This window comes from Pseudonocardia yunnanensis (genome assembly GCF_039534065.1).
Taxonomy (GTDB): Bacteria; Actinomycetota; Actinomycetes; order Mycobacteriales; family Pseudonocardiaceae; genus Pseudonocardia; species Pseudonocardia yunnanensis.
The window spans coordinates 114,710-156,243 of record NZ_BAAAUS010000030.1; the positions used below are offsets into that span (position 1 = coordinate 114,710).

Annotated in this window: 41 protein-coding genes (1 of these 41 cut by a window edge); 13 read left to right on the plus strand and 28 right to left on the minus strand. The window is 71.7% G+C overall.

The annotated features are described in order from the left end of the window. Nucleotides 1–1,043 carry the 3' portion of a flavin-containing monooxygenase gene (locus tag ABD743_RS27710; protein ID WP_344725281.1) on the plus strand. 883 nt of this gene lie to the left of the window's left edge, so 1,043 of the gene's 1,926 nt are visible here — the last part of the coding sequence; the start codon falls outside the window, past its left edge; it ends in the stop codon at nucleotides 1,041–1,043. A gap of 45 nt (nucleotides 1,044–1,088) precedes the next feature. Here the strand turns inward: ABD743_RS27710 and yidC are convergent, their stop codons facing one another. Together yidC and ABD743_RS27720 are read right to left on the minus strand one after the other, a co-directional pair. Then, on the minus strand, nucleotides 1,089–2,042 hold the full coding sequence (gene yidC / locus ABD743_RS27715) for a membrane protein insertase YidC (protein ID WP_344725282.1): 954 nt from the start codon (nucleotides 2,040–2,042) through the stop codon (nucleotides 1,089–1,091). Between the two features lie 99 nt (nucleotides 2,043–2,141). Beyond that, nucleotides 2,142–2,441, minus strand: coding sequence for a DUF6412 domain-containing protein (locus ABD743_RS27720; protein WP_344725283.1), 300 nt, complete (start codon nucleotides 2,439–2,441; stop codon nucleotides 2,142–2,144). Nucleotides 2,442–2,501: 60 nt separating this feature from the next. Here ABD743_RS27720 and ABD743_RS27725 point away from each other — a divergent pair, with 60 nt between their 5' ends. After that, nucleotides 2,502–3,248, plus strand: coding sequence for a GNAT family N-acetyltransferase (locus ABD743_RS27725; RefSeq protein ID WP_344725284.1), 747 nt, complete (start codon nucleotides 2,502–2,504; stop codon nucleotides 3,246–3,248). Nucleotides 3,249–3,260: 12 nt separating this feature from the next. Here ABD743_RS27725 and ABD743_RS27730 read toward each other — a convergent pair whose 3' ends face one another. From ABD743_RS27730 to ABD743_RS27745, 4 genes are read right to left on the minus strand one after another with little or no spacing between them, the layout of a single operon-like run. Continuing rightward, a complete protein-coding gene (locus ABD743_RS27730) occupies nucleotides 3,261–3,896 on the minus strand; it encodes a response regulator (protein ID WP_344725285.1) in 636 nt (211 codons plus the stop codon). Beyond that, nucleotides 3,893–5,230, minus strand: a complete 1,338-nt coding sequence (locus ABD743_RS27735; RefSeq protein WP_344725286.1) for a sensor histidine kinase — start codon at nucleotides 5,228–5,230, stop codon at nucleotides 3,893–3,895. Before ABD743_RS27735 ends, ABD743_RS27730 begins: the two co-directional genes overlap by 4 nt. A 4-nt stretch (nucleotides 5,231–5,234) precedes the next feature. After that, the gene (locus ABD743_RS27740; RefSeq protein WP_344725287.1) at nucleotides 5,235–6,023 is read right to left on the minus strand and encodes an ABC transporter permease; all 789 of its coding nucleotides are present in this window, start codon (nucleotides 6,021–6,023) and stop codon (nucleotides 5,235–5,237) included. 12 nt (nucleotides 6,024–6,035) lie between these two features. Beyond that, nucleotides 6,036–6,944 carry an ABC transporter ATP-binding protein gene (locus ABD743_RS27745; RefSeq protein ID WP_344725288.1) on the minus strand — a complete coding sequence of 303 codons (909 nt, stop codon included), beginning with the start codon at nucleotides 6,942–6,944 and terminating at the stop codon, nucleotides 6,036–6,038. A 125-nt stretch (nucleotides 6,945–7,069) separates the two neighbouring features. Between ABD743_RS27745 and ABD743_RS27750 the strand changes: the two genes are divergently transcribed. After that, nucleotides 7,070–7,939 (plus strand): DNA-formamidopyrimidine glycosylase family protein, encoded by an 870-nt coding sequence (locus ABD743_RS27750; RefSeq protein ID WP_344725289.1) that lies wholly within the window; start codon nucleotides 7,070–7,072, stop codon nucleotides 7,937–7,939. Between the two features lie 9 nt (nucleotides 7,940–7,948). Here ABD743_RS27750 and ABD743_RS27755 read toward each other — a convergent pair whose 3' ends face one another. The 4 genes from ABD743_RS27755 to rimO form a co-directional block, all read right to left on the minus strand. After that, nucleotides 7,949–8,761 carry a PspA/IM30 family protein gene (locus ABD743_RS27755; protein WP_344725290.1) on the minus strand — a complete coding sequence of 271 codons (813 nt, stop codon included), beginning with the start codon at nucleotides 8,759–8,761 and terminating at the stop codon, nucleotides 7,949–7,951. 294 nt (nucleotides 8,762–9,055) lie between these two features. After that, nucleotides 9,056–9,499, minus strand: a complete 444-nt coding sequence (locus ABD743_RS27760) for a helix-turn-helix domain-containing protein (protein WP_344725291.1) — start codon at nucleotides 9,497–9,499, stop codon at nucleotides 9,056–9,058. Nucleotides 9,500–9,626: 127 nt separating this feature from the next. Further along, a complete protein-coding gene (gene pgsA / locus ABD743_RS27765) occupies nucleotides 9,627–10,238 on the minus strand; it encodes a CDP-diacylglycerol--glycerol-3-phosphate 3-phosphatidyltransferase (RefSeq protein WP_344725292.1) in 612 nt (203 codons plus the stop codon). After that, a complete protein-coding gene (rimO, locus tag ABD743_RS27770; RefSeq protein WP_379659118.1) occupies nucleotides 10,235–11,758 on the minus strand; it encodes a 30S ribosomal protein S12 methylthiotransferase RimO in 1,524 nt (507 codons plus the stop codon). The genes pgsA and rimO overlap by 4 nt, the downstream gene beginning before the upstream one ends. Before the next feature lie 65 nt (nucleotides 11,759–11,823). Between rimO and ABD743_RS27775 the strand changes: the two genes are divergently transcribed. Continuing rightward, complete coding sequence (locus tag ABD743_RS27775) at nucleotides 11,824–12,354, plus strand: amino-acid N-acetyltransferase (RefSeq protein ID WP_344725293.1); 531 nt, start codon at nucleotides 11,824–11,826, stop codon at nucleotides 12,352–12,354. 84 nt (nucleotides 12,355–12,438) lie between these two features. After that, nucleotides 12,439–13,302 carry a helix-turn-helix domain-containing protein gene (locus ABD743_RS27780; RefSeq protein ID WP_344725294.1) on the plus strand — a complete coding sequence of 288 codons (864 nt, stop codon included), beginning with the start codon at nucleotides 12,439–12,441 and terminating at the stop codon, nucleotides 13,300–13,302. A gap of 23 nt (nucleotides 13,303–13,325) precedes the next feature. Here the strand turns inward: ABD743_RS27780 and ABD743_RS27785 are convergent, their stop codons facing one another. Both ABD743_RS27785 and ABD743_RS27790 read right to left on the minus strand, forming a co-directional pair. Then, the gene (locus ABD743_RS27785) at nucleotides 13,326–14,144 is read right to left on the minus strand and encodes a YceI family protein (RefSeq protein WP_344725295.1); all 819 of its coding nucleotides are present in this window, start codon (nucleotides 14,142–14,144) and stop codon (nucleotides 13,326–13,328) included. Nucleotides 14,145–14,373: 229 nt separating this feature from the next. After that, entirely contained in the window at nucleotides 14,374–16,950 is a 2,577-nt protein-coding gene (locus ABD743_RS27790) for an FtsK/SpoIIIE family DNA translocase (RefSeq protein ID WP_344725296.1), read from the minus strand. Between the two features lie 113 nt (nucleotides 16,951–17,063). On the opposite strand from ABD743_RS27790, the gene ABD743_RS27795 reads away from it, so the two are divergent. Next, nucleotides 17,064–17,561, plus strand: coding sequence for a hypothetical protein (locus tag ABD743_RS27795; RefSeq protein ID WP_344725297.1), 498 nt, complete (start codon nucleotides 17,064–17,066; stop codon nucleotides 17,559–17,561). Nucleotides 17,562–17,582: 21 nt separating this feature from the next. Here ABD743_RS27795 and ABD743_RS27800 read toward each other — a convergent pair whose 3' ends face one another. After that, the gene (locus ABD743_RS27800) at nucleotides 17,583–18,023 is read right to left on the minus strand and encodes an Lrp/AsnC family transcriptional regulator (RefSeq protein WP_344725298.1); all 441 of its coding nucleotides are present in this window, start codon (nucleotides 18,021–18,023) and stop codon (nucleotides 17,583–17,585) included. A gap of 81 nt (nucleotides 18,024–18,104) precedes the next feature. On the opposite strand from ABD743_RS27800, the gene lat reads away from it, so the two are divergent. Together lat and ABD743_RS27810 are read left to right on the plus strand one after the other, a co-directional pair. Next, on the plus strand, nucleotides 18,105–19,406 hold the full coding sequence (gene lat / locus ABD743_RS27805) for an L-lysine 6-transaminase (RefSeq protein ID WP_344725299.1): 1,302 nt from the start codon (nucleotides 18,105–18,107) through the stop codon (nucleotides 19,404–19,406). Between the two features lie 73 nt (nucleotides 19,407–19,479). Further along, nucleotides 19,480–21,057, plus strand: a complete 1,578-nt coding sequence (locus ABD743_RS27810) for an aldehyde dehydrogenase family protein (RefSeq protein ID WP_344725300.1) — start codon at nucleotides 19,480–19,482, stop codon at nucleotides 21,055–21,057. 69 nt (nucleotides 21,058–21,126) lie between these two features. Here the strand turns inward: ABD743_RS27810 and ABD743_RS27815 are convergent, their stop codons facing one another. The 5 genes from ABD743_RS27815 to ABD743_RS27835 all read right to left on the minus strand — a co-directional run bounded on the left by ABD743_RS27815 (nucleotide 21,127) and on the right by ABD743_RS27835 (nucleotide 25,128). Further along, nucleotides 21,127–21,516, minus strand: coding sequence for a type II toxin-antitoxin system VapC family toxin (locus ABD743_RS27815; RefSeq protein ID WP_344725301.1), 390 nt, complete (start codon nucleotides 21,514–21,516; stop codon nucleotides 21,127–21,129). A gap of 31 nt (nucleotides 21,517–21,547) precedes the next feature. Further along, the gene (locus tag ABD743_RS27820; protein ID WP_344725302.1) at nucleotides 21,548–21,802 is read right to left on the minus strand and encodes a type II toxin-antitoxin system Phd/YefM family antitoxin; all 255 of its coding nucleotides are present in this window, start codon (nucleotides 21,800–21,802) and stop codon (nucleotides 21,548–21,550) included. 55 nt (nucleotides 21,803–21,857) lie between these two features. Then, on the minus strand, nucleotides 21,858–23,222 hold the full coding sequence (locus ABD743_RS27825; protein ID WP_344725303.1) for an NAD(P)/FAD-dependent oxidoreductase: 1,365 nt from the start codon (nucleotides 23,220–23,222) through the stop codon (nucleotides 21,858–21,860). Continuing rightward, nucleotides 23,207–24,532, minus strand: coding sequence for an aspartate aminotransferase family protein (locus ABD743_RS27830; protein WP_344725430.1), 1,326 nt, complete (start codon nucleotides 24,530–24,532; stop codon nucleotides 23,207–23,209). Before ABD743_RS27830 ends, ABD743_RS27825 begins: the two co-directional genes overlap by 16 nt. A 101-nt stretch (nucleotides 24,533–24,633) precedes the next feature. Further along, on the minus strand, nucleotides 24,634–25,128 hold the full coding sequence (locus tag ABD743_RS27835; protein WP_344725304.1) for an Lrp/AsnC family transcriptional regulator: 495 nt from the start codon (nucleotides 25,126–25,128) through the stop codon (nucleotides 24,634–24,636). A gap of 159 nt (nucleotides 25,129–25,287) precedes the next feature. Between ABD743_RS27835 and ABD743_RS27840 the strand changes: the two genes are divergently transcribed. Next, a complete protein-coding gene (locus tag ABD743_RS27840) occupies nucleotides 25,288–26,934 on the plus strand; it encodes an APC family permease (protein WP_344725305.1) in 1,647 nt (548 codons plus the stop codon). Nucleotides 26,935–27,098: 164 nt separating this feature from the next. After that, nucleotides 27,099–27,455 carry a nitroreductase family deazaflavin-dependent oxidoreductase gene (locus tag ABD743_RS27845; protein WP_344725306.1) on the plus strand — a complete coding sequence of 119 codons (357 nt, stop codon included), beginning with the start codon at nucleotides 27,099–27,101 and terminating at the stop codon, nucleotides 27,453–27,455. A gap of 46 nt (nucleotides 27,456–27,501) precedes the next feature. On the opposite strand, the gene ABD743_RS27850 is transcribed toward ABD743_RS27845, so the two are convergent. The 4 genes from ABD743_RS27850 to thyX form a co-directional block, all read right to left on the minus strand. Continuing rightward, nucleotides 27,502–29,130, minus strand: coding sequence for a ribonuclease J (locus ABD743_RS27850; protein ID WP_344725307.1), 1,629 nt, complete (start codon nucleotides 29,128–29,130; stop codon nucleotides 27,502–27,504). A 200-nt stretch (nucleotides 29,131–29,330) separates the two neighbouring features. Continuing rightward, complete coding sequence (gene dapA, locus ABD743_RS27855; protein ID WP_344725308.1) at nucleotides 29,331–30,329, minus strand: 4-hydroxy-tetrahydrodipicolinate synthase; 999 nt, start codon at nucleotides 30,327–30,329, stop codon at nucleotides 29,331–29,333. A gap of 91 nt (nucleotides 30,330–30,420) precedes the next feature. Continuing rightward, the gene (locus ABD743_RS27860; RefSeq protein WP_344725309.1) at nucleotides 30,421–31,047 is read right to left on the minus strand and encodes a TIGR03085 family metal-binding protein; all 627 of its coding nucleotides are present in this window, start codon (nucleotides 31,045–31,047) and stop codon (nucleotides 30,421–30,423) included. Between the two features lie 24 nt (nucleotides 31,048–31,071). Then, a complete protein-coding gene (thyX, locus tag ABD743_RS27865; RefSeq protein WP_344725310.1) occupies nucleotides 31,072–31,824 on the minus strand; it encodes an FAD-dependent thymidylate synthase in 753 nt (250 codons plus the stop codon). A 123-nt stretch (nucleotides 31,825–31,947) separates the two neighbouring features. Between thyX and ABD743_RS27870 the strand changes: the two genes are divergently transcribed. Next, the gene (locus ABD743_RS27870) at nucleotides 31,948–32,472 is read left to right on the plus strand and encodes a toxin-antitoxin system HicB family antitoxin (RefSeq protein ID WP_344725311.1); all 525 of its coding nucleotides are present in this window, start codon (nucleotides 31,948–31,950) and stop codon (nucleotides 32,470–32,472) included. 5 nt (nucleotides 32,473–32,477) lie between these two features. After that, the gene (locus tag ABD743_RS27875) at nucleotides 32,478–33,446 is read left to right on the plus strand and encodes a DUF4097 family beta strand repeat-containing protein (protein ID WP_344725312.1); all 969 of its coding nucleotides are present in this window, start codon (nucleotides 32,478–32,480) and stop codon (nucleotides 33,444–33,446) included. A gap of 85 nt (nucleotides 33,447–33,531) precedes the next feature. Here ABD743_RS27875 and ABD743_RS27880 read toward each other — a convergent pair whose 3' ends face one another. Continuing rightward, entirely contained in the window at nucleotides 33,532–34,788 is a 1,257-nt protein-coding gene (locus ABD743_RS27880; RefSeq protein WP_344725313.1) for a winged helix-turn-helix domain-containing protein, read from the minus strand. Next, entirely contained in the window at nucleotides 34,785–35,738 is a 954-nt protein-coding gene (locus ABD743_RS27885) for an EamA family transporter (protein ID WP_344725314.1), read from the minus strand. Before ABD743_RS27885 ends, ABD743_RS27880 begins: the two co-directional genes overlap by 4 nt. A 126-nt stretch (nucleotides 35,739–35,864) precedes the next feature. Between ABD743_RS27885 and ABD743_RS27890 the strand changes: the two genes are divergently transcribed. After that, complete coding sequence (locus tag ABD743_RS27890; protein ID WP_344725315.1) at nucleotides 35,865–36,425, plus strand: GNAT family N-acetyltransferase; 561 nt, start codon at nucleotides 35,865–35,867, stop codon at nucleotides 36,423–36,425. Nucleotides 36,426–36,446: 21 nt separating this feature from the next. Here ABD743_RS27890 and dapB read toward each other — a convergent pair whose 3' ends face one another. From dapB to ABD743_RS27910, 4 genes are read right to left on the minus strand one after another with little or no spacing between them, the layout of a single operon-like run. Then, the gene (gene dapB / locus ABD743_RS27895; protein ID WP_344725316.1) at nucleotides 36,447–37,202 is read right to left on the minus strand and encodes a 4-hydroxy-tetrahydrodipicolinate reductase; all 756 of its coding nucleotides are present in this window, start codon (nucleotides 37,200–37,202) and stop codon (nucleotides 36,447–36,449) included. Between the two features lie 27 nt (nucleotides 37,203–37,229). After that, complete coding sequence (locus ABD743_RS27900; RefSeq protein ID WP_344725317.1) at nucleotides 37,230–37,709, minus strand: DUF456 domain-containing protein; 480 nt, start codon at nucleotides 37,707–37,709, stop codon at nucleotides 37,230–37,232. A 27-nt stretch (nucleotides 37,710–37,736) separates the two neighbouring features. After that, complete coding sequence (locus ABD743_RS27905) at nucleotides 37,737–39,077, minus strand: M16 family metallopeptidase (RefSeq protein WP_379659108.1); 1,341 nt, start codon at nucleotides 39,075–39,077, stop codon at nucleotides 37,737–37,739. Continuing rightward, nucleotides 39,074–41,371: a polyribonucleotide nucleotidyltransferase gene (locus ABD743_RS27910; RefSeq protein ID WP_344725318.1), complete on the minus strand. Its 2,298-nt coding sequence runs from the start codon at nucleotides 41,369–41,371 to the stop codon at nucleotides 39,074–39,076. Before ABD743_RS27910 ends, ABD743_RS27905 begins: the two co-directional genes overlap by 4 nt. Nucleotides 41,372–41,534: the final 163 nt, after the last annotated feature.

Genomic DNA, 41,534 nt, shown 5'->3' on the forward strand with positions numbered 1-41,534 from the left:
ACTCCGCCCGCTGGCCCGCCGACCTCGACATCACCGGCAAGCGCGTGGCCGTCGTCGGGACGGGGGCGAGCGCGATGCAGATCGTGCCGGCGATCGCCGGCCAGGCCGCCCACGTCACGGTGTTCCAGCGTTCGCCGCAGTGGGTCGCACCGAACGCCGTCTACTTCGAGCCCATCCCCGACGGCGTCCAGCTGCTGATGGAGCGCGTGCCCTTCTACCGTCGCTGGTACCGCACCCGGCTGGCCTGGACCATGAACGACAAGGTGCACCCGTCGCTGCAGATCGACCCGGAATGGCAGCACCCCGAGCGTTCGGTCAACACCATCAACGACTCGCACCGGCGCTACTTCACCCGCTACCTCATGACGGTGCTCGACGGGCGCGACGACCTCGTGAAGAAGGCGCTTCCGGACTACCCGCCGTTCGGTAAGCGGATGTTGCTGGACAACGGCTGGTTCGCCGCGCTGCGCCGCGACGACGTCGATCTCCTCACCGAGGCCGTCGCGGCGATCACCCCCACCCGCGTCCGGACTGTGGACGGCACGGAGGTCGACGCCGACGTCGTGGTGATCTGCACCGGCTTCGAGACCTACAGGTTCCTACACCCCCTTGACCTGCGCGGACGAGACGGGCAGTCCGTCCAGGAGGTCTGGGGTCCCGAGAACGCCGACGCCTACCTGGGCATCTCGGTGCCCGGCTTCCCGAACCTCTTCCTGATCGGCGGCCCCGGCACCGTGCTCGGCCACGGCGGCAGCTACATCACGATCGCCGAGAGCGAGGTCCGCTACACCGTCGAGGCCCTGACCGGGATGGCCGAACGCGGGATCGGGGCGCTCGAGGTGCGGCCCGAGGTCTACGCCGACTACGCCCGTCGGCACGACGAGGCGCACGCGCGGATGATCTGGTCACATCCCGGCATGGGCAACTGGTACCGCAACCGCGCCGGCCGTGTCGTCTCCGCGTTGCCGTGGCGGATCGTCGACTACTGGACGATGACGCGCCACGTCCACTGGGACGACTTCACCACCGAACCCGCCCGCTGACGCTCACGAGCCACCCGCGCCAACGTCGCGAGTCGCGCCGCGGGGTCAGCGGCGACGGCGGCTCGGACGGTGGCCCGAGGCGTGCCGTTTGCGCTTCCCCGTTCCCCCACCGCCGGCCGGGGTCACGGTGGGAGTGGCGGGCGGGTCGGCCGGGACGAGTGCGGGGGTCGGCACGGCCGTCACCAGCGGCGCCGGTGCGAGCGGTATCGCGGGCAGGCGGCTGAACACGATCCGCTGCTGGACGAGGGTCCAGGCGTTGTTGGTCAGCCAGTAGATGAGGATCGCGATCGGGAACGGGAAGAACAGCCCGCCGACCAGCGCACCGAGCGGGAAGATCCACGGGGTGAACCGCATGGCCGACGCGGTCGGGCTGTCGGGCGGCTGCTGCTGCGCCGAGTGCCGCGCACTGAAGTGGGTGGCCACGGCGGCGACGAGCATCAACGGCAACGCCACCACAGCGACGTCGAAGCGCTCGACGTGACCCCCGAAGGAATCCAGCAACTGCTGGGGCATGCTCAGGTATGCCGACAGCGGCGCCCCGAACAGCCGGGCCTCGAGGAACGAGCGCACCTGGTCGGGGCCGAAGACGTAGTTCGGGAGGGCGGCGTTCTGCTCGAACGTCAGCCCGGGGCGGTTGAAGTAGCGCAGCACGTGCAAGAGCCCGAGGAACACGGGCAGCTGCAGCAGCGCGGGTAGGCAGCCGCCCATGAGGTTCACCCCGTGCGCGCTCTGGAGCGCCTTCGTCTCCTTCATCAGCCGCGGACGATCGTCGGCGTAGAGCTTGCGGAGCTCGGTGAGCTGGGGCGCGATCACGCGCATGGCCCGGGCGGAGCGCACCTGCGCGATGAACGGCCGGATCAGCAGGGCCCGCAGCGTGAGCACGAGGAAGACGACCGACAGCGCCCACGCGACCCCACTGGACGGGCCGAGCAGCAGGCCGAAGAGCTGGTGCCAGCACCACATGACGGCGGAGACGGCGTAGTAGACGGGATCTAGCACGACGCGCCCCCCGGGCAGGGGACGGCAGGGACGAGAACGGGCATGGCGGGACTCCAGGGCAGCCGGAACAGGACTCGTCCGGCGGCGCCACGCGAAGCGCTACACCGCCGGGAGGAGCTCCGACGGGGCGCGCGACCGGGTATGGCCGTCGGCGTCCGGGTCGCGCTGGCGGGGCACGGCGCGGGACGCAAGCGCCCGATGGTGCTCCCGCGTCGCCACGGCGACACGGGCCTCGGCACCGGCGAGGAGCACGAGGGCAGGTCGCCGGGCCAGGCCCCAGGCGCAGAGCAGGGCTCCGAGCACGCCCATGAGCAGCGACTGCTCGAGGATCACGGCGGTGCCGACGAGCACGGACCCGAGCAGCAGCAGGCCCAGTGCCTGCGCCGTCGCCGTCCTCATGCCGCAACCGTACCTTTTATCGGTGGCGCCCGACCCGGCTACGCACCAGGGTGGCGAGCCATGCGCCCCGTTCCGGCCGACGCACTCCCGCAGCTTCGTCCGTGGTTCGCCCCGGAGCGGCCGGGACCGTTGATCTTCGAGCACGTCGTCCGTACGGGCCATGGCCGGTGCCGCGTGAACCGCTGGCCGCATCCGCAGGTGGTGCTGGCCGAGTTGCCCGGGAACTACGCCCTGCGCGGTGACCCCGCGCAGTGCAAGGACGGCGACCTCGACGACGTGGCCGGGTTCGTCGATGCTCCGCCCGAGTGGCTGCCCGCCCTGCGCACCCTGGATCCGGCCGCAGGTGTGTGGGACCGGCTGGTCGCCGTGCTCCCGGACGATGCGGTCGTACCGCCACCCGGTGATCACGTCCGGCTGCTCACCCCGGCCGACGCACCGGCGCTCGCCGCGCTCGGCGTCGAGGACGCGTGGATCCACGAGACGTGGGGCGGTGTGGCCGGACTCCTCGCCGCGGGTGTCGCCTATGCCGCCACCGCGGACGGCGAGCCGGTGTCGATCGCCGTGGCGTTCTACGTGGGCGGTGAGTACGAGGACATCGGCGTGGTGACGGTGCAGGCCCATCGCCGCCGCGGCCTGTCGACCGCGAGCGCTGCAGCGGTGGTCAGGGACATCAGGGCCCGCGGCCACGTCCCGTCGTGGACGACGTCCCCCGACAACACCGGGAGCCTCGCAGTCGCCGCGCGGCTGGGCTTCACGCACGTACGGAACGACGTCCTCTACGCCGTGCGCACGCCGATCCCGGTCTGAGCCGCGTCGGCGCTACTCGGGTATCAGCAGGCCCCGCTGGTACCCGGCCGCCACCGCGGAGGCCCGGTCGCGCACCCCGAGCTTCGCGTAGATGTGCAGCAGGTGGGTCTTCACGGTGGCCTCGCTGATGAAGAGTTTCTGAGCGGCCTCGCGGTTGGTGAAGCCCGCAGCCACCAATCGCAGCACTTCCAGCTCCCGGCTGCTGAGAGTGTCCTGGGCCGGGGTTCTGACCTGCCCCATCAGGCGCCCGGCAACAGCCGGCGACAGCACAGCCTCCCCGCGGTGCGCGGCCCGGACGGCCCGCAGCAACTCGTCGCGTGGGGTGTCCTTGAGCAGATAGCCGGTGGCGCCCGCCTCGATCGCCGGGAGCACGTCACGGTCGGTGTCGAACGTGGTGAGCACGAGCACCCGCACCGACGGTGCGGTGCGGCGCAGCTGCCCGATGGCCTCGACGCCGCCCATGGTCGGCATCCGCAGGTCCATCAGGACGACGTCGACCGGCTCGGCGTCCACGCGGGCGAGTGCCTCGGCGCCGTGTCCGGCCTCCGCCACCACATGCATGTCCGGCTGGCCGTCGATCACGCCACGCAACCCGTCGCGGACGACCGGGTGGTCGTCGACGATCAGCACCCTGATCTTCTCGGTCACGCCCGTACCTCCGCAGGGATCGCCGGGACGGTCGCACTCACCGCTGCCCCGTCCCCGGGGGAGCTCTCCACCGCCAGCGTGCCCGCCACTCGCCGCACCCGCTGCTCCATCCCCCCGATGCCGAAGCCGGAGCCTGCGTCCGGCCGGCCGCCGAACCCGGGTGTGAAACCACGCCCGTCGTCGCGCACGTCGAGCACCACCACGTCGTCCATGTAGGACAGAGTCAGCCCGGCCCGTCCGGCCTCCGCGTGCTTCCCGACATTCGCGAGCGCCTCCTGCGCCACCCGGAACAGCACGACCTCCAGCTCCGGCAGCAGCGGCCGTGGATCGCCGGTGGTCTCGACGACCAGCTCGACGCCCGTGGTCTCCGCCCACGACTTGCCCATCTGGGCGATGGCATCAGGCAGTTGCGTCTCGGCGAGCTGTGCGGGCGCGAGCGCGTCGACGGAGCGGCGGGCCTCGCTGAGGCTCTCCCGGGCGAGCGCGCTCGCGGTGTCCATGTGGCGGCGCCGGACGTCCGGGTCGTCATCGGCGGCGCCGGCCGCCTCGAGTTGGGTGACGATCCCCGTCAGGCCCTGCGCAATCGTGTCGTGGATCTCGCGCGCCAGCCGCGCCCGCTCGTCGAGCACCCCGGCCTCCCGCGCTTGCACCAGTAGACGGGCGTGCAGGCCGGCGTTCTCCTCCAGCGTCTCCGACAGGCGCCGGTTGGCCTCGTTGAGCTCGACGATGATGTCCTGCCTGCGTTGGGACTGCTGCGCCGACAGCACCCCGAAGTAGGTGAGCCCGCCCGCCATCCCGCCGTTGACCACTGCGAGCGCCACCCACCCTGCGATGACAGCGGGGGTGAACGCGTCGACCAGTCCCCCGCCGAGCTGGGAGTACGCGGCGAGCACCGCCGTGGCCACCACGCCGGCCCAGCGCCAGAGACCACGCAGGTACTGGAACGAGTGCGAGTACCCGGCGAAGGCCTGAAACCCGTAGAAGGGCGAGAGATGGACGAGCACCGCCATCAGGAGAAGCAGGCCACCCACGTACACCGAGCCCAGCAGCGGATCCGACGCACGAGCAGGCCGCCGGGACGCGAACACGAACGTCCAGCCCGCGTTGAGGATCACGAGCGACCCCGTGACGAGCCAGAAGCCCGGTGTGGAGGGAAGGACGAATGGCGTGAGCACGGTTCCGACGACCAGGCCGAAATACGGCGAGTAGCGCTCGAAGAGCGAGTCGAGCTTGCGCTCCCTGGCATCGAGTCTCTCGTCGCTGCCGGGAAGGGGGCCGACCCCGCCGCTCGTGCACGACCCCACGGTCGCCGCACCCGCACCGGTGCCGTTCACGGCCTCACTCCCACCGGAAGAATCTAGCGGCCACCGCCGTCGCGGTCACTGCAATGACCGCCATGACCACGAGCTGTGACAGTGCCGGCCCGTCCCCCAGCCAGGCGGCCTGGAAGGCACCTGTTGCCGGCGGAACGAACTCACCGATGCGCACGACGACGTCCGGGAGCAGGAACTTGGGCAGGTACACGCCCGAGAAGAACTGCGTCAGGATGAACGCGACGGTGCCGATCCCGGTGGCGAGCCGGGCGCGCGGTGCCAGTGCGGCGATCACGAGCCCGAGCGCGAACACCGCGGACGTGCCCAGCAGGAACGTGAGGACGAACCCGATCGGATGCCGCGGCGCCGGTACGTCGAGCACGAGCACGGCGACCATCAGCATCAGCGCCGTACCGACAGCCGCCGTCACGAGGTTGATGACCAGCTGCACGACCAGCACCGCAGACGGCCGCATCGGCGTGGCCGAGAACCGGCGCAGGACGCCCTTCTCCCGGTAGGTCGCGAGCCCGGTGGGCAGGTTCTGGAGGCCGAGCACGGCGATGTTGATCGCCAGCAGGGCCGGCGCGAAGTAGTCGGTGAACCGCAGACCCCCGAAGACCTCGCCGGGCTCGCGCAGGGCGGGCACGGCAGCGAGGCCCGCGAGGATGAGCGTGGGCAGCGCGATCACCAGCAGCACGGTCACGGGGTCACGCAGGAACAGCCGGGCCTCGGCCACCGCCAGCGCGAGCAGCGGGTTCACCGCGCGACGTCGTCCGCGGATCGAGGCAGGCGCAACGGACGACAGCTCGTTCATCGGTCGGGTTCCTCAGTTCTCGGCCGCGCGGCCGGTCAGGGCGACGAAGGCGTCGTCGAGGGTGGCCTGCTCCAGGCGCAGATCGGCGGACACGACCTGGTGGCGGGCCAGCGTCGACGTGACGGCGTGCAGCAGGTTGCCGTTCCCCGACACCTCCACCTGCGGACCGAGCCTCCGTATCGACTCCACCTCGGCGAGGTCGGTGAGCACCGCGTCGGGGAACGGAGCCGACGGACGGAACCGCAGCCGCTGACCGCCCGCGAGCCGGGCCACGAGCCCCGCCGGGCTGTCGGTTGCGACCACGCGGCCCGCGTCGATCACGGCAATGCGGTCGCAGAGCCGCTCCGCCTCCTCCATGAAGTGGGTGACCAGCACGACCGTCACGCCTCCGCGGCGGATCTGCTCGATCGACTCCCAGGCGTCGCGCCGAGCCTGCGGGTCGAGCCCGGTGGTCAGCTCGTCGAGGATGGCCACGCGAGGGTTCCCGACCAACGCGAGCACGATCGACAGGCGCTGCTTCTGGCCGCCCGAGAGGTTCGCGAACGCCGTGTTCCGCTTCGCTGCGAGGCCCCAGCGCTCGAGCAGCTCCCGTGGCTCGGCAGGCGACGGGTAGAACGAGGCGAAGAGCTCGACGGCCTCCCCGACACGCAGCTTGTCCGGCAGCTCGCTCGCCTGTAGCTGGATGCCGAGCACGCGGCGCAGCTCCGTGCGGTCACGCTGCGGGTCGAGACCGAGTACCGAGATCGTGCCGCCGTCCTGGGTGCGCAACCCCTCGATGCACTCCACGGTGGTGGTCTTGCCCGCGCCGTTGCGACCGAGGATCCCGAAGATCTCCCCCTCCTCCACGGCGAGGGAGACGTCGTGCACCGCGATCTCGTCGCGGTAGCGCTTGTGCAGCCGATCCACCTCGATGACGGGCATGTCGATGATGGTGCTGCCGCGCACGCCCGTGGAGATCGACCGTCGCGACGGACTCCCGGGCGCCCGCGGTGGACCCCGGCTCCACCGATCGGTGGACCGGCGCGGCCCGCGCTACCGTCGGGCTCGTGCCGGAGGGCGACACCGTCTACCTCACCGGTAAGCGCCTGCGAGCCGCGCTCTCCGGCCGGTCACTCGTGCGGGGGGAGCTGCGGCACCCGCGGCTCGTGGAGCACGACCTCGCCGGACGCACCGTGCTCGACGTCGCGACCGTCGGCAAGCACCTGTTCACCCGCTTCGACGACGGCCGCAGCCTGCACAGCCACCTGCGGTTGGACGGGTCGTGGCACCTCTACCGCCCCGGAATGTCCTGGCAACGGCCCGCGCACCAGGCCCGCGCCGTGCTCGAGACCGCCGAACGCACCGCCGTCGGGTTCTCGCTGCACGACATGGAGCTGCTGCCGACCATCGAGGAGGAACGGCTCGTCGGGCATCTCGGGCCCGATCTGCTCGACCCCACCTGGGACGAGACGCACGCCGCGGAAGCGCTACGCCGGTTCGCGGTGCGGGGATCCTCGGAGCTCGGCCTCGTGCTTCTCGAGCAGCGGGTGATGGCGGGCCTCGGGAACCTCTACAAGACCGAGGTGTGCTTCCTGCTCGGGCTCTCGCCGTGGACGCTCGTTCGAGACGTGCGGGACCCGGGGGCCGCGATCGCGCTGGCCCGTGAGCTGCTGCTGCGCAATGCCGACCGCCCGCAGCAGTCCACGACCGGTGAGCTGGCGCGCGGCCGTCAGACCTGGGTGTTCGAGCGGGGCGGGCAGCGCTGCCGGCGCTGCGGCACCCGCATCCGCACCGCCGAGCAGGGGGACGGCCCCTACGCCCGCATCGCCTACTGGTGCCCCCGCTGCCAGCCGGGCCCCTCCCCACGTCCGGCGTCGCCGCGAAACGACCGACGCCGCCCGTCCCCGGTGGGGGACGAGCGGCGTCAGCGCTGGTAGAAGGCCTACTCAGGCGGTGCCAGGCTGCTGCTGCTTGTTGAGCTGCGGGTTGGCCGGAATGGCGGCGGTGTCGCCCGCCGTGACCTCGCCCGCAACCGGTGTGCCGTGCAGCGAGGCGCGGATCTGCTCGAGGCGGCTCGCCCCGGCCATGTCGACCGTGGACTGCTGCACCTCCAGCATCCGGCCCTGCACCGAGTTCTGCGCCAGCTCCGCGGAACCGATCGCGTTGGCGTAGCGCCGCTCGATCTTGTCGCGGACCTCCTCGAGGGAAGGCGTGTTGCCGGGCGCGGCGAGCTCGGACATCTGCCGCAGCGACGCAGCCGCCTGCTCCTGCATCTTCGCCTGCTCGAGCTGGCTCAGCAGCTTCGTGCGCTCGGCGATCTTCTGCTGAAGCATCATCGAGTTGCGCTCGACGGCCTGCTTCGCCTGGCCCGCTGCCTGGATCGACTGGTCGTGCAGCGTCTTCAGGTCCTCGACCGACTGCTCGGCGGTGACGAGCTGCGTGGCGAACGCCTGCGCGGACTGCTCGTACTGCCCGGCCTTGGTCTCGTCGCCGGAGGCGCGGGCCTGGTCGGCCAACACGAGCGCCTGCCGGGCCGACGCCTGCAGCTTCTCGATCTCCCCGAGCTGCCGGTTGAGCTTCATCTCGAGCTGACGCTGGTTGCCGATCACCGCTGCCGCCTGCTGGGACAACGCCTGGTGCTGCCGCTGGGCATCCTCGATCGCCTGCTGGATCTGTACCTTGGGGTCGGCGTACTCGTCGACCTTGGACGAGAACAGCGCCATCAAGTACTTCCAGGCCTTCGTGAAACCGTTGGCCATCTGCTCCGCCCTCCGAGTGCGGCGCCGCTCGCCGCTGCATGTCGTTGTCCGGGCCTTCCGGCACGGGTCGCCGGTACGTCTGCTCCCATCGTGGCATCGGACAGGCCCGGCTTCCACCGCGCGCCGACGATATCGGGGATGATCCGGAGGCCACCGTCGGGGCGACCCGGAGGTCAGGCTACCGCTCCGGACGCCTCCGAGGGACCCACGACGTGCGAATACACCACCGGCACCCGCCGCACAAGGCTGACGGGTGCCGGTGAGCGTAGGACGGCAGTGGGGACCTCCGCCGTGTCAGGCGGCCGCGCAGACCGCCCCGACCGGCTGCAGCGCCACGGGCTGCGGCGACGGCTGCGGAACCGGGTGGCGCGGGGACACCGGGGACACCGGGGACAACGGCAGGGTGGACGGGGCCGCGGGACCGTCGGACGCGCCGGCGAGCCGCAGGTCCATGTGCCGCAGCCCGACCGGGCGACGCAGGGTGGCAGCCTCAGCGGCCAGCGCTTCGGCTGCGATCGTCTCGGCAGCCTCGGTGAGCAGTTCGTGCAGCGCGATGTCGAGTGCCTCGCAGATGGCTGCGAGGAGCTCGCTGGAGGGCTCCTTGCGGCCCCGCTCCACCTCGGACAGGTATCCGAGACTCACCCGTGCCCGCCGCGAGACCTCGCGGAGGGTGCGCCTGCGCTCCGTGCGCGCACGCCGCAAAGTGCCGCCGATCGCCTCTCGCATCAGCACCGCCATGCGACCCTCCTCGTGATCCGCCGGCCAACGTGGACACCGCGCCGGTGAGATCACCGTACCGATTCCTGCCGCGTGGCGTCTCCGGACGCGGCAGACGGTCGCGTCCGCCCACGGCGAACACGCCGGTTCACCTCGTGTCGGGCACCGGGGCGGTGGCTGCGGAGCGCAGCCGCGCCGCCCGAACGACGTAGTCGATTCCCGTGGCAACGGTGAGGGCGAGCGCCACCGCGAGCACCGCCCACCTCAGTGCTTCGACGGCGTCGGGTGCGCCGAACAGGTCGGTGAGCGGGAGCAGGTAGAGCCCGATCGCCAGCGCCTGGGCGAGCGTCTTCGCCTTGCCCCCGCGGCTGGCCGGGATGATCCCGTGCCGGAGCACCGAGAAGCGCAGCACGGTCACGCCGATCTCCCTGACCATGATCACGATGGTGACCCACCAGGGCAGCATCCCCAGCACGGACAGCCCGATCAGGGCCGCGCCGGTGAGCGCCTTGTCGGCGATCGGGTCGGCGATCGTGCCGAACGCCGTGACCAGGCCTCGCTTGCGAGCCAGCTCGCCGTCGTACCGGTCGGTGATCGCGGCGAGCGCGAAGACACCGAACGCGGCGAGCCGCCAGCCCGTGTTCGTGCCGTCGTGGACGAACAGCACCGCAACGAACACCGGTACCAACAGCAACCGGACTCCGGTGAGCACGTTGGCGATGTTCAGCAGCGGCGGCGGGCCGGCGGGCACAGAACTCACCCCGACTCCCGCCCGGCGCCCGCCGTGGCGGCGCTCCGGGGAGGAGCGGCGTCCAGGTCGCTGCGGGGCAGCAGCTCGCGCGGCGAGACGACGAGGTCGGTGCCCTCGGTGCCGACGACGACCGCCCGCACCAGATCACCGACCTCGAGCCCGGACCCCCGCTCGAACACACACTCGCCGTCGACCTCGGGCGCCTGGTGCGCGGCACGGCCGGTGCACTCGAAGTCCTCGTCCTCCTCCGCCTCGACGAGGACCTCGACCTCCGTACCGACACGGTCCTCCGCCCGCTGGGCCATGAGCTCGTCGACCAGCGCGCTGATCCGCGAGACGCGCGCGGTGACCTCCTCGGGCGGCAACTTGCCGTCGTAGCCCGCCGCCTCCGTGCCGTCCTCGTCGGAGTAGCCGAAGACACCGACCGCGTCGAGCCGCGCCCCGATGAGGAACTGCTCCAGCTCCTGCAGGTCCTCCTCCGTCTCGCCGGGGAACCCGACGATCACGTTGCTGCGGATCCCGGCCTCGGGCGCGAGGTCGCGGATGCGCTCGCAGAGGTCGAGGAAGTTCTCCCGCGACCCGAACCGGCGCATCCGCCTCAGTACCGCGGGGCTCGCGTGCTGGAACGACAGGTCGAAGTACGGCGCGACACCGGGCGTCGTCGCGATGGCCCGGATCAGGTCGGGTCGCACCTCGGCGGGCTGCAGATAGCTGAGCCGGACGCGGTCGACGCCCGGCACGCTTCCCAGCCGGGGCAGGAGCTGTACCAGCGCGCGGGTGCCGCCGGGCAGGTCCTTTCCGTAGGACGTGGAGTTCTCGCTGACCAGGACGATCTCGCGCACCCCCTGCATCCCGAGCCAGGCGGCCTCCGCCACCACGTCGTCCGGCGGGCGGGAGACGAACGAGCCGCGGAAGGAGGGGATGGCGCAGAACGCGCACCGGCGGTCGCACCCGGACGCCAGCTTGACCGGCGCGACCGGGCCGTCGGAGAGGCGCGTGCGGGAGAGGTTCGGCACCCAGGCGTGGCCCGGCACCGCGACGTCCAGCGCCGCGGCCGGCCGCTCGACCGGCGAGATCGGCAGCAACGTGCGGCGGTCGACCGGCACGTGCGGAGCGGGCGCGTGGCCGCCGATGACGTCGGAGAGGCGTTCGGCGAGGTCGGGGTAGGCGTCGAAGCCGAGCACGGCATCGGCCTCCGGCAGGCTCTCGGCCAGCTCGGCGCCGTAGCGCTCGGCCAGGCAGCCGACGGCCACCACCTTCGCGCCGGTGGCCTTCGCGGCGTCCGACGCGGCGAGAAGCGTGTCGATCGAGTCCTTCTTCGCCTGCTCGACGAACCCGCAGGTGTTCACGACGATCACGTCCGGGGCCGAGCCCTCGCCGTCGGCATCGACCAGCTCCCAGCCGGAACCCTCCAGCCTGCCGGCGAGCTCCTCGGAGTCGACCTCGTTGCGGGCGCAGCCGAGCGTGAGGAGGGCGGCCCGCCGTGGCGCGCCGTCATCACCGCGTGGAGGGATAGCGGAGTGGGGCACGGCAGGGCGGGGTTCTGGCACGGGCACCAGGGTATCCGTGCCCCCGTGATCTAGTCTGACCCGTCGTGGCAACGGTGGCCGTCCGGCGGGCGAGGACCGCTGACGTAGGGACGATCAAGCAGCTCGTGGATGCTTACGCGGGCCGCGTGCTGCTGGCCAAGGAGATCGTCACCCTGTACGAGTCGGTACAGGAGTTCCTGGTCGCCGAGCTCGACGGCGAGGTGGTCGGCTGCGGCGCGCTGCACGTCCTGTGGGAGGACCTCGGCGAGATCCGCACGGTGGTCGTGCACCCGCGGGTGATGGGCCGCGGCGTCGGCCACGCGATCGTCACCGGACTCATCGGCAGTGCGCGCGAGCTGGGACTGCGCCGGCTGTTCGTGCTGACCTTCGAGAAGCAGTTCTTCGCCCGCCACGGCTTCGCCGAGATCGACGGCACCCCGGTCGAGCCGGACGTCTTCGCCGCGATGCTGCGCTCGTACGACGCCGGGGTGGCCGAGTTCCTCGACCTCGCCCACGTCAAGCCGAACACCCTCGGCAACGTGCGGATGCTCCTGCAGCTGCCGGTGGAGCCGGGTGCGGCGACCGGCCACCGGTAGGCCGGCTCGCCTCCGAGGTGCCCTGGTCCGCCCGCGACGATTTCCGGCGCCTTCCTGTCGGACCTCGCCGGTAGCCTGCCCGTTATGGCGGCTTCGGTCGGCGCTTCGGTCGGCGATGTGCAGCGTGCGCCCGCTCCCGGCTCGTGGCGGATGTGTGCGCGCCGTCCGGCCGCTGCGGTGCGCCCGCACGTCAGCGGCTACGCCGGCTACCGCACCGAGGCCTCGCCGCGCTCGGTCCACCAGGGCGTGGCATCACCCCATCTCACGTTCGTGCTCTGCCTCGACGGCAAGGTCGAGATGGTCGCCAACCCCGACCGGAGCAAGCCGCCCGGCGCGTTCGTCGCGATGGTCGCCGGGCTGCATCAGGCGCCTGCCGAGATCGCCCACGGCGATCCGCAGACGGGCCTGCAACTGCGACTCACGTGGCGCGGCACCCGCGCGCTGTTCGGAGTGCCCGCCGGGGAACTCGCGGGCGATGTCGTCGATCTCGATGCGCTGCTCGGACGGCGCACGGAACCGCTGCTGGCCAGGCTGGCCGCGGCGCCCGGCTGGGCGGAGCGATTCGCACTGCTCGACACCGAGTTCGCGGCGCTCGCCGCGCGCGGACCGGGCGACAAGGGCGTGCTCCCCGAGGTGGGCTACGCCTGGGACCGCCTCGAGGAGACGGGCGGCAACCTGCGGATTTCGGAGCTGGCCCGCGAGGTGGGCTGGAGCAGGCGGTATCTCGGTGAGAAGTTCCGCGTCGAGACCGGCCTCTCCCCGAAGACCGCCGCGCGCGTGATCCGGTTCGAGCGGGCGTGCGACCAGCTACGCGGCCCCCGGCGTCCCTCTCTGGCCGCCGTCGCTGCCGACGCCGGCTACGTCGACCAGGCCCACCTCTCCCGCGACTTCCGCGACCTCGCGGGCACCACCGCCACCACGTGGCTCGCCGAACGCCAGGCCCACTGACCCGCGCCGCGAACCGCCCGGAATCACTTCGCGGACTGCAGGATGCCCTGGATGTCGAGGGTGATCTGGATCGTCGATCCGACCACCGGCACGCCACGGGCGAGGATCTGCTGCCAGTTCACGGTGAAGTGCTCGCGGTGCAGCTCCGTGGTGGCGGTGCAGCCCGCACGCATGCCGTTCCACTCCTGCATGCCGAGGTATGTGGTGTCGAGCTGCACGTCGCTGGTCATCCCGTGCAGGGTGAGCTCGCCGTCGATCAGCCAGCGGTTGCCGCCGGGACGGCTGAAGCGGTGGCTCGTGAAGTGCAGCTTCGGGAAGCGGGCGACGTCGAGGAAGTCGGCCGAACGCAGGTGGGCGTCGCGCTTCTCGGCGTTGGTGAAGACGCTCGCGGCGTCGATCAGCACCTCGACCTGGGAGTCCTCGAAGCGCTCGGCGATGTAGATCTGCCCGGCGAACTCCATGAACTGCCCGTAGACCCGTGACATCGCGATGTGGCGCGCCACGAACCGGATCGCCGAGTGGTCGGGGTCGATCTCGTAGAGCCCCGGCGTGGGCACGGTGAGCGTCGCGTCCGGGATGAGGGTGAGGCTCCCGAGCGAACTGTGGGTGCCCCACTCGACCTCGGTGCGCTCGTGGAAGCTCTGGTAGCCACCCGCCTCCGCCCGGACCCGGTAAGCGCCTGGCATCAGAGCGGCCGCGAAGAAGCCGTAGGGGTCGGTCTCCGAGCGGGCCACGCATTTGTTGGAGCGGTCGAAGATCGCGACATGGGCTCCCGCAAGGGGTTTGCCCTCGCCGTCGCGGACATCGCCGCTGACCAGCCCACCGGTGAGGGGAATCGACATGAGTGCTTGTCGTCCGCCCGTCTTCTGTTTCTTGCCGCTCCGGCGACGACCGGACCACAACATGCCGCGAATACCTTTCCCGACGTCCTACGCATCGGGCGCGATCCACCCGAGTCACCACACTCTGGCACGTTCCGTGACGACGTCACGGAGTGCCCCCGGTTCATGGGGTCACTCGACGGAGCGGCGGCACCACCATATGGAGCAGTACGTGCACAGAGGGTGACTGTCAGTCGTCGGCGTCGTCGGAGTCGGGCTCGGGCCCGCCGCCGCCCCTCATCAGCCAGAGGACGCTCTCGAGCTCGTCCGGCTTGATAAGAACGTCGCGGGCCTTCGACCCCTCGGACGGCCCGACGACACCCCGCGACTCGAGCAGGTCCATCAGCCTGCCCGCCTTCGCGAATCCGACACGCAGCTTGCGCTGGAGCATGGAGGTGGACCCGAACTGGGAGGTGACCACCAACTCGGCCGCCTGCAGGAGCAGGTCGAGGTCGTCGCCGATGTCGGGGTCGACCTCCTTGGCCTCCCCGGCTTTCTGGGCCGTGACCCCCTCCGTGTAGGTGGGCTCGGCCTGCTCCTTGACGAACGTGACGACCGAGGAGATCTCCTCGTCGCCGACGAACGCGCCCTGCATGCGGGTGGGCTTCCCGGCTCCCATCGGCAGGTAGAGCCCGTCACCCATGCCGATGAGCTTCTCCGCGCCCGGCTGATCGAGGATGACGCGCGAGTCCGTGAGCGACGACGTGGCGAACGCCAGCCGCGACGGAACGTTGGTCTTGATCAGGCCGGTGACGACGTCCACCGAGGGCCGCTGCGTGGCGAGCACCAGGTGGATGCCCGCCGCCCTGGCCTTCTGCGTGATGCGCACGACCGCGTCCTCGACGTCGCGCGGCGCGGTCATCATGAGGTCGGCCAACTCGTCGACGATGCAGAGGATGTACGGGTAGGGCCGGTACTCCCGCTCGCTGCCGAGCGGCGCGGTGATCTCGCCGGAGCGCACCTTGCGGTTGAAGTCGTCGACGTGACGGACCTTGTTGGCCTGCATGTCCTGGTAGCGCTGCTCCATCTCCTCCACCAGCCAGGCGAGCGCGGAGGCCGCCTTCTTCGGCTGGGTGATGATGGGTGTGATCAGGTGCGGGATGCCCTCGTACGGGGTGAGCTCCACCATCTTGGGGTCGATGAGGATCATCCGGACCTCGTCCGGCGTGGCCCGCGAGAGCAGTGACACGAGCATCGAGTTGACGAAGCTCGACTTTCCGGAGCCGGTGGAGCCCGCCACCAGCAGGTGCGGCATCTTCGCCAGGTTGGCCGTGAGGAAGTGGCCCTCGATGTCCTTGCCCAGGCCGATCACCAGCGGGTGCTGCTCGGCGCGTGCGGTGCTGCTGCGCAGCACGTCGCCGAGGCGGACCATCTCCCGGTCGGTGTTCGGCACCTCGATGCCGACGGCCGACTTGCCGGGGATCGGCGCCAGGATCCGCACGTTGTCGGTGGCGACCGCGTAGGAGATGTTCTTGGTCAGCTGGGTGATCTTCTCGACCTTGACCGCCGGGCCGAGCTCGATCTCGTAGCGGGTGACCGTCGGGCCACGGGTGAAGCCGGTGACCTGGGCGTCCACCGAGAACTGGTCGAGCACGCCGGTGATCGACTCGATCATCGCGTCGTTGGCGCTGCTGCGGAGCTTGGCCACCGGCCCGGTGGGCAGCAGGTCGCTGGGAGGGAGGATGTAGGTGCCATCCCCCTCCGTCGGGGAGACGGTGAGGCGCAACTGCTCGCCGACGGCCCCGTCGGGCTCGGGCTCGGCAGGCGGGGTGGCCGGCACGGTGGCGGGCGGCTTGCGCCTCGGGCGCGCCGCAGGCGGCTCGTCGGGTGCCGCGGAGGCCTCCGGCGCCGCCGGGGTCTCGTTGCCGGTGTCCTGGTCGGGGTCCGCCACCCGCGACGCCTGCCGCCGCCGCGACGGGCGCCGCAGCGCCACGGGTGGGGTGTCGGTGACGGGATCGGCCGTGGGCTCGACCCCGTCGCCGTCGGCAAGGGCCGCGTCGCCGACGCCCGGCCCGAGCAGCCGCTGGAAACGGGCGGGGACCTCGCGCACCGGCGTGCCGGTGAGCACCAGGAGTGCGTACCCGGACAGCAGCACCAGCACGGGCACCGCCACCCACGCCGTCAGGCCGGTGGCGAGCGGGGTGGCGGCCAGGTAGCCGAGCGCGCCGCCGCCGTCGACCCAGAGGCCGGGTGCGTCAGGACGCCCCGCGGCGAGGTGCACGAGCCCGAGCACGCCGAGGGTCAGCAGCAGGGACCCGACCGCCACCCGCGGGCGGGCCTCCGGGTGCGGTCGCGTGGCCATCAGGGCGGCACCGGTCAGCGCCAGCACCACCGGCAGCACCGCGGACCCGAGCCCGATGACGTAGCCGACCGCGGCGGACAGCCATCTGCCGACCGGGCCGCCTGCTCCCCACCAGATACCGGCCGCGCTCACGACCGCCAGCACGAGCAGCACGACGCCTAGCCCGTCGCGACGGTGGGCGGGGTCGAGCTCGCGGGTGCGCCCGAGACCGCGACCCGCCGCACGACCGAGCCCGGCGATCCCGCGGCCGACGGCGTCGAGCCCGCGGTCGAGCAGGTCGGGCCCGCGGCGGGGCGGTGGCTTGCGGGCCGCGGGACGGCGGCCGGAGCCGGACGAGCGGCGCGCCGCTGACCGGGCGGAGTCTCGCACGGCGGGTTTGCGAGCGGCGGGCTTGCGCCCACTCGTCCCGCGGGACGCCGCCGCCGCGGTGCTCCGGCTGCCGCCGGCGGTCGATCGTCCTGCCATGACCCCCACGGTATCCGGGACAGCGCCCCGGTCCGGTGACCGACACCCGCCCGTCGTGGTCCGTCGGGACGCCAGTGCAGGGAGTGTCGGGGGTCACTGAGAGAGTGATCGCCGTGACGGACGACGGGGCGCGCGCTTTCGACTTCATCCACGGCTCGTGGCGGGTGCAGAACAGGAAGCTGCGCGACACCACTGATCCGCGCTGCGAGGAATGGGTGGAGTTCGACGCCACCAGTGAGGTGTTCCCGGTCCTGCGGGGGGTCGGGCACGTCGACCGCATGGACGTCCCGGATCCGCCCGACGGCGCCCCGTTCGAGGGCTTCACGCTGCGGCTGTTCGATCCGTCGGCCGGCACCTGGAACATCTGGTGGAGCTCCAGCCGCAACCCGGGCCACCTCGATCCGCCGATGGTCGGCTCCTTCACCGGCGACCAGGGTGTGTTCCTCGCCGACGACGTCATCGGCGGCTACGCGGTCACGGTGCGGTTCGAGTGGCTGGCGGGAAAGACTCCCCGGTGGCAGCAGTCCTTCTCCTACGACGCCGGGCGCACGTGGAAGGTCAACTGGCTGATGGACTTCAGCCGGCATGCAAGCGTTCCCAGCGGCATCTGAGCGGTATCCGAGGCCCCGGGCTCAGCCGTACCGGGTGAGCACCACCCAGGTCGTGGTGCGCACGGTCTCCCGCCAGCCCGAGATCCGGTCCAGCACCACGTCGAGTTCGCCTGCGCTCGGGGCCGACACCAGCACGATCAGGTCGAACTCCCCCGTGACCGTCTCGATCTCGGTCACGCCCGACAGCCCGCGGAGCCGCTCGACGTACCCCGCCACGTCGGGTGTGCGGATCACGATTCCGACGCGGGCCCGGTGCGCCGCGGCCTCCCCCGGCAGCACGACGTCGGCGCGGTATCCGCGGATCACCCCGGCGCGTTCGAGCCGCTGCACCCGGGCGAGCACGGCCGTGCGGGACAGCCCGATGCTGCGCCCCAGCTCCGCCATCGGGGCGCGCCCGTCCGCGGCCAGCAGCATCAGCAATCGGCGGTCCAGGTCGTCGAGCTGACGATCCGTCGGCGTCACGGGCGACATGGTGGCACTTCGCCGGTCAACACCGACGGATGACTGGCTGCGCCGTCAGGATCGCGTCAAGACACTGGACGCATGCCCGAGACCGTCACCCCCGAGCGCGTGCACGACAGCCTTCGTCGCCACCTCCTGGTGGACGGCTTCGACCTCGTCCTGGACACCCATGAGAGCCGCGGCTCCTGGATCGTCGACGCACGGAACGGGACGCGCCACCTCGACCTGTTCAGCTTCTTCGCCTCGGCACCGCTGGGTATGAACCACCCGGCGCTCACCGAGGACCCGGCGTTCATGGCCGAACTGGCGGAGGTGGCGGTCAACAAACCGTCCAACTCCGACATCTACACCACCCACATGGCCGCATTCGTCGAGACGTTCGCCCGCGTGCTCGGCGACCCCGCGCTGCCGCATCTGTTCTTCGTCGAGGGTGGCGCGCTGGCCGTGGAGAACGCGCTGAAGACCGCGTTCGACTGGAAGCAGCAGCACAACGCCCTGCACGGACGTCCCGGCGGGCGTGGCACGAAGGTGCTGCACCTGCGCAAGGCCTTCCACGGCCGCAGCGGCTACACCCTCTCCCTCACCAACACCGATCCGGTGAAGACGGCCCGCTTCCCCACGTTCGACTGGCCGCGCATCGACGTTCCGGCGATCCGGTTCCCGATGGACGTCACCGAGGTGCAGGCGGCCGAGGACCGGGCGCTGGCGCAGGCCAGGTCCGCGTTCGAGGCGCACCCGCACGACATCGCGTGCTTCATCGCCGAGCCGATCCAGGGAGAGGGCGGGGACAACCACCTGCGCCCCGAGTTCCTGCAGGCGATGCAGGCCCTGTGCCACGAGAACGACGCCCTCTTCGTGCTGGACGAGGTGCAGACCGGCTGCGGGATGACCGGCACGGCGTGGGCCTACCAGCAGCTCGACGTCCAGCCGGACATCGTGGCGTTCGGCAAGAAGGTGCAGGTGTGCGGGATCATGGCGGGTGGCCGTGTCGACGAGGTGCCCGACAACGTGTTCCGTGTGCCCTCGCGAATCAACTCGACGTGGGGAGGGGGACTCACCGACATGGTGCGCTCACGGCGCTACCTCGAGGTGATCGAGGCCGAGGGGCTTGTGGAGCGGGCCGGCACGCTCGGCAAGCGGCTGCTCGAGGACCTGCGGGCGGTCGACGGGATCGACAACGTCCGTGGGCGCGGCCTGTTCGTCGCCTTCGACCTGCCCTCGCCGCACGCCCGGGCGGCCGCGCTGCAGCGGTTGCACCGCGACGAGAAGGTGCTCGTGCTCGGCGGTGGTGAGCGGTCGATCCGGCTGCGGCCTGCGCTGACGATCGGCGAGGACGATCTGGCCCTGGCGGTCGCGGCGATCGCGCGGGCGGTGGCAGCGTGAGCGAGCTTGCGAGCTCACCGTTCAACACAGCAGCGCCGCGAATGCGGCTGACGAGCGTCAGCGAGGAGGCTGTATGAGCGCGCCTGTCCCGCGCACGATCGGTTCGTTCATCGACGGCAAGTGGCGCGAGGACGCTCCGGGCGGACGTCTCACGTCGGTGGATCCGGCGCGCGGCGAGACCGTGGCGGAGGCCCTGCTCGGCGACGCCGGCACGTTCGTCGAGGCGTGCCGGGCCGCGCGGGCCGCGCAACGCGCCTGGGCCGCCACCCCTGCTCCGGTCCGGGGACGCGTGGTCGAGCAGATCGGCAGGCTCGTCGAGGCCAACGCCGAGGCACTCGCCGCGCTCGTCACGCGCGAGATCGGCAAGCCCCTCGCGGAGTCCCGTGGCGAGGTGCAGGAGGTGGTCGACACCTGCACGTTCTTCGCCGGGGAGGGCAGGCGGCTCTACGGGCAGACCGTGCCCAGCGAGATGCCGGACAAGCAGCTCTTCACGTTCCGCGTGCCCGTCGGGGTGGCCACGATCGTGACGGCCGGGAACTTCCCGGTAGCGGTGCCCTCCTGGTACCTGGTGCCCGCGCTGCTCTGCGGCAACGCCGTGGTGTGGAAGCCCGCCGAGTACACCCCGGCCATCGCCGAGGCGTTCACCGAGCTGTTCGTGCGCGGCGGGCTCCCCGAGGGTGTGCTGAACACCGTGCTCACCGACGGACCCGCCACGTTCGACGGGCTCACGGCCGCGCTCGACGCCGGCCTGGTGGACAAGATCGGGTTCACCGGATCGTCGGCAGTCGGCGTGCGGATCGGCGAGCTCGCCGGGCGGCACCTGCAGAACCCGTGCCTGGAGCTGGGCGGGAAGAACCCGCTGGTCGTGATGCCCGACGCCGACCTCGACCTCGCCGTCGAGGGCGCGCTGTTCTCCGGCTTCGGCACGGCCGGGCAGCGCTGCACATCGCTGGGCACGGTCGTGGTGCACGAGAGCGTGCACGACGAGTTCCTGCGCCGCTTCGACGCCGCGGTCCGCGCGGCCGTGATCGGCGACCCGGCGCGAGCCGACGTCCTCTACGGGCCGATGATCTCCACGCGGTTCCTGGCGAACTTCGAGCGCCACCTCGACCTCGTGCGCCCACACCACACGCTGCACGGCTCGTCCGGCACCGGCCGGATCACCGCCGCGAACCCGCGGGAGGGATTCGCCGGCGACGCCGAGGCCGGCCTGTACGCCCACCCGACGATCGTCGACGGCGTGCGGGCCGAGGACGAGATCTACCGGACGGAGACGTTCGGGCCGATCGTCGGCGTGGCGCGGTTCGGGACGTTCGACGAAGCGGTGGAGCTGGCGAACGGGCACGGCTACGGGCTCTCGGCGTCGATCTACACCTCCACACCGGTGTACGCGTTCCGCTTCCGGGAACGGGTGAGCGCCGGGATGGTGAGCGTCAACAACTCCACCTCGGGCGCGGAGGCGCACCTGCCGTTCGGCGGCAACGGGCGTTCGGGGAACGGGAGCCGCCAGTCGGGAGTGTGGGTGCTCGACCAGTTCACCCGCTGGCAGTCGATGAACTGGGACTACGCAGGCAAGCTGCAGAAAGCGCAGATGGACACGGCGCAGCTCCCGGCCGACGTGGACTTCCGCCTGCCCGGAGCACAGGGATAGCGGCCGCGTACGGGAGCTGGGCCTGGTCGTCGCAGGGTCAGTGGCCCTGCGACGACCACATCGGGGGCGTCAGGCGTTCGTGTCGTACGTCGAGAGGCCGCGCTCGCTCCAGGCTTCCAACAGCCGCCGGTCCCCCGACGCAGCGACCAGGTCCTCGTCAGCCAGCTGCTCGGCTGCGGCGCAGTGGACGGCGTCGTAGCCGCGCAGACCGAGGGCGTGCGCTGCCTCCGCAGCGGCCACAGCGAGAAGCTCGTCGAGCTCGATCACCTCGACCTCGGCCCACAGCGCATCCAGCAGGTGCCGGGCCCGCTCGTACTGGTCCTTGTCGAGCCGGGTCATCCGCAGCGCCTGGGCGAGTGCCGCGGCCGTCTCGACGTAGAGCAACCGGCAGGACACCACGGCGTCGGAATCGCCCCAGAACCGGCGGCAGGCCGCGCTTCCCGGTTCCGCGACGAGCAAGCGGACAAAGCGGAGGTGTCGAGGTAGCCGATCACTGACGCTGATCATCGATGAGATCGGTGACCGTCCCGGACGCTTCGACCGGCTCGGGCGCGGGTCGCTTCCGGCGAGCGGCCGGGCGGACTCGTCCTTCGGCGCGCAACTGTTCCAGACGGTTCGGCCGGTCGATCGGCACGATCCGAGCGATGGGCCGGCCGTGGTCGGTCACGGTGACCGTGACGCCTCGACGTACATCGGCCAGGTGCTTGCTCAGACCGTCGCGCAGCTCTCGGATCCCGATCTCCATCGCCGCCCCTTAGTGGCTACATTTCGCACGCTGATTATCGCCACTTCGGGGGCGCTCACCCGCCCAGCGCGCGGGAGAGGGACGCAGCGACCACGCTCGGGCGCCGCGTCAGGCGTTCCTCCGCGTCCGCGAGGGTCATCAGGCGCAGGCCGGCGTTCACCAGCAGCCAGCGCAACGGCTCCGGCTCCCACCGCCGCGACCGGTGGCCCACCCACGGCAAGTCGGTGACGGGGTCGTCGTGGCCGAGGATCAGGGCAGCGAGGGTGCGGCCGGCGAGGTGGGAGGTCCCGACGCCGTCGCCGACGTAGCCCCCCGCCCAGCCCGCGCCGTCCGGCCCGAGCCCGACGCCCGCGTGCCAGTCGCGCGGGATGCCCAGGGGTCCGCCCCAGGAATGGGTGAAATCGGCGGGCCGCAGAGCGGGGAACAGGTCGATCGCGGCGGCGCGTAGCCCGGCGAACACCCGAGGGTCACGGTCGAACGACTGCCGGATCCGCGAGCGCCAGTGGTAGGGCGCGCCGCGGCCGCCGAAGACGAGCCGATCGTCGGCCGTGCGCTGGCCGTAGACGATGAGGTGGCGGTGATCGGTGAACGTCTGCCCGTTCTCGAGCCCGGCCACCCACCAGAACGACGGCGGCAGCGGCCGCGTGGCGACGATCAGCGAGTACACCGGGGCGACGGAGCGCGGCGCGAGCCCCGCGCTCCACGCCTCGGTGGCCCGCACGGTGACGCCGGCCCGCACGACCCCTCGGTCGGTCACGACCCGCCGCGCCCCGATCGACCGCGCGGTGGTGGCTTCCGCGATGCGTCCACCTCGCCGCTCGACCGCACGGGCCAGCCCACGGGCCAGGCGCGCGGGCTGGATACGCGCACAGTGCGGGGTGACGGTGGCTCCCAGCACGCCGGACGCCCCGACCAGCGCTGCCGCCTCCTCGGGTCCGACCAGCGCGATCTCGTCGGCGCCGGAGCCGTCGGCCTCGGCCCGGGCCCTGATCAGCTGCGCGGGCGTGCGTGCCAGGGCCACCGTGCCGCCCTTGCGCCAGTCACACGCGATCCCCTCCTCGGCCACGACCGCGCCCACGTCGTCGACGGCGGCGCGCATCGCAGACCGCATCGCGAGCGCGGCGGCCTCGCCGTGGCGCCGCGCGAGGGCCGCCGTGCTCGCCGGGAACAACGCGGAGCACCAGCCACCGTTGCGCCCGCTCGCCCCGAATCCCGCCACCTCCCGCTCGACCACGACGACGCGCAGGCCGGGGTCGCCGCGCAGCAGGTGGTAGGCCGTCCACAGTCCGGTGTAGCCCGCCCCGACGATGCAGACGTCGGCATCCATGTCGCCGCCGAGGGGCGGCCGCGGCGTGAGCGGATCCCCGTCGGCGACGACCTGCTCGTGCCAGAGGGAGAGACTGCTCAGAGTCGCGACCACGCCTCCGTCAGCACCCCCCGGAGGATCCCCTCGATCTCGTCGAACTCCGCCGGGCCCGCGATGAGCGGCGGGGCCAGCTGGATGACGGGGTCGCCGCGGTCGTCGGCCCGGCAGTAGAGCCCGGCCTCGAACAGTGCCTTCGAGAGGAACCCGCGCAGCAGGCGCTCGCTCTCCTCCGCGTCGAACGTCTCCTTCGTGTCCTTGTCCTTGACGAGCTCGATCCCGAAGAAGAACCCCTCGCCGCGCACGTCGCCGACGATCGGCAGATCGAGGAGCTTCTCGAGCGTCGCGCGGAACACCGGGGACTCCCGGCGCACGTGGTCGTTGAGGCCCTCGCGCTCGAAGATGTCGAGGTTCGCCATGGCCACCGCCGCCGACACGGGGTGGCCGCCGAACGTGTAGCCGTGCAGGAACGAGGTGGCGCCCGAGCGGAACGGCTCGAACAGCCGCTCCGAGGCGATCATCGCGCCGATCGGTGAGTACCCGGATGTCATGCCCTTGGCGCAGGTGATGATGTCGGGGACGTAGCCGAAGTCGTCGCAGGCGAACATGCTGCCGATCCGGCCGAAGGCACAGATCACCTCGTCGGACACGAGCAGCACGTCGTGGGCGTCGCAGATCTCGCGCAGGCGTTCGAAGTAGCCGGGCGGCGGCGGGAAGCAGCCGCCCGCGTTCTGCACGGGCTCGACGAACACCGCGGCGACCGTGTCGGCCCCTTCGGCGAGGATCGCCTCCTCCACGCGGTCGGCGGCCCAGCGGCCGAACGCCTTGAGGTCGGTGCTCACGTGGTGCGGCGCGCGGTACGCGTTGGTGTTGGGCACCTTGAAGGCCCCGGCCACGAGCGGCTCGTACGGGATGCGCAGGTCGGGCACGCCGGTGATCGCGAGCGCCCCCTGCGTGGTGCCGTGGTAGGCGACCGAGCGGCTGATCACCTTGTGCTTGGTGGGCTTCCCGACGAGCTTGAAGTACTGCTTCGCGAGCTTCCACGCGCTCTCGACGGCCTCTCCGCCGCCGGTGGTGAAGAAGACCCTGTTCAGATCGCCCGGTGCGTGCGACGCCAGGCGCTCCGCCAGGTCGATCGCGCCGGGGTGGGCGTAGGACCAGAGCGGGAAGTACGCCAGCTCCGACGCCTGCCGCGCTGCCACGTCGGCGAGCTCGCGGCGCCCGTGGCCTGCCTGCACGACGAAGAGGCCCGCGAGGCCGTCGATGTACTCGCGGCCCGCGGCGTCCCACACCCGGCAGCCCTCGCCGCGCACGATGATCGGGACCTGCCCACCGTCCTCGTAGGTGGAGTGGCGGGTGAAGTGCATCCACAGGTGGTTGCGGGCGGCCGTGCCGCGATCGGTGCCGCGGGGTGTGCGGCCGGCAGCGGTCGTGTGGTCGGACGCAGCGACGGTCTCGGGTGTCGTGGTCACCGGGTTCCCCAGTTGTAATGCTGCTTCCGCAGCTTCATGTACACGAACGTCTCCGTGCTGCGGACGCCGGGAAGAGCCCGGATCCGCCTGCCGACCAGCTCCAAGAGGTGCTCGTCGTCCTCGCAGACCGCTTCGACGAGCACGTCGAAGCTGCCCGCCGTGATCACCACGTAGTCGACCTCGGGCATCTCGGCCAGTGCGTCGGCCACCTCGACCACGTCCCCGTCGGCGCGAACGCCGACCATCGCCTGCCGACGGAACCCGAGCTGCAGGGGGTCGGTGACCGCGACGATCTGGATCACCCCGGCCTCCTGCAGGCGCGCCACGCGCTGGCGCACCGCAGCCTCGGAGAGACCCACGCTGCGGCCGATGGTGGCGTAGGGCCTGCGCCCGTCCTCCTGGAGTTGCTCGACGATGGCCTTGCCGACATCGTCGAGCAGCGCGTGAGAGGCCGGATGCGGCTCCGGAGCGGCGAGCACGGTCTGGACCATAGACGTTCGACAACAATTTCGAAACGAAATCCGTAGACGATCCGTCAAGACGCCACGGATTTTACCGTGATCACACAGGTAGGTCTCGAATTCCGTCGTCTGCGACGCTAAGGTGCGCGTGCGTCACATCGGGTGACAGGGTGGCCAGGGGGAGGAACCGTGAGCACAGAGGCGAAGCCCCCGGTCACAGCACCGAGCGGCGCGGCACCCGGTGCGAAGGGCCTGAACGGCGGAGCCCTCGGGCTCGTCTCCGGCGTGGTGATCGGACTGGCGTCCACCGCCCCCGCCTACAGCCTCGCGGCGAGCCTCGGGCTCATCGTGGTGCTGGTGGGCGAGAAAGCGCCCTCGATCATGCTGCTGGCGTTCGTGCCGATGTACCTGATCGCCGTGGCCTACCGCGAGCTCAACCGCGCCGAGCCCGACTGCGGCACCACGTTCACCTGGGCAGGCCGAGCCTTCGGGCCGTGGATGGGCTGGATGGGCGGCTGGGGCATCATCGCCGCCGACATCATCGTCATGGCCAACCTCGCGCAGATCGCGGGCCAGTACTCGTTCCTGCTGGTGGGCGCCGACTCGCTGGCCGCGAGCACCTTGTGGACCACCGTCGCCGGCGTGGTGTGGATCGCGGTGATGACCTACATCTGCTATCGCGGCATCGAGGTCTCCGCACGGCTCCAATACGCACTGCTCGGCATCGAACTCGTGGTGCTCGCCGCATTCGCCGTGGTTGCGCTGGTGAAGGTCTACAGCGGTGATGCCCCGGAGGGTGCGATCACCCCGAGCCTGGACTGGTTGTGGCCGGGCGGCCTCTCGCTCTCCGACCTCGTCGACGCGGTGCTCATCGCCGTCTTCCTGTACTGGGGCTGGGACACCGCCGTGGCCGTCAACGAGGAGAGCGACGACCCGGGCCGCACTCCCGGGCGCGCCGCCGTGCTGTCCACGCTGCTGCTTCTCGCCACCTATGCACTGGTGTCGCTCTCCACGGTCGCCTTCGCCGGCACCGGCACAGCGGGCATCGGTCTGGGCAACCCGGAGAACGCCGACGACGTGTTCGCCGCCATCGGCCCGGCCGTGTTCGGTGACAGCGGCCTCGGCCAGGCGTTCGTCATCCTGCTGATCATCTCCGTGCTGACCTCGTCGGCCGCCTCCACCCAGACCACGATCCTGCCGACGGCACGCGCCACCCTGTCGATGGGCGCCTACCGCGCGCTACCGGCGCGTTTCGCGTCGATCCACCCGCGCTACCTGACGCCCGGCTTCTCCACGTGGGCCATGGGGATCGCGTCGATCGTGTTCTATCTCGGGCTCACGCTCGTGAGCGGGAACGTGCTGGCCGACTCGATCTCCGCGGTCGGACTGCTGATCGCGTTCTACTACGGGCTCACCGGTTTCGCTTGCGTCTGGTTCTACCGGCGGCAGCTACGCGGGCGTGACCTGTGGGTGAAGGGCGTGCTGCCCGGGCTCGGCGGGCTGATGCTCCTCGCCGCGTTCGTCCTCTCCAGCGTCGACTACGCCTCGCCGGAGGCCGGCTCCACCACGCTGTTCGGCGTCGGCGGCGTCTTCCTGATCGGCATCGGCGCACTGGTGCTGGGTGCGATTCTGATGCTGGTCTACAGCCGCGTCGCCCCGCCGTTCTTCCGCGGGGAGACGCTGCGCCCCGGCACGGCCGACCTGCTGATCGGCTCCGACGACTCCGCTCCGCACGTCCGGCTGCCGGACTCCGGGGACATGTCCACCGTGATCGCCCCGGACCGCTCCAACCTGCCGCCCGGCCAGGAGCCCCACGAGCCGCGACACGGCGGATAAGACGCCTCTTCCTCGCAGATCCGCGGTACGTGAGATGTTCTGCATCTCAGCGTATTGTGTCTGGTGCAACCACCAGACGTGTTCGCAGAGAGGCGACGAGTGAGCGACATCAACACTGAGGTCATCACCCCTTCCGGGCCAACGCCGGCGACGTACAGGAGGCGATGGGCGGGCACTTCAAGAACGTCGAGCTGCTCCTCCTGCACGACGTCGGCCGCAAGAGCGGACGGGAGTTCGTCCATCCGTTGCTGTACCTGGCCCACGAGGACAGCTACCTGCTCGTCGGCTCGGCCGGTGGCGCGCCTGACGAGCCGGCCTGGGTCGGCAACCTCGCCGCGATGCAGGAGGTGACCATCGAGGTCGGCGGGCGCACGCTGACGGCGACGCCGACGGTGTTGCGGGAGGGCCCCGAACGGGACCGGCTGTACGCGGCCCTCGTGGACTACTGGCCCGACCTGCGCGAGTACGAGACCCACACGACCCGCACGTTCCCCGTGGTGCGCCTGGACCCGGCCGAGTGACCCTCCGTGTGCGGGGCCGGACCGCCGGCCCCGGCACGCGGGGTGGTCAGACGGGGATCACCGTGGGCACGATCATCGGGCGCCTGCGGTAGGTCTCCCCTACCCACTTCCCCACCACGCGGCGCACCGCCTGGGCGATGCGGTGGGTGTCGGTGATGCCCTCGGCCTCGGTGCGGGACAGCTCGTCCTCCACGAGGGGCAGCACCGCGTCGAGTGCCTTGGGGTCGTCGGAGAACCCGCGGCCCGACAGGGTGGGGCGCGACATGGCCCGGCCGGTGTTCGAGTCGACGGCCACGGTGATCGAGATGAAGCCGCCCTCGCCGAGCACGAGGCGGTCGCCGAGGGTGCTCTCGCCGATGTCACCGACGGCCAGCCCGTCGACGTACACGCGACCCACCTCGACGCGCCCGGTGATCGACGCCTTGCCGTCCACCAGGTCGACGACGACGCCGTCCTCGGCCAGCACCACCGACTTCTCCGGCACCCCGGTCTGCACGGCGAGCCGGCCGTTGGCCCGCAGGTGGCGCCACTCCCCGTGCACCGGCATGACGTTGCTCGGCCGCACGGCGTTGTAGAGGAACAGCAGCTCCCCCGCCGGCGAGTGGCCGGAGACGTGCACCTTCGCGTTGCCCTGGTGCACGACGGTGGCGCCCAGCCGGGTGAGCCCGTTGATCACGCCGAACACGGCCGTCTCGTTGCCCGGGATCAGCGAGCTGGCCAGGATGATCGTGTCCTCGGGCTTGATCGCCACCGAGCGGTGGTCGCCGCGGGCCATCCGGGCGAGCGCCGAGAGCGGCTCGCCCTGGGATCCGGTGGAGACGATCACCAGCTCGTTGTCGGGCAGATCCATCGCCTCGTCGAGCTCGACGAGCAGGCCCTCGGGCACGTCCAGGAACCCGAGCTCGGCGGCCAGTCCCATGTTGCGGAGCATCGACCGGCCGACGAAGCAGACCTTTCGCCTGTGCTCGGCCGCCGCGGCGAGCACCTGCTGCACGCGGTGCACGTGGCTCGCGAAACAGGCCACGATGATGCGCGCGGGCGAGTTGTGGAAGACCCCGTCGAGTACGGGGCCAATCTCGCGCTCGGCGATCACGAACCCGGGGACGTCGGCGTTGGTGGAGTCGACGAGGAACAGGTCCACGCCCTCGTCCCCGAGCCGCGAGAATCCCGCCAGGTCGGTGAGCCTGCCGTCCAGCGGAAGCTGGTCGAGCTTGATGTCACCGGTGTGCAGCACCAGGCCCGCGGGCGTGCGGATCGCGACGGCCAGGGCGTCCGGGATGGAGTGGTTGACCGCGAAGTACTCGCAGTCCCACGCCCCGTGCCGCATTCGGGCGCCTTCCTTCACCTCCAGCAGATGGGGGGTGAGGCGGTGCTCCTTGCACTTCTCCGCCACGAGTGCGAGCGTGAATCGGGAGCCGACGATCAGCAGGTCAGGGCGCTGCCGCAGGAGGAACGGCACCGCACCGATGTGGTCCTCGTGGCCGTGGGTGAGCACGAGAGCGTCGATGTCGTCAAGGCGCTCCTCGATCGCCCGGAAGTCGGGCAGGATCAGGTCGACGCCCGGGGAGTCCTCGGCGGGGAACAACACGCCACAGTCGACGACGAGCAGTCTGCCCTCGTACTCGAACACGGTCATGTTGCGGCCGATCTCGCCGATGCCTCCCAGCGCGACCACGCGCAGGGCACCGTCCGGCAACGGCGGCGGGGGCGCGGCCGGGAGCTCGACAGGATTGACCGCTTCTGGGGGAGCCGGGCGGCTCTGCTCGCGCCTGGGCGGGCGGGATCGGCGATCGGACCGGGGGCGGTCGGACCGTGCAGGGGGACGACTCAAGTAGTTTTCCTCGTGATAGTGGTGAAGAACGTGCCGGAGGACGCTCAGCGGTAGGCGACCCCGACCTCAAGGCTTCTGCCGCTGGATGCGGACAAGCCGCTCACCTCACCGGCACATCGGTACGCGTCGGGACCGAGCGGCACTCCGGCCGCACGCAGGTCGGCCGCCACCGCCTCCACCTGCTCGTCGGTGGCCGGGGGCAGCGGCAGACGAGGGTTGCCGACGTCGATGCCGCGCAGCTGAAGCCCTACCTTCGAGAACACCGCCCCACCGACGCGCCCCATCGCGCGGGTGATCGGCAGGCAGCTCGCGTTCACAGCACGGGCGCGCTCCACATCGCCGGCCTCGAACGCGTCGAGCATCTCCCGCAGGCGGTCGGCCACGACGTGCCCGATCACGCTGACGAAGCCGACCGCGCCGACCGACAGCCACGGCAGGTTCACCGGGTCGTCCCCGGAGTAGTACGCCAGGGATGTGGTGGCGATCACCTCGGTGCCGACACGGAGGTCGTTGCGCGCGTCCTTGACCGCCAGGATCCGCGGGTGCTCGGAGAGCCGTTGGAGCGTCTCCATCTCGATCGGGATGACGCTGCGGGGCGGGATGTCGTAGAGCATCACCGGTAGCTCGGTGGAATCGGCGATCGCCGTGAAGTGCAGCAGCAGGCCCGACTGGGGCGGCCGCGAGTAGTACGGCGTGACGAGGAGCAACCCGTGCGCGCCCGCCTTCTCCGCGGCGCGCGCCAGCTCGATGCTGTGGGCGGTGTCGTACGTGCCCGCCCCGGCCACCACGGTGGCCCGGTCCCCCACCGCGCTCACGACGGCCCGCACCAGGTCGGACTTCTCCTGGTCGCTGGTGGTGGGCCCCTCCCCCGTGGTGCCGTTCACCACCAATCCGTCATTTCCCAGGTCGAGAAGGTGGGCGGCGAGCGCTTCGGCCTTGTTCAGGTCGAGGCGGCCTTCGGCGTCGAAGGGCGTGACCATGGCGGTCAGCACCCGGCCGAACGGCCGGCCTGCCGAGCGCGCTCCAGGAGGGGTGGGGCTCATGGGGTGACGGTACCGCCCGGAAGACATCGAGTGACCCCCAGCGCCGGAGCCGGGTGCATCGAAATGCCCTCCCGGCGGGGCGGCCCGCCCCTCAGATTCCGCGGGGCGTGGCGGCCACCGCCGCCACTGCCGCGGCGTCACCTTCGAGCTCGACACGCACGGCGTCGCGGCCGAACGCGTGCAGGACGAGCTCCGCGGGCTCACCCACGATCGTCACGAGGCCGGAGCCGGTTTTGATGACGTGCTGGTCGCCGGAGGGCCGACGCAGCGCGATACCCACTGGGCTGTGCCGGTAGAGCCTGCGCCCCATTCGGGTGATGGAGGACCAGAGTGCGCCGTCACGCTCGGCGTCGGGCTGACGTGGCTCCCAGCCAGGTTCACCCCGCCGCACGTCCTCGTGGTGGACGAAGAGCTCGATGCCGTTGGCCAGCTCATCGAAATTGCCGATGCGGAACGGCGACCACGCCGGTGGACCGGAGCGCAGCTGGCCGACCATCTCGCCCCACGGCACGTTGTCGAAGCCGCGCATCGCCCATTCGGTGACCGGGGCCAGCACCGGCACCACGATCCCGGGCGCCGCCCACGGCTGGCGCTCGCGCACCAGGAGATGGGCGAGCAGGTCGCGCGTGGACCACCCCTCGCACAAGGTGGGCCGCTCGGGCCCGACCCGCTCGAACTCGTCGCAGATCCCCGCACGCTCGGTGCTCGCCAGGCTCACCGCGCAGACCCTAGTGCCGCGAGCTCAGCCCTCGGTGACGAAGGGGCTCGATGCGATCTCGGTGCCGTCCTCCAGCGTCGCGATCTCGAAGTCGCCGAACACGTTGGGCACCTCGCGCTGCAGCTGGCGCAGGCACTCGATGGCGAGCTCGCGGATCTCGACGTCGGCGTGCTCACTGGCCCGCATGGCGATGAAGTGGCGCCACGCGCGGTAGTTGCCGGTGACGACGATGCGGGTCTCGGTGGCGTTCGGCAGCACCGAACGCGCCGCCTGCCGGGCCTGCTTGCGCCGCAGCGTGGCGTTGGGGACGTCGGCGAAGCGCTTCTCCAGCCCTTCGAGCAGCCGCTCGTAGGCCGTGACCGACGCCTTGGTGGCCTCGGTGAACAGCTCGTGGAGCTCCGGGTCGCCCGCGATGACGTCGGGCTCGACCATGGCGGCGTCCCGCTCGGGCACGTAGCGCTGGGACAGCTGGCTGTAGGAGAAGTGCCGGTGGCGGATGAGCTCGTGGGTGAGCGAGCGCGAGACACCGGTGAGGTAGAAGCTGACCGTGCCGTGCTCGAGCACGGACAGGTGCCCGACCTGAAGGATGTGGCGCAGGTACCCCGCGTTGGTCGCAGTGGCCGGATTGGGCTTGGCCCAGGACTGGTAGCACGCACGCCCCGCGAACTCGGCGAGCGCCTGGCCCCCGTCGGCGTCGGTGCTCCACGGCACGCCCTCGGGTGCGACGAACTCGGTCTTGGCGACGAGCTGGACGCCCAGCGGCACGATCTGCGGCATGGGTCCGAAGGGTAGCCGGACCCCCTGATGATTCCGCGTGACACCGGCTGACGCCACGCCCGCTTCTCTGGTGGCGTCAAGATTCCTCTTGACTGGCGTCATCCATGACGCCACAGTGATGTCATGGATCTCAGCCAGTACGTCACGCAGCTGCGGGAGGACCTCGCCTCCGCAGCGGCCGCGGGTGACGAGCAGACACAGCGCACCGCTGCACTGCTCGGTGCCGCCATCGAGCCGGCCGCCCGGCTGGCTCTCATGAACGCGCTCTCCGATCTCGCGGCCGAGGTCACCGCCGCGTTGCCGGACCGAGTGGTCGAGGTACGCCTCGACGGCCGCGACGTTCGCGTCGCGGTCAGCGCCGACTCCGCCGCCGAACCCGCCCCGGCGGAGCAGCCGAACCCGCCGCCGTTCCGCGGCTTCCCACCGGGCGCGGACGCGGGGGACATCAGCCGGATCACGCTGCGGCTGATGGAGCAGATGAAGAACCAGGCCGAGCAGGCCGCGGCCGCACAGGGCGTGTCGCTCAACTCTTGGGTGGCGCAGGCCGTCCAAGGGGCACTGGCGGGGGGCGGACGGCGGCACAAGGGCCGGGACTGGGCACAGGGCGACCGTGACGAGCGGCGCCTACGCGGATGGGTCGAGGGGTGAGCGGCGTGGACGACACGACGGACTTCGGGACGGACGAGCCGAGCGGCTCGGAGGAGCTGGTACGCAGGCAGAGCTGGCCGGTGGACGGCACCGTCGAGATGGAGCTGACGGTGGACGTCGGCCGCATCCGCGTGCATCTCGACGAGCAGATCGGGGGCACCGGCGAGGGCAGCGCGGGTGACGTGCGCGTGGAGGTGCGACACGACCCGTCCGCCGGCAACACCTGGACCCAGGGGCTCAGCGGCATCATCAACTGGCTCGGCGGCCCCGACGGTCCCGGCATCGGGCGCAGCGTCGACCAGCTCGCGGCAGAAGCGGTGCGGGCCGCGGAGATCAGCTGGTCGGAGACGGGACGGCGGCTCGTCGTCCGGTCCTCGCAGGACCTGCCGTTGCGCGTGGTGCCGCTGGCGATCACCGTGTCGGCGCCCGCGGGTTCGCGCCTGGCCGCGCGGGCAGGCGCCGGCGACGTCCGGGTGACCGGCCGTGCCGGGTGGGCGGGCGTGCGCACCGGCTCGGGCCGGATCTCCGTTGCCGCCGTGGACGGCGACGCCGACGTCACCACCGGATCCGGAGACGTCGAGGTCGGGGCCGTGGCCGGCCGCATGCGGGTGCGCACCGGGTCGGGAAAGGTGTCGGTGGCCTCCACCGGGGGCCCCGCCGAGGTGCGGGCCAGCAGCGGGACCGTCACGGTGGGCACCGTTGATGCCGACCTCGGCGTGCGCACGGGCTCTGGCGACGTCGAGATCTCCGACGCCCGCGGCGGACGCCTGGAGCTGACCACCGGCTCCGGCGGCCTGCGGATCGGCGTGCACCCCGGCGTCCGGGCCGAGCTGGACCTGACGTCCGGCTCGGGAAAGGCCCGCAGCGACCTGGAGGTGACCGGGGTGGCACCCGAGCAGCCCGCTGCGCTCCAGGTGCGCGGCCGCACCGGGAGCGGCGACGTGCTCGTGACACGGGCGGCCGTGGCCGTCTGACCTGCGGCGTCACGGGCGGGGGATCGTGCGCGGATACGGGTGCGGGGGCGCTCGTATCCGCGCACGAGTACGCCGACGCAAGGCCCTACGTCAGTGAATGGCTTGCATGCACGGCCGAGGCGAGCGGGGCGGCCAGGTCGCCCCGTTCGCCCGCCACCACGGCGTCGAGCTCGAGCCAGTCGGCCATCTCGCGCAGTGCCCCCGCGAGCTCGGCGGTGACCCGTGGCAGGTCGGCCCCGGGCTCGGCGAAGGCCCCAGGCACGCGCAGCACCCCGGCCCGGCGGTCGGCCTTGATGTCGACCCGGGCCACCAGCTCGCCGTCGAGCAGGAACGGGAACACGTAGTAGCCGTACTCCCGTTTCGGCTCCGGAACGTAGATCTCGATGCGGTAGCGGAACCCGAAGATCCGCTCGGTGCGCGCGCGCTCCCAGATGAGCGGATCGAACGGGCAGAGCAGCGCACGCCCGGCGATCCGGCGCGGGACACGCGCGCCCGGCACCCGGTAGCCCGGACGCGCCCAGCCGCGCACCTCCACCGGCTCCAGCTCCCCCGCCTTCACCAGCGCGAGCAGCGCCGCGCGGTGGGTGGCGGGTGCGAGCCGGTAGTAATCGCGCAGGTCGGTCTCGGTGGCGACGCCGAGCGCCGCCGCCGAGCGCAGGACCAGCGCGCGGGCCGCCTCCTCCTGCGAGGGCGGAGGCGCCGCGAGCACGTGGGGCGGAAGAACCCGCTCCGGAAGGTCGTAGAGCCGCTGGAAGTGGCGCCGCGTGCCCGTGGTGAGCGCGCCGATGCCGAAGAGGTACTCGCAGATGCGCTTGACGTCGGAGCGCTCCCACCACGACGCGCCGGGCGGACGCGGCCGCGCCGGCCCGCCGACCGCCGTCTCGAGCGCACCCGCGCCGATCGGGCCCAGCTCCTTGACCGCGGCGAGTACGTCGTCGACGAGACCGGGGTGCCGCTCGACCAGGGCTCCGTAGTGGCGCCACCAGCCGTCGCGCTTGGCCCCGGCGCGCAGGAGGGGCCAGTCCTCCACCGGGAGCAGGCTGGCCTCGTGGGCCCAGTACTCGGCGAGCAGCCGTGGGCGGCGCGCCGAGTGGGACCAGGCGGCATCGTCGACCAGCTCGCGCGGATAGGGCCCGAGCCGGCTGTAGAGCGGCATGTAGTGGGCCCGGACGGCCACGTTGACCGAGTCGAGCTGCAACAGCCGGATCCGGTCGAGGGTGCGCACGAGATGCCGGCGCGTGATCGGGCCTGCGGGGCGCGGGTCGGCGAATCCCTGGGCGGCGAGGGCGGCACGGCGGGCCGCGGCAGCACCGATCGTCTCGACGGAGGACGGGGGCGTCACGTTCCGGATGGTGCCAGTTCACCCCGACGTTTCCGCGGCCGCTCCGCCGCGATGACCAGGACGACCGCCACGAGCACCACCGCACCGCCGACGAGCTGCATCGTCGAGAACCGCTCGTTCGCCACGAGGACGCCGAGGAGCACGGCGATCACCGGGTTGACGTAGGCGTAGGTGGCGACCGTCGACACCGGCAGCGACGCCAGCGCGAACGCGTAGGCGCCGAACGCCGCGAGCGAGACCACCACGGCCATGTACGCCCACGCCCACCAGGCGACGACCGACACGGACCCGATGTCGAGCCGATCTCCGGAGGCCAGCGAGACCGTCATCAGGATGACCCCGCCCACGAACATCTGCGCCGCGGCCAGCGCGAAGGGGTTGGCCGGTGTGGGGAGCCGGGTGGTCGCGAACGTGCCCGTGGCCCAGCCGAGCCCGGCGAGCAGCACCAGCCACGGCCCCCACCACGCGCTGCCCTGCACACCACCGGACCCACCCGACGGTCCGGCGAGCAGAAGGATCGCGAGCCCGGCCACCCCGACCCCGACGCCGACGAGCGTGGCGGGCCGCGGCCGGTCCCCGGTGAGCGCCCGCAGCACGACGATGTAGAGCGGCACCGCGGCGATGAGCAGGGCAGCCAGGCCGGACGCCACCTGCTGTTGGGCCAGCGCCACGAGCCCGTTGCCCCAGGCGGGAAGCAGCAGACCGGACAGTGCCGTGGTGGCGAGCTGGCTGCGCGTCATCCGGAACCCTGCACGTCCGGCGACCGCCAGCACCACCAGCCCCAGGAGCGCTCCCCCGATCAGGAACCGCGCACCACCCGCGAACAGCGGCGGAACGTCGGCGATGATCAGCCGGTTGCCGAGGTAGGTGGAACCCCAGAGCACGTAGACGACGCCGAGGGCGACCCAGGCGAGGGCGCCGGGTGAGCGGGGAGCGACAGCGGCGTCCACGTCTTGACGTTGCCATAGCCAAGGACTCGCTGTCCTCCGGTTGGGACGACGCACACGTAGCGGTCACCGCGGACACATCTGCGCCCCGGACCGACCGCCACGGGGCCGTCGGCTTGAATGACGTGCATGGCCACCGCCACCGTCCATCGCGCCACCCCCGCCGACGTCGACGAGATCGTGCGCATCCAGTCCGGCACGTGGGAAGCCGCGTACGCCACGCTCGTCCCGGCGGAGGCGCTCGCCCAGCTGCGCAGCGAGGAAGCGCGAAAGGCCTGGACAGCGGCCGTCGAGGCCGGTCACGGCCAGGTTTTCGTCGCCACCGAAGGTGAGTGGACGGTCGGGTTCTGCGCCGCCGCGATCGCCGTGCCGCCGGAGCAGGCGGCCCCACCCACCGGGCCCACGCTGGAGCCGGGGGCGTGGGCCGAGGTCAGCGCTTTGCTGGTGGAGCCGCGGTGGGGCAGGCGCGGGCACGGCGGGCGGCTGCTGGCCACGGCCGCCGCCGGCCTGCGCGACGCGGGCGCGGTGTACGGGCTGGCCTGGGTGCCGGAGGCCGACGAGGCGTCCCGCCGGTTCTACGCCCACGCCGGCTGGGAGCCTGACGGCACGGTCCGCGTGCTCGACACCGGCGCAGGCGAGCTGCGCGAGGTGCGGATCACCGGTTCGCTCGACCTGCACCTGGAGCACTAGGGGCGTCGGCGCTCCTGGTGCTCAGCCGAGGTCGAGCAGCGCGTCCAGGCCGACCGTCAGGCCGGGCCGCTCCCGCACGGCCCGCACCGCCATCAGCACGCCCGGCATGAACGACGCCCGGTCGAAGGAGTCGTGGCGGATCGTGAGGGTCTCCCCCGTGGTGCCGAGCACGACTTCCTGGTGCGCCACCAGCCCGGGGAGCCGGACGGAGTGCACCCGGATGCCGTCGACCTCGGCGCCGCGGGCTCCCGGGAGCTCAGTGGTGGTGACGTCCGGCACCGGTCCGGCGCCCGCCTCGGCCCGCGCGGCGGCGATCAGGGCGGCCGTGTGCACCGCCGTGCCGGACGGGGCGTCGACCTTGCCGGCGTGGTGCAGCTCGATCACCTCGACGGACTCGAAGAACCGCGCGGCCTGCCGCGCGAACTGCATCGACAGCACGGCGCCGATACCGAAGTTCGGGGCGATGAGCACGTGTCCGGGGTGCTGCGCGAGCTTCCCGCGCACTGCGGCGAGCTTCGTCTCGTCGAACCCGCTGGTGCCGACCACCGCGGCGATGTCGTGCTCGATGCAGAACAGCACGTTGTCGAGCGCCACGCCGGGATGGGTGAAGTCGACGGCCACCTGCACGCCGGCGTCCACGAGCCGCGAGAGTGGGTCGCCCTCGTCGACCTGGGCGACGAGCTCCAGGTCCGGCGCTGCCTCGACGGCGCCGCACACCTGCGCGCCCATCCGCCCCTGCGCGCCCACCACACCGACCCGGATCCCGTTCTCCGCCACGACCGCAGACTAATCAGAGCCCCGGCATCAGCTGAGAACGAGCCCTCCTATCCACGCCGCCGCGGCGAGCAGACCGGTGAACAGCTCGATGACGATGCTCCAGCCCACCGCGGCGAGCGCCTGCCTGGTGGACGGCCACGCCTGCCCGTTCCCGCGGAGCCGGGCCAGCTCGGCGAGGTACACCCCGAGCACGAACCCGAGGAACAGACCCACCACCGGCACGACGAAGAACCCGACCACGCCCAGCACCGCTCCCGCGGCGATCGTGCGGCCGGGCACACCGGAGTCGCGCAGCCGACGACCGGGCAACAGGTACTTCGCCACGCTGCCCAGCACGACGATCCCCGTCGCGATGCCGAGCACCGCCCAACCGAGGGCGTCCCCGCGCGGGACCGCCCAGACGGCCACACCGGCGAGCACGAGGACCAGCCCGGGCAGTACCGGCACCACGACCCCGGCGATGCCGACGACGATCAGCAGCCCGGCGACAAGGGTCTCGGGGGACACCGGACCGATACTGGCATGCCGGACGAACTAGCCGAGCGAGCGCAGCGACGGCGGGAGGTCACGCTCCTTGTCGTACGGGCCGACCACCGCCGCTGTGAGAGGCGCGTCCAGCAACGTGCGAGCCAGGTCGGCCACCTGCTCCGGAGTGACGGCCGCGATGCGGTCGAGGCTCTCGGAGACCGCGCGCTGGCGGCCGTGGTCGAGCTCGCCCCGCCCGAGCCGGTTCATCCGCGACGGTGTGTCCTCCAGCCCGAGGACGAGCCCGCCGCGCAGGTTGCCCTGGGCCCGGGCGACCTCCGCAGGCGTCAGGCCGCCTGCCGCCACCTCGGCGAGCACCCCACGCACCACCGTGACGACCTCGTCGAGGTGCTCGGGCGCGCACCCGGCGTAAACGGCGAGGTGGCCCGCGTCGGAGTAGCTGGTGACCGCCGAATAGACGGAGTAGGCCAGTCCGCGCTGCTCACGGACCTGCTGGAACAACCGGGAGCTGGGGCCGCCACCGAGCGCGGTGTTGAGCACGGTGAGCGCGGTGCGGAGCGGGTTGTGGCGCGCCAGGCCCGGCACACCGAGCATGACGTGCGCCTGCTCGGTGTCCTCGGGGCGCAGCACCAGCCGTGGGCCCGGAGGCAGCACCGCCGGTTCCGGACGGCGCGGCCCGACGGGCACCGCGGTCGACCCGGCCTCGCCTGCCGCCCTGCCGAGGGCGTTGGCCACGAGCTCCACGACGTCGGCGTGCACGAGGTTGCCGGCGGCGGCGACCACCATCCGCGGGGTGGTGTACTGCCCCCGCCAGAAGCCGTGCAGGGTCTCGCGGCTCATCGACCGAACCGAGTCCTCGGTGCCGATCACCGGACGTCCCAGCGGGTGCTCGCCGAACAGAACCTCGTCGAACAGCTCGGCGAGCAGATCCTCGGGGTCGTCGTCGCGCATCGCGATCTCCTCGAGCACCACCCCCCGCTCGGTCTCGACGTCGGGCGGATTCATCGTCGCGTCCGTGACGACGTCGGCGAGCACGTCCACCGCGAGCGGCAGGTCGGTGTCGAGCACCTGCGCGTAGTAGCAGGTGTGCTCCTTCTCGGTGAACGCGTTGAGCTCGCCGCCGACGGCGTCGAACTGCTCGGCGATCTCCACCGCGGTACGCCGGCTCGTGCCCTTGAACAGCAGGTGTTCGAGGTAGTGGGCGGCTCCGGCCTGCAGCGGCGTCTCGTCACGCGAGCCGATGCCGATCCAGATCCCGAGCGACACCGAACGGACGCCGGGCACGCTCTCGGTGATCACGCGCAGGCCACCGGGGAGCACGGTGCGGGAGACGCCGCCGGGGGCGGGGGCCGAAGCCCCCGCCCCCGGCGTCAGAAGGACGTCGGTCAACTGGGCGAGACCTCGGCGGCCGGGGCCTCGACATCGGCGCCGGTGTCCCCGGCAGCGACGTCGGTGGCGGCGGCGTCACCAGCGGGCGCGCTGCCGTTCTCGGACTCCTCGCCCACCGGCACCAGGCTGATCTTGCCGCGGTTGTCGATGTCGGTGACCTCGACGCGGATCTTGTCGCCGACCTTGACGACGTCCTCCACCTTGGCGATCCGCTTGCCCTGGCCCAGCTTCGAGATGTGCACCAGGCCGTCCTTGCCCGGCACCAGCGAGACGAAGGCGCCGAACGCGGCGGTCTTGACCACCGTGCCCAGGAACCGCTCGCCGATCTTGGGCAGCTGCGGGTTGGCGATCGCGTTGATCATGCCGATCGCCGCCTCGGCCGACGGGCCGTCCGCCGCACCGACGTAGATCGTGCCGTCGTCCTCGATCGAGATGTCGGCACCGGTCTGCTCGGTGATCGAGTTGATCATCTTGCCCTTCGGGCCGATGACCTCGCCGATCTTGTCCACCGGCACCTTGATGGCGGTGACGCGCGGCGCGAACTGGCTCATCTCGTCGGGGCGGTCGATCGCCTCGCCGATGACCTCGAGGATCGTCAGCCGGGCGTCCTTGGCCTGCGAGAGGGCCGCGGCCAGCACCTCGGACGGGATGCCGTCGAGCTTGGTGTCGAGCTGCAGCGCCGTGACGAACTCGGCGGTGCCGGCGACCTTGAAGTCCATGTCGCCGAACGCGTCCTCGGCACCGAGGATGTCGGTGAGCGCGACGTAGCGCGTCTGGCCGTCGACCTCGTCGCTGACCAGACCCATCGCGATGCCCGCCACCGGTGCCTTCAGCGGCACACCGGCGTTGTACAGCGCCATCGTGGACGCACAGACCGAGCCCATCGACGTGGAGCCGTTGGAGCCCAGCGCCTCCGACACCTGCCGGATGGCGTAGGGGAACTCCTCGCGCGTGGGCAGCACCGGCAGCAGCGCCCGCTCCGCCAGCGCACCGTGGCCGATCTCGCGGCGCTTCGGCGACCCGACCCGACCGGTCTCACCGGTGGAGTACGGCGGGAAGTTGTAGTGGTGCAGGTAACGCTTGTGCGTCTCCGGGCCGAGCGAGTCGATCTGCTGCTCCATGCGGAGCATGTTCAGCGTGGTGACCCCCAGGATCTGGGTCTCACCGCGCTCGAACAGCGCCGAACCGTGGGCCCTCGGAATCACCTCGACCTCGGCCGACAGCGGCCGGATGTCGGTGATGCCGCGGCCGTCGATGCGGACCTGGTCGCGCAGGATGCGCTGGCGCACCAGCTTCTTGTTCAGCGCGCGGAACGCCGCGCCGATCTCCTTCTCGCGACCCTCGAACTGCGGGCCGACCTTGTCGAGCACCGCGGCCTTGACCTCGTCGAGGCGCGACTCGCGCTCCTGCTTGCCGCCGATGGCGAGCGCCTGGGCCAGGTCGTCCGAGGCGTTCGCGGCCACGGCCTCGAACACGTCGTCCTGGTAGGCGGGGTAGGTCGGGAAGTTGCCGGTGGGCTTCGCCGCGACGTCGGCCAGCTGCTGCTGCGCGATGCACAGGCTGCGGATGAACGGCTTCGCCGCCTCCAGCCCGGACGCAACGACCTGCTCGGTGGGCGCCTGCGCGCCACCGGCCACGAGCTCGATCGTCTCGGTGGTGGCCTCGGCCTCGACCATCATGATCGCGACGTCGTCACCGACGACCCGACCTGCGACGACCATGTCGAACACGGCCCGCTGCAGGTCCTCGTACTGCGGGAACGCCACCCACTGGCCGTCGATCAGCGCCACGCGGACGCCGCCGATCGGGCCCGAGAACGGCAGCCCGGCGAGCTGCGTGGACGCCGAGGCGGCGTTGATCGCCAGTGCGTCGTAGGGGTCCTGCGGGTCGAGCGAGAGGACCGTGACGACGATCTGGATCTCGTTGCGCAGACCGTCGACGAACGACGGGCGCAGCGGCCGGTCGATCAGGCGGCAGGTCAGGATCGCGTCGGTGCCCGGACGCCCTTCGCGGCGGAAGAACGAGCCCGGGATCTTGCCGATCGCGTACATCCGCTCCTCGACGTCCACCGTGAGCGGGAAGAAGTCGAAGTGCTCCTTGGGCTGCTTGGACGCCGTGGTGGCGGACAGCAGCATCGTCTCGTCGTCCAGGTAGGCGACGACGGAACCGGCGGCCTGGCGCGCGAGGCGCCCGGTCTCGAACCGGACGGTGCGGGAGCCGAAGCTCCCGTTGTCGATGACGGCGGTCGTCTCGTGGACGTTGTCCGCCGTATCGGTTGTCAGGGCATCTGTCATGAAGTGGACATCTCCTCTTCCAGAGGGGAGACCCCACGCCACACCGGGAGGACCCTCGGCCGAGCCGGTCATCGATCGAAGCACCCGGGCCGCGTGCGGGATGGGCCCGGGAGCCACTACCGAGGACCGGCGGATCAGCTACCGGAGGCGTGGCGTCGTGGAG

What these genes read in the sequence shown, in the direction of transcription:
- ABD743_RS27745 (WP_344725288.1), bottom strand. Translation starts at nt 6,944, where the DNA reads ATGCCCGTCATCGAGGTGGATCGGCTGCACAAGCGCTACCGCGACGAG.
- ABD743_RS27755 (WP_344725290.1), bottom strand. Translation starts at nt 8,761, where the DNA reads ATGGCCAACGGTTTCACGAAGGCCTGGAAGTACTTGATGGCGCTGTTC.
- ABD743_RS27785 (WP_344725295.1), bottom strand. Translation starts at nt 14,144, where the DNA reads ATGTCGATTCCCCTCACCGGTGGGCTGGTCAGCGGCGATGTCCGCGAC.
- ABD743_RS27830 (WP_344725430.1), bottom strand. Translation starts at nt 24,532, where the DNA reads ATGCACTTCACCCGCCACTCCACCTACGAGGACGGTGGGCAGGTCCCG.
- ABD743_RS27910 (WP_344725318.1), bottom strand. Translation starts at nt 41,371, where the DNA reads ATGACAGATGCCCTGACAACCGATACGGCGGACAACGTCCACGAGACG.
- ABD743_RS27870 (WP_344725311.1), top strand. Translation starts at nt 31,948, where the DNA reads ATGGATCTCAGCCAGTACGTCACGCAGCTGCGGGAGGACCTCGCCTCC.
- ABD743_RS27820 (WP_344725302.1), bottom strand. Translation starts at nt 21,802, where the DNA reads ATGGAGATCGGGATCCGAGAGCTGCGCGACGGTCTGAGCAAGCACCTG.
- ABD743_RS27845 (WP_344725306.1), top strand. Translation starts at nt 27,099, where the DNA reads ATGGGCGGGCACTTCAAGAACGTCGAGCTGCTCCTCCTGCACGACGTC.
- lat (WP_344725299.1), top strand. Translation starts at nt 18,105, where the DNA reads ATGCCCGAGACCGTCACCCCCGAGCGCGTGCACGACAGCCTTCGTCGC.
- ABD743_RS27725 (WP_344725284.1), top strand. Translation starts at nt 2,502, where the DNA reads ATGCGCCCCGTTCCGGCCGACGCACTCCCGCAGCTTCGTCCGTGGTTC.
- ABD743_RS27720 (WP_344725283.1), bottom strand. Translation starts at nt 2,441, where the DNA reads ATGAGGACGGCGACGGCGCAGGCACTGGGCCTGCTGCTGCTCGGGTCC.
- thyX (WP_344725310.1), bottom strand. Translation starts at nt 31,824, where the DNA reads ATGCCGCAGATCGTGCCGCTGGGCGTCCAGCTCGTCGCCAAGACCGAG.
- ABD743_RS27810 (WP_344725300.1), top strand. Translation starts at nt 19,480, where the DNA reads ATGAGCGCGCCTGTCCCGCGCACGATCGGTTCGTTCATCGACGGCAAG.
- ABD743_RS27890 (WP_344725315.1), top strand. Translation starts at nt 35,865, where the DNA reads ATGGCCACCGCCACCGTCCATCGCGCCACCCCCGCCGACGTCGACGAG.
- ABD743_RS27780 (WP_344725294.1), top strand. Translation starts at nt 12,439, where the DNA reads ATGGCGGCTTCGGTCGGCGCTTCGGTCGGCGATGTGCAGCGTGCGCCC.
- ABD743_RS27740 (WP_344725287.1), bottom strand. Translation starts at nt 6,023, where the DNA reads ATGAACGAGCTGTCGTCCGTTGCGCCTGCCTCGATCCGCGGACGACGT.
- ABD743_RS27760 (WP_344725291.1), bottom strand. Translation starts at nt 9,499, where the DNA reads ATGGCGGTGCTGATGCGAGAGGCGATCGGCGGCACTTTGCGGCGTGCG.
- dapA (WP_344725308.1), bottom strand. Translation starts at nt 30,329, where the DNA reads ATGAGCCCCACCCCTCCTGGAGCGCGCTCGGCAGGCCGGCCGTTCGGC.
- ABD743_RS27790 (WP_344725296.1), bottom strand. Translation starts at nt 16,950, where the DNA reads ATGGCAGGACGATCGACCGCCGGCGGCAGCCGGAGCACCGCGGCGGCG.
- ABD743_RS27835 (WP_344725304.1), bottom strand. Translation starts at nt 25,128, where the DNA reads ATGGTCCAGACCGTGCTCGCCGCTCCGGAGCCGCATCCGGCCTCTCAC.